The following is a 57,671-nucleotide window of genomic DNA, read 5'->3' as shown; positions in this document are numbered from 1 at the left end:
TTCTCCGTTTCTGTGATCTGTTGCTGGATGTTGAACTCGAGACTTTGAGAGTTCAGTACTTCTGCCCTGAATTTCTGCACGGCGAGCTCTGTCACCCTGCTTGCTTCCTTTTGAATCTTTACCACTTCAAGTGCATTTTTCTGCAGGGCGATGTTCTGTTTGACGATCTCCATCTGACTGTCCAATGCCAGGAGTTCATAGTAGGAATTGGCAACCTCGGCGATCATATTGGTGAGGACAAAATTTTTGCCCTCAACGGTGGAGAGGTATCTGCTTACTGCGGCTTTTTTTGCATTATGGAGTTTCTTCCAGATGTCTACTTCCCAGTTGGCATAAGCCATGGCGCCGTAGTCCATCAATGGATCAGGAGTTTCTTTTCCAGGAGCGATTTCCGTAGAAGCGTCACCGGCACCCTGACTGGTATATCTACCCACTTTTTCGACACCAAGGCCAATTTTTGCACCTACGGTTGGCAGGATCTGTCCCTGTTTGAGTCTGATGTCATTTTTTGCTATTTCTATCTCTTGCAAAGTAATCATGAGCTCCTGATTGCGATGCAGGGCAGTGTCAATCAGACTGACCAGGTTGCTGTCCCGGAAAAAGCTACGCCATTGCAGGGACGCAGTGTTGGTGGTGTCGCTGCTGTTGTGGTAAGATGCAGGGACTGCGTTGTTCTCCTGGCGTTGTGTAATGGCTGGGATTTTACAACCTGTTGCTGCCAGGCAGATGCCCAGCAGCGCTACACAGGTATATATCTTATAATTATTCATTGTGGTCAATGGCTTCTGTTAATGGATTTTCTTCTTCATGTTTGACGAGCACTATCTTTTCTGCAATCTTGCCGAATATGTAGTATAAGCCCGGAATGATCAGTACGCCGAAGACCGTTCCGAAGAGCATACCCCCTGCGGCGGCAGAGCCTATGGTTCTGTTGCCGATGGCACCAGGGCCGGAGGCAAAGGCCAATGGGATAAGGCCTGCGATAAAGGCAAATGAGGTCATGAGGATCGGGCGGAACCTGACGGCAGCACCCTCCAGAGCGGCGCTCAGCACAGATGCGCCCATGCGGTGTTTCTGTACCGCAAACTCGACGATCAGTACGGCATTTTTGCCAAGCAGTCCGATGAGCATCACCAGGGAAACCTGCGCGTAAATGTTGTTCTCCAGTCCGCATAACTTCAATACAAGGAAGGCCCCGAAGATCCCTGCTGGCAGTGAAAGGATGACCGCCAAGGGTAAGACGAAACTTTCATATTGCGCGGCAAGGATCAGGTATACGAAGCCGAGGCAGATGAGGAAGATATATATGGCCTCGTTGCCACGTGCCACCTCGTCCTTGGAAATTCCGGCCCAGTCTATGCCGAAACCTCTCGGCAACGTCTTCGCAGCTACTTCATTGATGGCACTAATAGCAGCACCGCTGCTATAACCTGGTGCAGATGAACCACTGATCTCTGAGGCATTGTACATGTTGTGCCTGGTGATCTCAGACAGGCCGTAGACCTTCTCCATCTTCATGAAGGCAGAGAAAGGCACCATCTCATCTTTGTTGTTCTTAACATAAAGTTTCAATACATCTTCCGGAAGGGCCCTGTACTGCGGCAGTGCCTGCACCATCACTTTATACTGACGGTCAAACTTGATGAAGTTGGTTTCGTAATTACTACCTACCAGTGTGGAAAGGGTATTCATGGCATTCTCTATGGTTACACCTTTTTGCTGGGCGATGTCATTGTCTACCCGCAGCATATATTGAGGAAAGCTGGCGCTGTAAAAGGTAAACACAGAAGACAGTTCCGGACGTTTGCTGAGCTCCTTTACAAAGTCGCGGCTAACGGTCTCCATTTTCTTGAAGTCGCCGGTCCCTGCCTTATCCAGCAGACGCAGCTCAAAACCACCAGCTGCGCCATATCCCGGTACTGCCGGAGGCTGGAAGAACTCGATGGTGGCGCCAGTAATTTCCTGGGATTTCTCCTCCAGCTCATGGATGACTTCCTGCACATTGTGTTTGCGTTCATCCCAGCTTTTGAGGTTGATAAGGCAGGTTCCGGAGTTGGCACCGGTACCCTCGGTGAGGATTTCATAACCTGCAAGGGAAGAAACAGACTTTACGTCTTCCATCCCCTCGGCAATTTTCTGCAGGCGTTCGGCAATTTGGTTGGTACGCTCCAGTGAGGATCCCGGAGGGGTTTGGATGATGGCATAAAACATCCCCTGGTCTTCATTGGGAATAAATCCCGAAGGAAGGTTATTGTTCAGGAAATAGGTGCCGATGCAGAAGGCGATCAGCATACCGAAAGTAACGGACCTGCGGTTGACGATGCTGCCCAATATACGCTGGTACTTTCCGGAGAGACGGTTGAAGCCGTTATTGAAACCATCCAGAAACTTGTCCAGTCCTTTTTTCTTTTTTGGTTTTCCATGATTGTTTTTGAGCATCATGGCACAAAGCGCAGGTGTGAGCGTCAGCGCAACTACACCCGAAAGGATGATGGCGGTGGCCATGGTGATCGAAAATTGCCGGTAAAATATACCCACAGGTCCGGACATAAAAGCAACGGGGATAAATACCGCAGCCATCAGGAAGGTGATGGCAATGATTGCACCGCTGATCTCGTGCATGGCTTTCTTGGTTGCCTTAAACGCGGAAAGGTGTTCTTCATGCATCTTGGCATGTACCGCTTCAATGACCACAATGGCATCATCTACCACGACCCCAATGGCGAGCACTAGTGCGAACAGGGTAATGAGGTTCAGCGTGATGCCGAAGAACTGCATGAACACAAAGGTTCCGATGAGCGATACCGGAACCGCAATCGCCGGGATCAGCGTAGAACGCCAGTCGCCGAGGAAGAGGAATACCACAAGGCCTACCAGAATAAAAGCTTCAACCAATGTGTGGATGACCTTTTCAATGGAGGCATTCAGAAACTTGGAGACATCATAGCTGATCTCATAGTCCACTCCTTTAGGGAAGGATGTTTTTTTGATTTCCTCCATTTTGGTCTTGATGTCTTTGATCACCTGACTGGCATTACTGCCATAAGATTGTTTGACAGTAATCGCGGCAGAAGCATGTCCGTTTAGGTTGGAATAGATGTCGTACATGGAACTTCCGAATTCTACGTTGGCCACGTCTTTCAGGCGCAGGATTTCTCCATTAGCACTGGACCTGAGGATGATGTTCTGATAGCCCTCTTTCGTGGTAAAGCGACCCGGGTATTTTAGCACATACTCAAATGATTGAGAACGTTTACCAGAGCTCTCACCGGTTTTACCTGGGGAGGCTTCAAGACTTTGCTGGTTCAGGGCCTCCAGCACTTCATCAGCAGAGATTTTATAGGCCAGCATGCGGTCCGGTTTCAGCCAGATCCTCATGGCATATTCGCGGTTACCGAGGATGTCGGCTACGCCGACGCCGTCGACCCTTTTCAATTCAGACAGTACGTTGATGTCTGCGAAGTTGAAGAGGAACTTCTGGTCCATCTTAGGGTCTTTGCTGTAGAGGTTGATGTACATCAGCATGTTGGACTCCTCGCGCGTAATTTTCACCCCCTCACGAACCACAAGTGGAGGGAGTTTATTGACTACGGAGGCTACACGGTTCTGAATGTTTACGGAGGCCTGGTTGGGGTCGGTACCCAGGTTGAAGACCACCTGGATGGTGGCTTCGCCATCGTTGCCCGCATCAGAAGCCATATACTTCATGCCCGGAACGCCGTTGATGGCTCTTTCCAGTGGAATGATGACCGACTTGATCATGAGCTCGCCGTTTGCGCCGGGGTATTCGGCGGTAATGTTCACCTTAGGTGGCGAGATGGAGGGGAACTGGGTAACAGGCAGGTGGGTCATCGCCAGCACGCCGAGAAATACGATGATGAGCGAGATGACTATCGACAGGACCGGCCTGTGTATGAATCTATTGAACATAAAAATATCTTTTGTTTAAATCACTATTCTGCTTTGAGCTGAAGATGAGCAATGGCCTCTTTAGGCGCTACAAGTTCATACTTGATCCTGTCGTCATCTTTCACTTTCTGTACACCTTCGAGCAGTATCTTGTCATTTTCGGAAAGCCCGGTTGCTACGACATACAGGTCGGGCATTTCGCTGGCGACGGTAATGTTTCTCGACCTTACCAGCCCATTTTTGTCCACCACAAAAACGTACATCTTGTCCTGGATTTCATAAGTTGTTTTCTGCGGGATGATGAGTGCGTTGTGCAGTGGCATGGTCATTTGCACTTTGCCGGTTTCGCCATGCTTCAGGAGATGATCCGGATTAGGGAACTTTGCCCTGAAGGCAATGTTTCCTGTTTCATTGTCAAACTCACTCTCAATGGTCTCTACCTCGCCCTGATATTTCAATGGTTGATTGTTGGCGAGGAGAAGGCTGACTTTATTGTTCCCGCGATTTTTAACGTCGGTTTCATAATCGAGGTATTCCGGTTCAGAGACGTTAAAATAGGCGAACATCTGCCTGTTGTCTGATAGGCTGGTAAGCAGCTCTCCTTCATCCACAAGACTCCCTTGTTTTAGAGGGATCCGGTCGATGGTGCCATCAAAGGGGGCCCTGATCTCTGTAGCCGAAAGGTGGAATTTTGCGAGGGCCAGTTCGGCTTTTGCCTGATCGAGCTTCGCCTGGGCCATTGCCAGTTCATTTTTTGACACTACATTTTTATCAGACAGTGTTTTGGTATTCTGCATTTCAATGTTCGACGCTTTGACTTCAGCTTCTGCTTTCTGGTATTCGGCTTCGTACATCTTCGGCATGATCCTGAATAACACCTGTCCGGCTTTAACAAACTGACCTTCATCGACATAGATGTTCTGTAAGAAACCCTTCGCCAATGCGCGGAGTTCAATGTTTCTCACAGACTTGATTTGTGATACATATTCTTTGGTAAATGAAGTGTCAATTTTCAAAGGACTGGTCACGGTGTACGTGCTTACTTCTTCCTTTTCTTCTTTTTTGGAGGTACAACCCGCGTGGCACAATAAAGCACACAGGCCCATGAGCATTACAATTCTCTTCATGATATTTCAGTAAATAATTAAGCTTTTGATAATATGGAATCAGGGGAGTCCCTGATTTAGAAAAGACATCAGTTAACTGATATAAACATCATAACCTTCAGCAGTTACAAAATTGCTGAAACAGAGGTCATATATACAGAAACTGTGTTTAGGTAATGCTCATATCCTGAGTACCCTTTGCAGGATATACTTGTAGGATGAAGTATAAGATAAATGTCTGCATAGCGGCAGACGGTTCTTTGATGAGTGGTAATCGTGGTATAATGTGGAACTGAAGCTGAGGGCAACGGCATACTTAATTGGAAGGTTCTGTTTCCTGGTATACCCCGGATCTTCACTATCTTCTTCGTTTTCGATGCTGACTACATCATCCTTTTTTTCGCTAATGTGATTGTGCTTTACCAGCGGGAGGTCCTTCATCAGCTTTCCAAATTGTTGCTGTTCAGCTTTGTCAGCCCTTTTGGCGGAGAGGTAATATCCTTTACTGTAATGACCATCAGCAGCATAGCTATCTACATGCCCTTTAAAAAGCAGAAAAAATAGCGATAGAAAAAATATAATGATGGTCCTCATATTCTGCGTCAAAAATAAGAGCAGGAATGACAATTATGATGAGGAATGTGTTTTTTCATGGTCAGAATTGTGTCAATAATTTAAGGAACCCGTAAAAGCCGGGTCTGATGGTCTAAACAAGTGTACTGGGCGGATAAAAAAAGGTCCTGCATCAATAATGCAGGACCTTTTTATAGCGATGATTAAAAATTATAGGTTGTTGACTTCAAATCCGCCATAGCTTACCATCTCAGCATTATGAGAGACGGTGAGTTTGAGTTTCATCCGCTCAATTAGGTCTTTGGCTTGTGTAATGTTTCTATGAAGGTCATTGATTCCTCTGATTTCAATTCCCTTAGCCAACATTTTGAATTTACTAGGTTCAAACTTGTCTATGAATTTCTGCAAGTCCGAGCTGATCTTTTGTTCTGTTTTCTCCATATTAAACGTTTGATTGTACTAATAATGCAAAACAAGGGCAATTGTTTTAACTCAATAGCCAAATAATGTTATCTTATTGTTCCTCTGATAGAAAAGAAATCATGAGTCATCATTCTATTTTTATTTTCATTCAGAGTTAACATTAAGTAAGTATTGGGATGGTACCTTCGGTTAAATTTTGTCCGGATGTTACAGTTTATATTAACAAGTATCGGCTGGCTGGGGGTAGTTTCATGTACACTGGGGTATTTATTGCTGAGCATGAAACTGGTTCATTCGCAATCTATGCTTTTTCAGCTGCTGAATATTATAGGAGGGTTATGTTTGGTGGTTACCGCCTTAGATAATGATGATCTGCCCAATATGGTTGCCAATTTGCTTTGGATGTTCATTGGTGTATACGTGCTGGGCACGCAGCTACGTGGCCGCTGGAAGGTCAGCAAGAAGTAGCGGTTTCATCCCAAGGATTTTAAAGGCCATTGCCTGATAATAGTCCAGCCTGTCGTCGTATGCTTTTTTGTCGTCTTCCAGGGATAAATAAAAGTAAGCCCCATCTACGAGGACAAAAATCAGATCTGCCGTGACCTGCGGGTTCTCCACCTGAATCAGCTTTTTTTCATTACATGATTCAATCATGCCTGCCAATGCGCTTCGCAATGAATCGAGTATGGTCTTATATTTTACTTTGATTTTTTTCTCCCGAAAGGCAAGGGCGTAAAAGGTATAGAAAAGACCGTCATCGAACAGTAAGTTCCATTTTTTAGAAAACAGCATCTCCACGGTGCGCTGCAGGTCTTCCAGGGTCATGCCGCCTTTGTGTTTGATGGTGTATATCAGCAGGTATCTTTCCAGGATGTAGTCGATCAGTGCGTAAGTAAGGTCTTCTTTGGTCTCAAAATAGTGGATGATCAGACTTGGGTTGATGTCCATCACCTTAGCGATCTTCGCTATCGAAGTATTTTCATAGCCTTCTTTTTTGGCGACTTTGTAGAATATTTTAACGATCTCCTGTTGTCTTGTTTCTTTAAGACTCTTTCTGCCCATAGTATCGGTATAATAAAGGGCGCAAACTAAGTAAAACTTATGTGATTGCAAACAAAAAAGTAAGATATAGATTGACTGTATGTTCAATTAATATTTTAATTGGGGCTTAACCTCGCGTTAATATTATAACATGAATTTAGCGGCGCTTTAAACGGGTACACTGCTAAATAAACTTACACTAATATTAACTTGAAGATGAAAAGAAAACTACTTTTTTTAATTGTTAACCTTGTGCTTGGCGTCCTCACAGCTGCTGCGCAGAACATCACCGTTCAGGGGGTGGTTCTGGATGCGGAGACGAAGGGGCCGATCCCTTCGGTGAGCATTACGGTCAAAGGCTCAACGCAGGGAATTGCGACAGATGTGAATGGTAAATACACCTTAACCAATGTGAAGCCAGCATCAATATTGATCTTTACTTACATTGGGTACAAACAGCAGGAGGTTACCCTCGGAGGCAGGACAACATTAAATGTCAATCTGCAAACAGACAATGGAAATCTTGATGAGATTGTGGTAGTTGGTTTCGGTACCAAGAAAAAGATCAATGTTGCGGGAGCTATTGACCAGATATCCGGCGAACAACTGGCTTCCAGGCCTGTTTCAAATGCTTTGCAAGGATTACAGGGTTTGAGTCCGGGCTTGAACATTTCTTATGGGGGTGGGGCACCAGGTTCGGTACCAAATATTAATATCCGTGGGGTTGGTTCTATCAACGGCAGTAGTCCATTAATTGTGATTGATGGTGTTCCAGCGACCAGTACAGATGATTTACTAAGACTAACTCCCTCAGACATTACTTCTTATACCGTATTGCGCGATGCAGCGTCGGCTGCAATATATGGCGCCAGGGCAGCTTTTGGAGTAATTCTGATCACTACAAAACAAGGTGCAGCAGGACACAATACCATTAGCTATAATGCCAATACTGCATTTGGAAGGCCTACAGTTTTGCCTGAGGCTGTTACTGATCCATATATTTATTCGAGGGTATTGGAAACTGCGACAGACAATACACCCTGGGATTATGTAAATTATAGTGATGAGCATTACCGCTGGGCAAAAGAGCGGTCTGAAAACCCAGCTATAGCAGATACACGTATAGATCCGCAGGATCCCAATAAATGGGCATATATGGGAAGTAACAACTGGAATGATTACTTTTTCAATAAAACGAGTTTATCTCAAAACCATACACTTACTTTTTCGGGGGGAGCGACGCTAAACAATAATCCGTTGACATATTACCTTTCTACAAACTATACGAAAGATAACGGATTGAATAAGTTAACCGATGATTATTGGGATCGTTATGGATTGAGAGGCAGGGTTGGATTCTCCCCGGTATCCTGGTTGAAGATTGACAATAACATAAACATTTACGAAACTAAAAAGGCGCTTCCAAATGCCAGCATTACCGATTTGTATTACCTGCAGCCAACAGATGTGGCAAAAAATCCAGATGGCACATGGGCAAACACTGCCGCCGGAAAGCTTGCTGCACGGTTAGTTGATGGTGGTAACAATACGGAAAGTATGTTCGGTTTTCATAATATTACTTCAGCAGTTGCTACTTTACTAAAAGGTGATCTGCTGGTCAATGGGGACGCTTCCTTTAAGAGAGAATTGTGGAAATACCATAACGACCAAAAGAAGTACCTCATTGGCTATGGCCCTAATGACATCAGACAAGAAGGAGGAAACGGATTTGTAAGTGAAGACAATGGCCTGTTATATAACAATGCTTTCAACTTATATACGACCTATAGGAAAACGATTGGTGATCATGCGTTCAGTGCTATGGTTGGTTACAATAGTGAGAATTATCGATATTCCAAGATTTTGGTCAGGCGGGAGTCGCTGATTTCTTCTTCCCTGCCATACCTGGGACTCACCACCGGATTGCAGACAACGGGAGCTGAATACAGTGCTTATGCTACCACTAGTGCTTTCAGTAGGCTAAATTATACTTTCAAAGAAAGATACATCCTGGAAGGAACCGGCCGTTATGACGGATCTTCACGTTTCCCTGTAGATAGACGTTGGGGGTTCTTTCCTTCTGCATCCCTGGCCTGGATTGCGAGTGCTGAAGAGTTCTTTAAACCTCTTGCTCCTGTGTTGTCAATCTTCAAGTTGCGCGCATCCTACGGGGATCTGGGGAACCAGGAAGTGGATAACTTTGGATATCTGCAGACGTTGGTGCCGGGGACCTCTGGTTACCTGATTGGTGGGGCTACTTTGCCAATTATTAAGGGGGCACCAGGCCTGTTGGTTGATCCTCAAACTTATACCTGGGAGCGTGCGTCAACGCTAAATATGGGAGCTGATATCGGATTGTTTGACAATAAATTCTCATTTACGGGAGATTATTTCATTAGAAATACAAAGGATATGATTGCTCCAGGTCAGGACCTGCCCGCTGTGCTTGGAACCAATCCGCCAGCTCAAAATGTTGCCGACCTGCAGACTAGAGGATGGGAGGTTTCGGTCAGCTACAGGGACAGGTTTAATGTAGCCGCAAAGCCGTTTAATTTTGACGCCAAGATCATGTTATCTGACTCCAGGACTAAGATTACCCGTTTTACAAATGACCAGATGATATTTGGTGCCAATAACTATAGGGTAGGGCAGCAACTTGGAGAAATATGGGGCTTGGAAAGCGATGGTTATTTTCAGAATCAGATGGAGATTGATGCCCTTGACCAATCCAGTATTGTACCATGGGGTGCCTTGGATGTAGTGCCCGGCTGGCCAAAATATAAAGACCTTGACGGGAATGGAAAGATTGAAAGAGGATTAAGTGCCAGTGACCCGAAAGACCTTAAGATCATTGGAAATACTGCAGATCGTTACACTGTAGGTATAAACTTAAACATGGATTGGAACGGGTTTGACCTCGGTGTATTCATGCAGGGGGTGTTGAAGAGGGATTTTTATCCACATCATTACCTATTCTGGGGGCCCTACCAGCAGCCTTATGCGAATATCTACCCATGGAACCTTGACTTTTACCGTGGAGCAGCTGACTCACCTGAGCAGCGTGCCAAACACTCTGCTTCTTATATAGCCGCAGGTCTGGCAGATGCCAATACGAACTCTGCCTATCCTGTGCTGCAGTCATGGCTGGCAGATGCCAATGATGGACGAGGGCTGGATATTCCTCAAACCAAATACCTCCTAAATGGTGCCTATCTCAGGATCAAGAATGTAACCCTTGGATATACTTTACCTTCGAGCCTTACCAAGCGACTGCACATCAGCAGGCTGCGTATTTTTGCCTCTGGTGAGAACTTATATGAGTTTTCCTCCATTAAAAAATATGTTGACCCTGAATCCATCAACCAAAGTACCAGTGCCTGGGCATATCCTTACCAAAGAAGATTTTCAGCGGGCTTAAATCTTGATTTCTAGTACTGGCATATTAAAAAAATACACATGAAAAAGACGATATACATTTTACTGATCATCATTTGCAGTGGCCTGACCAGCTGTAAAAAAGGTGACCTTGACCGTTTTCCACAGACGTCAATTGCACCTGAACTTTTCTTCAATTCCGAAGATGACTTAAGACTATATGTAGACGGTTTGGTATCAATGCCCAACAGGAGTAGTTACCTGAATGATCAGAGCAGTGATAATGTGGTGACCACTGCTCTTGTAGAGGTGAAAAGTGTGATGGCTGGCAACAGCAATGCACAAAATATCACTGCTGGATGGGACTGGGAGCGTTTGCGTAACATCAACTACTTTCTGGAAAATTACAACAGGGCAAACGTAACTGCTGATATTAAGAACCATTACGCAGGATTGGCCAGATACTACAGAGCGGACTTCTACCTGGACAAGGTGAAACGTTTCTCTGATGTACCATGGTATTCAAAGACCCTCAACCCAGGTGATCAGGACTTGTATAAAGGACGTGACCCAAGGGCCTTAGTGATGGATAGTGTGATGGCCGACTTAAAGTTTGCCTATGAACATGTAAAAACAGATGCACGTGTTGGGGTTCCTGGAAAATGGGCTGTCGCTACATTATACTCCCGTGCCGCACTTTATGAAGGTACCTACCGTAAGTATCATGCTGAATTGAATCTGGCATCCACGGCAAACAGCTTCCTGCAGACTGCTGCTGAGATCTCCAGAGCAATCATGGATGCAAAGCTTTACAAAATCTCAACTAAAGAGAACCCGGTCGCAGACTATGCAGAGCTGTTCTCCAGTCAGGACCTTAGCACAAATCCTGAAGTGATCCTTGTAAACGCATTTGATATGAACCAGGGCATCAGCCAGAATGTGAACTCTGTGGTTTTCGGAGATTATGAACAGGCGCCGGCAAAGGACCTGATCCAAAGTTATCTGATGAAAGACGGAAGCCGCTTTACTGATCTGCCTAATTACAACCAGATAGGATTTGTGCAGGAGTTCAGGGACAGGGATCCCCGCCTGGCACAGACTATGGTTTATCCAGGATGGGTCAGGGTACCGGATGCTGCGCCTTATATTCAGCGTCTGAACAAGAATTTCACTGGTTACCATCAGTTGAAGGGATATGTGAACAGTACTGACCAGGCCACATTGAACGGTGTTGACTTTCCGGTGTACCGTTATGCTGAAGTACTGTTGAACTATGCGGAAGCTAAAGTAGAACTGGGGACCTTAACGCAGACTGACCTTGATGAATCCGTTAACCTGCTGAGGTCGAGGGTGGACATGCCGGCAATGAACATGGCCCTGGCAAATGCCAATCCAGATCCATTGATGCGCCAGCAGTTCCCGAATGTAACCACCAATGCCGGGATCATCTTTGAAATCAGAAGAGAACGCCGTGTGGAGTTTGCATTTGAGAACATGAGGTATGACGACCTGATGAGGTGGAGTGCTGGCAAGCTGCTGGAGAAAAGCCCTGAAGGCATGTACTTTGCGGGTCTTGGAAAATACGACATGACCGGAGATGGTGTGGAAGACATCATTTTGATTGACCGCTCGGTGACGATCCCTGCTGAGGAGCAAAAAGAGAAAAATTCTTTAGGCGTAACACTCCTTTATTACAGGACTGGTATTATTGGTACAGACGCTACTGTTTTTCTGAAGAATGGTGTCAATGGAGGAACAATTGTTACCGAAACTGCAACACGGAATTTTATTGAGCCGAAGTATTATTACAGACCTATACCTCAACAACATGTTGTGCTCAACCCTAACCTGAAGCAGATTTTTAGTTGGTAGGTCAGTTTAAATTATTAGTTCAATCCAATGCTCCTGATGTTCCGCTGAAATCGGTTCGTTGGGAGCGCTTGTTTCCTATTAACATACAAAAATGAACTTCAATAGAAGATCTTTACTTAAAACGGCCGGTATGGCTGCAGCCGCGGTAGCCGCGGGCGGAACTGGAGTATTGGCGGGAGTTCCTGCAGCCCTATCATCTGGCGATAAGAAAAAAATATGGACGGTTGCCCATATCACGGACGTACACATCAGAGAAGGCGACCGTGCAGCTGAAAGGTTCAGAAGCTGCCTGAATCACATTATAAATAAACACAAACCCGATTTCTTCCTGAATGGTGGTGATGCCATCAATGACGCGTCTTATGATAATGTTGTTCGCGAACAGGTGATTTCACAATGGGCAATATGGGATGACTGTCTGACAACGCTAAAAGGTTACGAGGTGCACAGCTGTATAGGAAATCATGATACCTGGTGGAAAGCACCCACTACTTCCGACCCAATGTACGGCAAGGACTATGTGGTCAAAAGATTGAAGATGCCACATCGGTATTACAGCTTTTCCCGGAAAAACTGGCATTTCTTTATTCTTGATGGCAACAATGCGAACATTTCCCTTGATGAGGAGCAATATAACTGGCTTGAAGCTGAACTTGGAAAGCTGAGGGCAGGATCGCAGGTGTTACTGATGTCCCATTATCCGATCTTAGGGACCACGCAGGTATTGGTCGGTGGAGGTCATTCTGACTGTAAAAAGCTGAAAGACCTGTTTTACAAATACCGTGATAAGGTACGGATCTGTCTCAGCGGCCACAATCATCTGTCTGATGAAACCGAATACAATGGCGTGCGCTATTGCTGCAATGGTGCGATGAGCGGTTTCTGGTGGGGCAAAGGTGACGCAGAGTCTAAAGGTGACGGATACTATCTGGAAACGCCACCGGGATATGCCATCCTCGACCTATATGACGATGGTACTGTAGAGAATACTTATTTTCCTCATGCTTTTTAACTAATTAAACATGCGCAACGATCATTCATCAATAAAAAATCCAGTCATGGCAATAAAAGCTATTACCCTCATTGTTACTGTATTCTTTTCGGTAACGCTTTCTTCAAGGCTCTGTGCCCAGCAAAGGCAACGTAAAGTAGTTTATATCATTACAGATGGCATTTCTGCTGATGTGATGGAAAACCAGGACCTGCCGAACCTGAAGAAAATCATTCAGGCCGGAAGTTATACACGAATGCATGTCGGCGGTGATAAGGGGACATATAATGAAACGCCCACCATCTCTGCCGTGGGATACAACAGCCTGCTGACGGGCACCTGGGTGAACAAACACAACGTTCCGGACAATGCGATAAAGGCACCTAACTACAATTATCAGAACATTTTCAGGTTGTTTAAGGATCAGTACCCTGATAAAAAGACGGCCATCTTCTCCAGCTGGACCGACAACCGTACTAAACTGCTGGGCCACAACCTCCCCGCAGCGGGCAACCTGAAAGTGGATGAGTACTTTGATGGTTATGAGCTGGATACTGCACGTTTCAGACATGACAAAAAATCGGACTATATGCACCAGATAGATGAGCAGGTTGTGCGTGATGCGGTTACCTCCATCAAAACTCAGGCACCTGATTTATCCTGGGTTTACCTTGAATACACCGATGATATGGGACATATGTATGGCGACAGCCCTGAGTTCTATAAGGCAATTGCAATGATGGATGTGCAGGTCGGAAAAATATGGGATGCGATTCAATACCGTGAAAAACAGTTTAAGGAGGACTGGCTGATTGTCATCACTACCGATCACGGAAGGGATGAGAAAAGCGGTCGCGGTCATGGCGGCCAGTCCGATCGTCAGCGCAGCACCTGGGTAATTTGCAACGACGGTCGGTTGAATACCTACGGTCAGTACTTTGATCTTGGAATTGTAGACATTATGCCAACCATAGCGCATCATCTGAATGTTAAACTGCCCGTAGCGGTAGCGCAGGAACAGGATGGCATCCCTTTTTTTGGCCCCGTGGCGGTGGCAGGTTTGAAAGTAAACCACATAAGCGACCATCTGGATATCAGCTGGAAAGCGCTGGACAAAAAAGGGAAGGTGAAAATCTGGCTGGCCACCACCAATTTGTTTAAAGAAGGAGGCAAGGACCACTATATACTGTTGGCTGAAACTGCTGCCGGGCAGCAACACTACCTTGCGGACATCACAAAATATCCATCTTCATTTTACAAAGTTGTCCTGGAGTCAGAACTGAATACAGTCAATAAATGGGTGATATTGAAATAATAAAAAGTTAATGCAAGCACTCCCGAAGTAAATGTACTTCGGGAGTATCACCATTATCCTTCAGCAATTTCTTTTACTTTCACCAGTGCTTTTGGCCATATTTCGTTGAACATCGCTGCAAACTCATCATTGATGTCCATGTCAATGACGAGGAGCGTCTGGCCATCTATTTCTTTTAGCGTGTAATTTTCATGCGCACCGGCCCATGCTTTAACCCGTTCACTCTCGGTATCTTCGATCCCATTCCTCAGCTCTCCAAGGTGTTCAATTGATAAAAACTTATAAGGGATATTTTCCGCAATGCGACTAACCATGCCCTGGTTGCTGGCATCCAGGAACAATACCTTACTGCCTTTTTTCCAATCTGTTTCCGCACGGGAGTCTGGTGAAAATGCAGCCGTCCATTGCGGGTAGGTATCGTCTCCCCAGAGTACAGCCCATACTTTTTCCGGACTGGCATTGATGGTTACTTCAAATCTACTTTTTTCCATATCGTTTGTTGTTGATGGGTGGTAAAATATGAGGGCTTCAATTCGTTATCATAAAAGTAAGCTATTTTGTTAACACCGCGGAGGGCAATGGCGACGTTATAACGGGCGTGATGCGACAGCCGGACGCGGGAGTTGCCCAGTTGGATTTTTTATTGTAAATTGCTGATCGGCCTTTTTTTTTAAAACCAAATTTAAACGAGATGAGAAAAGTAATTGTTCAGGAATTTGTCAGTATGGATGGCTTCGCTACCGACTTAAATGAGGGTTTGGATTTCATTCCGTCACTTTCGGGGCATACCCCTGTAAATGAAACTCTGGAGGAGTATCAGCTGGAGTTTATGGCTACGGTGGACCACATCCTGCTTGGACGGAAAACTTACGAGATGTTTGCAGGGTACTGGCCTTCCGCAACAAAGGAACAGGAGCTGGTGGCGGATGAGCTGAATGGAAAGTCGAAGATCGTTTGCTCTAAAACGCTTACCCAGGCGCCATGGGGGAGTTGGGAGCCGGCGAGGATTGTTCAGTCTAACCTTTCCCACGAGATCAATATCCTGAAGCAGGAAGAGGGTAAAAACATTGTCCTCTGGGGCAGTCTTTCACTCGCCTCGGCATTGACAATGGAAGGTCTGGTTGATGAGTTTATCCTGATGGTCTGTCCGGTGATGCTTGGGGGTGGCAGAACCGTTTTTCCGCAGCGGTCTGAGGCTTCAAGATTACAACTGCTGGACAGCCGTACTTTTGGAAATGGCGTCGTGATGCTGCATTATCAGTTATAGATCTTCTTGTTTTTTTATTTATCCCATGTTTGATCCCACTAACCATAGACAGCCGGCCCAACGAGGGGGCTACTTTTACCATATCTTTTAAAGGAATTTGATTTATCATCTTTAATTCGGGCAGATGATCTTTTAATCGGAGAAAATCTATATTATTGCACTGTTTATAATAAATCTAAATAGCGTGGTTCGGTGAGCGTGTTTATCAGCATCTGCCATCCCTGAATTAAAAAATGAAGATATGTGTAAGACGAGGGTTTTAGCCACCAGAGATCAGACGGTGATCAGTAATTGTGTATTCTGTGGAATGTATTACATCTGGCACAACAACCTTGTGCTGAATTTTAGCAGCCTTGCTTTTGATTCTTTTCAGGAGGTGGTCAATAGTCTTGACTTTCATGGCAGTTGTCTTCCTTTTCCTGATGGTGAGGAAAGGGTAGTCCTTCACACACCCAACGACGATATTTCTTTTGCTTTTGACGAAGAAGAATTCGATTCGTTCAAAAATGCCATTGACGAGGCCATCTACATGAAAGAGGTTTATGTATTGATGAGGCGTGGTTAATAATATGCTTTTATTTTCAGTATGACATTTTGAAGGTACGGCCATTAATGTGAAAAAATAGCATAAAAAGCCCTAATTTTTTTTATTTTGCAGGGATAGGCCATCTTTTATGGTCTTCTTTACCCAATCACCAAAATTTTTTAAATGGAGCTTTATTATTCTTTTTCCGTTCTTATTGTGCTGGCATCTTTCTTTTCTTATCTCAATCTCCGGTACCTGAAGTTGCCTTCTACGATTGGCATCATGATCATTGCTATGTTTACCTCGATCATGCTGGTCGTTACCGGAAATATCTTTCCAAAGACTTTCAGTCACTTTTCAGAACTTCTTAATGATGTAGACTTTACAGAGGTACTGATGGGAGCGATGTTGAATTTTCTCCTATTTGCCGGAGCCATTCACATCAACCTGAAAGACCTCCGGGAGCAACGGGGGCCTATCATTATCTTCTCTACTGTAAGTGTAATCATTTCTACCTTTGCGGTAGGCGGTATGCTTTTTTATATCGCCCCGCTTTTGGGTTTACAGATCCCATTTATTTTCTGCCTCCTGTTTGGGGCCTTGATTTCACCTACTGACCCGATTGCGGTGATGGGGGTACTGAAAGAAGCCAATGTGAGAAAATCGCTGGAAACCAAGGTTGCAGGTGAATCTTTGTTTAATGATGGTGTGGCCGTTGTGGTCTTTGCTGTGATCCTGCAACTGACCCAAGGCAGCGATATTGACATCTCATTTGGGAATATCTCATGGCTGCTGATTAAAGAGGCTGCAGGAGGATTCTTGCTGGGTACTTTGCTGGGAATAGGTGCATCCAATGCCATGCGTAAAATTGATGACTATAAAGTATCTGTGCTCATCACTCTGTCGGTGGTCATGGGCGGCTATCTGATTGCACATGCGATGCACATCTCAGGACCTCTAACCATGGTGGCAGCGGGTATCGTGATCGGTAACTATGGTAAACGTACAGCGATGTCTGCAACCACAAAGGACTATCTGAACAAATTCTGGGAACTGATCGATGAGATCCTGAATGCGATCCTGTTCCTTTTTATCGGTTTTGAGCTGCTGATCATCAAGAATGTGACAACATATTGGCTGATCGGGGCTGTCAGTATCCTCATTGTGTTATTTGCACGTTTTTTATCAATCTACATCCCTGTAGTCATCATTCCATTCAGAAATAAATTCAGTAGCGGCACGATCAAAATCCTGGTATGGGGTGGCTTGCGTGGCGGCGTATCCATTGCACTGGCCTTGTCTATGGACGAAGGGCCTTATAAACCTGTGCTGTTGGCTACAACCTACTTTGTTGTCGTATTTTCTATCATTGTACAGGGGCTTTCGGTCGGAAAAGTAGCAACGAAGGTGTTGTCTAAGGAAGAGATTTAACCTTTGGCAGGTTCCTTGCTGTCCTTTGCTGAACCAAAACGTAGGACCGGTTTCCTTCAAGATCAATCATGAATAGCAGCCCTAAAAAAACATTCATTAAAGCCATTAAAGGAAAGATCATCATTGCTCTTTTACTGGCATGTTTTGCCCTGCTCATGGCCTGGGGAGTAAGTAAAGTTGCCTTCAAGGAGATGCTGACCACTGTGGAGAACATCTCTACACCGAGTGAGCGACTTCGGATGGTAAACCTGATTTCTTTGAAGATCAGCCGTCTGGACCAGCAGCAGAAAAAACAAGCTTATAACAGTCCGGGTAACTACAGTAAGCTTTTTCAGGAATCCAGGCAGCTGCGTCTGGTATTGGATTCCCTGGGTTTGCTTTATGGGGAAGACTCGGTGCAGTTACAGCGCATTGCGAGCATAAAAAGTCTGCTGAGGGTACGGGACAATCAATTTGTGAACTATCTGAAGGTACGTGAAGGGTTGGTCAACAATAAGTCTTTCTCCGCACAGGTGAAAAAGCTGAGTGAGCTTGTGAATACGAATGCGGAACGTGCAGACAGCACCGTGCTAGCCTCCACGCAGCGCAGCTCAACCACCACCATTTACTCCGCGGAGAAAGCCAAGGGATTTCTAAAACGGCTCTTTGGCCGGAAAAGCAATGTCGACGAAAGCAAGGATTACAAGGTCATTAATGAGGAGAACATTGTCAGGGACACCATTTCCTTGTCCAATGAAGACAAAATTTCCAAAAGTCTTGAGGAGTCACTTCGTGCGATTGAGAAAGAACAGCAGCTGAAGAGTGCGCAGTTTCTGAGTAGAGAAGCACAACTGGCTAATGCCAACAATCGTTTGATCAGTCAGATGCTTGATATCCTCAGAAAAGTGGAATCAGAAGTCGTTACACAGATAGAGCAAAATGGCATTCAGGCCAAACACGTGGTAAACACAGGCATAAATACCATAACCATCATCATGGTGGTGTTTTTTCTGCTGATGGTCATGCTGCTTTATTTTATCCTTACCGACATTACAAAGAGTAACAGGTATCGATCAGAACTGGAACTTGCACGTGATGAAGCGGAATATCATGGGCGCGCCAAGCAGCGGTTTTTGTCTAATATGAGCCACGAGATCCGCACTCCTTTGCAATCCATTATCGGGTATGCAGAGTTGATTAAATATCAGGATAAGCCAGATCATAAGGATATTGATGCCATTTATCATTCTTCGGAGCACCTCCTGCAGATTGTCAATGAGATCCTGGATTACAACAGGATCATCTCCGGCAAATTTACCTTTGCCGACAAGCCTTTCGACATCGCCAGGTTGCTTGATGAAGTGATTGCAGTCATGCAGCCACAGGCAGAGCGCAAATCTCTGCGGCTGGTTTCGGATATCGAGCTTCACGAGCTCCGTTTTATTAATGGAGATGCCTTCCGTTTAAAGCAGATTTTATATAACCTGATTGGAAATGCGATCAAATTTACCCTGGAAGGTGAGGTAGTCTTATCTGTTTCCTACAAGCGGCAGTTTGACAACCTGCATTTTAACTTTATGGTACGGGACACAGGCGTCGGGCTCACAGAGGCACAAACAGGCGTGATTTTTAATGAATTTGAGCAGGTACAGGGACCTGAAAATGAAGTGTTGAATAAGTCGGGTGCCGGTCTGGGCCTGACGATCATTAAGTCACTGGTAGAAAATCAGGGCGGTAGAATTTATGTGAAAAGTAAACCAGGAGCGGGGAGTGTATTTACCGTTTACCTTACGTTTAAACTGTCAGAATCTCCGGGAGAGCTGGTGCCTGATGTCGTTCTTGCCCCTGGTTCACGAAAGGAATTTATGGTATGGATTGTAGATGATGATGAATTGATCCTCGATCTTTGTGGGATTATTTTTGAGAAAAACCAGATCAGCTACAGAAGGTTCAATACTCCATATGAGCTATTGGATGAAAAATGGACACCGGATGTAAAATACATTCTTCTTGATATGCGCATGCCGGGCATGGACGGTATTGAGCTGTGCAGGTTACTGCGTGGAGAAGTTGGTATGGAGGTGAGGATTATTGCAATTACTGCCCAGGTATTGCCGGATGAGCGCGAGTATCTGCTCAACAATGGTTTCGATGGACTGGTGATGAAACCTTTCCGTGAAGTGGAGCTGCTGGCTATTTTTAAGGATGAAGAAGTTGCTGCTGTACTGATTCGAAATGAGGTGCCGCTCGCATCGGCGGAAGCACAAGGGCTGGTTGAGGGCGTTCATCAGGAAAGTGAGACTGAGGATGCGGAGCTCATGCCTAATCTCAGTTCAATAATCAAAATGACCTTTGGTGATGAGGAGCAGCTCCGGCTGATTCTTTCGAGGTTTGTAGACGACAGTCAGCAGGACATGAACGAGTTAAATGCGGCAATTCGGGAACAGGATAACAATGTGGCGCGTTTGGTGACCCACCGTCTTGCCGGCAGGATTGCACAGCTTGGTTCTGCTCAGCTTGCAGCGGCCTTCCGGAAGATGGAGCTTCGGGTTGCAGAGGAGGGCCTGGAAGAGGCTACTCTCGTCGGGGAAATGCAGCAGCTATTGAAGAAGTTGTCGCGCCTGCTGTTACTTATTACTGAAGAATACCAGCTAGGCAATTACTCTATTTCATAACGCTCCATCTTACTATATAATGTTTTACGGTCAATGTTGAGCAGCTTTGCGGCTTTTGATTTATTGTATTTCACCTTTACCAGTGTCTCTATGATCAGCATGCGCTCATTCGTCTCATTGATGGCTTTAAGGTCTGTTCCAATAGGTTTTGGTGCCTGATTGATCGAGATGATCATTTCTTCCGGCAGGGAATCGACTTCAGCCGTTTCTCCCGGAGTGAGCAATACCATCCGTTTGATCACATTTTTAAGTTCTCGAAGGTTTCCGGGCCAATCGTATTGCAGCAACAATTGTTTGGCGGCGTCGGACAGGTTTTTTACGTTTCGATGCAACTCTGCGTTGGAGAGTTTAATAAAGTGGTTAATGAAAAGGTCAATGTCGTTGCCACGATCTCTTAAGGCTGGCAACTGGATCTTGAATTCGTTTATACGATGGTAAAGGTCTTCCCTGAATGCACCATTGGCCACACTGGACTTCAGGTCATCATTCGTTGCAGTGATGATTCTGACATCAACTTTAATGTTTTTTGTACTTCCCAGGGGTTGTATGACCCTTTCCTGTAGTGCCCGCAACATTTTCACTTGTACTTCGTAGCTGAGGTTGCCCACTTCATCTAAAAACAAGGTGCCGCCATCTGCTACTTCGAATTGTCCTTTTTTATCTCCCGACGCACCTGTAAAAGCCCCTTTTACATGTCCGAAAAGTTCACTCGCTGCAAGATCTTTAGATAATGCGCCGCAGTCGATCGCCACAAAAGGTTTGTCTTTTCTTTTACTTTGCGCGTGAAGCGTTCTCGCAGCATACTCTTTACCAGTGCCGCTTTCGCCCTGAATGATCACAGACATATCTGTAGGGGCAACCAGGTTAATGTGCTCATAAAGCTTATCTGCAATACTACTTTTCCCTTTTATAGCATCATCATTTGTTATGGTCTCCTCTTTTTTGACCTCGTCTTTTTTCCCCAAAGCATTGTTGATGATCATGAGCAGTTCATCGGGGTTCACGGGTTTGGTGATGTAATCAAAGGCACCAAGCTGGATAGATTTTACGGCAGTCCTGACATCGTTGAAGCTGGTCATGATGATGAGGGGCTGTGTAAGGCTTTTTTCCCTAAGATAGGAAAGTACGTCTAAGCCTGTCCCGTCGGGAAGCCTATAATCTACCAGAAAAAGGTCAAATGTTTCCTGTTCAATGCGTTTCAGACTTTTTCTGACCTCATTTGCTGATTCGGGAGCGTGCCCATATTTGCTAAGAAAGCTGGTCAGCAGCTGTGAAAAGGTAAGGTCGTCTTCAATAATCAGTATCTTTGCCATAAAAAATCTCTCTGGTGATTACAGCAAAAATACAAAAGCCGGAGGAACTCCGGCTTTTGTAAAGTATATTATTTGTTAATTACTGGTAATTATTGAATAACAGCACCCTCTTTTGTTAATTTTAAAGAAGCGGTTTCTTCCAGTTTTTTAACATCTACCTGATAATATTCAGATTTGTCGGCTTTAACCACCAGAAATGCCGCCGTTGCTGTCCACTCTTTATAAGTATCCGAAGCAAGTGTAGTTTTCACTGCGTCTGGCAAATCTTTTAGCTCCACCGGGGTTTTTGTAACACTATCCTGCTGAACCATTACTGTGGACTGACCTGTTGTGGCATTTGCCTTAACAGACGTCATCGCTGCGAAAGCCAAAAAAGCGGCTGATAAAATGATCTTTTTCATAGTAATATGTTTAATTTAACATTTGCTCTGTATTACATCAGATTGGGAGATAATAATGCCAAGATCAAAGAAGGACCGTTAATAGCGATTAAACTGTGATATCTGGTAAACCTGCAGGCAGGAACTGTAGAGAAGTTCCACATATTGAAGCCTATTGCGGCATAATTTCAGTGCTTTAGCTGAAGTTGCCCTAATGGCTCTTCAAATTGGTGTATTGAAGTAAATTAATGGATTTTTCTTAACTTTGATCTATGTTATCTAAGAAAACTAAATACGCAATAAAAGCACTTGTTGCGCTCGGTAAAAATGTTGGAAATCCACCTATGCAAATTGTGAAACTCGCTGAGCAGGAAATGATTCCCAGAAAATTCTTAGAGCAGATCCTCCTGGATATGCGCAATGCAGGATACCTGTACAGTAAAAAGGGGGCCGGAGGTGGATATTCACTGAATAAAGATGCTGCAGATATTTTCCTTGCAGACATCCTCCGCATTACTGATGGTCCGATCGCCATGGTACCCTGTGCCAGTCTTAAATTTTATAGAAAGTGTGATGAGTGTCATGATGAGGTTACCTGTGGGATCAGAAAAACCTTCATTGATGTCAGAAATGCGACCCTCAAGGTCTTGGCACAGACTTCTATCGCCGATGTTATTGGTCGGGAAACAGATGATCTTCTGGTAGAATAAAAAATAATTTCAAATAAAGTCTACTAAGTCTATAGTCTTTTGTATATTTGTTTCTGTAAACAAGTATGTAATACCTTTTAAAATTTAAGGCTATGATTTTGAGTAAGATAGAAAACAGTGTTAGAGAACCGAAAATTACGTTGGTTGGTGCTGGTCCGGGAGATCCGGAGCTGATCAGCCTAAAAGGTGTTAAGGCGATCAATTGTGCTGACGTAGTCATTTATGATGCGCAGGTAAATGAAGCATTGTTAAATCATGCCCCAGAGAAGGCCATTAAAATATTTGTTGGTGACAAAGCGGACGATGAGTCATTTTCGCAGGATGCGGTAAATAAACTCATGATTGATTACGCCCTGAACTTTGGCCACGTCGTGCGGCTCAAGAGTGGTGATCCATTCGTCTTTGCGAAAGGATTTGAGGAGGTAGATTTCGCAGAGTCCTATAGCATTGTAACAGAGATTATTCCTGGGATTTCCAGCGCCCTCGGTGTACCGGGACTTCATAGGATACCCATGACTTACAGAAACCTGAGCGAAAGCTTCTGGGTGTTGAGTGGTATCAACGATGCTGGTGAGATTTCACCTGATCTCTGTGTTGCGGCAAAGTCAAAAGCAACAGTAGTGGTACTTATGGGGATTGACCGTATTCGTGAAATCGCTGCCATTTTCCAGAATGAAGGAAAACACAAACTTCCTGTGGCGGTAATTGAAAATGGATCTTCTATAAACGAGCAGATGAGGATTGCCGTTGTGGATACCATTGCTGAAGTGGTTGAAGACTATGGCATCTCTACACCAGCATTGCTTGTTTTTGGTGATGTAGTTTCATTACATCCATCATTTGACAGAATCAGAGATTTTTACGAAGTGCTTGCAATGCAATAGTCTGTAAAACGCAATATTAATTAAGTCAATATTTGAAGCCGGGTAATCTTACCCGGCTTTCTTCGTTTAGATGGGAATGAAATTGGTGATCGTCGCATATTTGATTTATCATCATGAACGTATTATTGCTTAGCTTTGCACAAAATTTAAAAATATGAATCAACTAAAAATGAATTTTTTCTACCGTGGATTGGTAGGTCTGTCTTTATTGGCGGCAGTACCGTTTGTGTCGGTTGCCCAAAAACCAAACTGGCAAAATCTAGATCTTACTGCGGATACAACTTTCGGAATCAGTACAGAAAAGGCTTATAACGAACTGTTAAAAGGAAAAAAATCTAAATCTGTCATTGTTGGTGTTTTAGATGGTGGAGTAGACATCAACCATGAAGACCTTAAAGCGATCCTTTGGATCAATAAAAAAGAAAAAGCAGGCAACGGTAAGGATGACGATAAAAACGGATACATAGACGATGTCAATGGCTGGAACTTCCTGGGATCAGCTAAGGGATCTATCAACAATGAGACATTGGAACTTACCCGTTTAGTGCGCAGAGACAATGCAAGATTTGCAAATGCAACTGAGAGCACTGTTAAACCAGAAGAACTGACTGACTTCAAAGCTTATCAATCTAATAAAGAAGAGCTTCAGAAAGAACTTGATGAGGCAAAACAAGGCCTTGCAAATTTTGAAGGTATTAAACTGGCAATAGATGCTGTTGTGAAAAAAATGGGTAAAGAAAACCCTACCGCTCAGGATTTCAAAAATCTTACACCTGCTGATGACATGGAGCGCAACGTGCAACGTATCATGGTAGCACAATTGAGCAATGCTACCTTCGAGGAATTTTACAATGCACAGATTTTACCTGGTTATGAACATTTCAAATCTCAACTGGATTATAACCTGAATGTTGATTATGACCCAAGATCAATTGTCGGGGATGATCCTAATAACAGCAAAGAACGTTTTTATGGTAACAACGACGTAGCAGGTCCGGATGCGATGCACGGTTCACACGTTGCAGGTATCATTGCTGCAGTGAGAACAAATGATTTAGGGATCATGGGTGTGGCCGACAATGTGGCCATTATGGGCGTACGTTGTACACCGAATGGTGATGAACGTGATAAAGATGTGGCCAACTCCATCCGTTATGCGGTAGACAACGGTGCAAAAGTGCTGAACATGAGCTTTGGTAAAGGTTTCTCCTGGGATAAAGCCATTGTTGATGAAGCCGTGAAATACGCGGTGTCAAAAGATGTTTTATTGATTCATGCCGCCGGAAATGATAATAAAGACCTGGAGGTAGAGCCAAACTTCCCTGAAGCAAAATACCTTGATGGACAACTGGCATCTTCATGGATTACAGTAGGTGCTTCCGGATGGAAAAAAGACAATTCTCTTAAAGCGGATTTCTCTAACTATGGAAAAACTACGGTAGATGTATTTGCTCCTGGAGTAAACATCAACTCTACTATTCCGGGATCCCAATACCGCAAGTTGAATGGTACCAGCATGGCGGCACCTGTAGTAGCAGGTCTTGCGGCCTTGATCCGTTCTTATTATCCTAAACTGACTGCTGTAGAGGTGAAAGACATCATCATGAAGTCTGTGGTAAAGGTGGATCAGGTGATCAGCGTTGAACAGGCTGATGGCAATGTGAAAAATATTCCTTTTGCTGACCTATGCGTTTCGGGCGGTATTGTAAATGCTTACAATGCATTGAAGCTTGCTGCTGAATATAAAAAATAAACAGCTCGTCTCTTTTAAAAAAAAAGTACAGCGCCATTTGTCCACGACAGATGGCGCTGTACTTTTTATATCAGGTCTACATCAATCCTTTCTGTGGAATGTCGCGGTCTTCCATAAAACAAATCTTTTCATACTTATATTCATTTACTTTGCCCTGGTCCCTGAGGTCTTTAAAAATCGCGATGATGATGTCGTATGCCCAGAGACAGTTCAGGTTAAGGTCATTCCTCTTGAAGATCTGAATGCAATCGTTTGCGTATTCATAAGCCAGCAGAAATTCTCCGCGGAGTCTCAATTGATTGGCTTGCATGAGTTTCAGGATGGAGGCCGAATACTCTGTAAGTTTATATCGTTGTTTGTCGCGGTGCATCTGTACCAGGATTCTTTCCATCTGATCCGTTTTCTTTCCAGGCATGGCCTTAGAGCGCGAAAGTGCCAGGATATTACAAATAAAAATTGTAAATGCACAGCGGGTATAAAACAACCCTGGTTGCTGCCTGGCGATCTTATCGATGATCAATATCGATCCCCTGTCATCGCCGTAAAAAATATTCAATAGTAGGATCATCAGGTAAGAGATGCCTTTTTTTGTATCAATGGGGCCGTTGTTGTCGAGAAATGAAAAATCAGAATTTCTGATGGAGGTAAGCAGTTCATGAGATTGCACCCGGTCGGTCAGCTTATTGTAGATCAGTATTGCAACATCATAAGGTTTCACGGGCCAGTCATCAGCACTTATTCCCTGGATGATCTCGAGTCGTTCAGCAATTCGCTCAACATTCAGGCTCAGGATGTCAATGACGGTCAGGATAGACTGATAGATGATCTTATATTCGTCACCTTCAGTAATCTCAGCCAATACGGCAACAGCATCTTTATAACAGGAGTCTACGAAGTCAAAATTAATCAGCTGACGCGTTAAAGTCTCATGCAGATTCTGTGCGGTCAGCAGTTTAAGGGTGTCTGGATTTCCCCGGGTCCTGAAGCGCAGGTTTTCAGCGATAAACAGCATGAGGTAGTTGCGCTCAAAATAGTCAAGCTGAAGTTCGAACACATGGTTCAGCGATTTAAAGTCGCCAATCTTGATGATAAAACGTATAATCCATTGCAGGAGGTGAAAGCGGGTATTGTTATTTTCATACGTCTGCTGGATGTGCTGGAAGAAGTGCCAGTCTACCTGCAAATGGAATTTTTCGAGCAGTTCAATGAACAGGAAATATTCGAAGATGTGTGGATAGATGAACCGGACATATTCTTTAGGCTGATAGTCATCCTGGCTTTTTTCTTCCATGAGGATGCCTTCCGAAAGCAGTTCCATATAAGCATTCTTAAAGGCGGAAAGCTCCGCAATCAACAGGTTCTTAGGAACGGTATCTTCTTTCTTTCCGTAATCAGTAAGTTGAATTACCTTTTTCAGGAAGAGGATTTTTTCCGTGTAGTAGTTTGACCGGTAGATCTTTTCCTGAATGAACCTTGAAATGAGCTCGTGAAAGGTAATGCTTGTGGCATTGATGAAGTAGGGATCTTCTTCTTTAAGTTGATAGTAGAGTTGTATGTATAGCGGAAATTTAAGTTGAGACTTTAGTTTGGTGCTGAGTTCATTGAACTCATTTGGGTTAACCTTGGAAATGATCATGTCTACTTCCTTTCCGGTGAGGGGAGGGACATTGCTCACGTCCGACTGGCTGAAGTAGTTGCCGGGGAACCATTTTGATTTGAGGAAGGCCGAATGTCTGATGCAGTCGAAGAAGCGCATCCATGTGGTAGAGCGCATGCTCATCACCAGCTTGATACAGTCGATGTTTTCTATAGCGCAGATGAAATTAGTGATACTTTCAAACAACTGCTTTTTCATATCTTTTTTGATGATGAGCTCAGAAAAGCCATCCAGGAAGATCACAAACTTTCTGCCCGTCAGCGCATAGTTATTTTGAATATACTCCAGGAGACTTTCTTTATGATTCATTTTGAGCTGCACTTTCATCTGCTCCTCAAAGGTCATGGACTGCTGTTCCTGATTATAAAAGTTGTTCACTGTTAGAAAAAGGGCGCTCGAATCCTGGTAGGTAGCATCTTTAGTCGTAAAGAACTTTTCTACCAGGTGGCTCATGAGGATGGTCTTTCCATATCCAGGTTGCGAGATGAAGCAGGTAAAGCTGAAGCTGCTCTTAAAAAAATCGTTCAGATCATGTTCAGCAAATTTTCGGCTGATGGTCATTTCGTAGGGTATGCCAGACCTGTTGCGGACGCTTTTCAAAGTGTACTCGGTGATGCGTTTCGCATTAGCCCGGATGTCATCCCACTTGGTTGAACCTTCAGGTGCGCCAGTACCAGAGGCTAGCGTCCACCGCTCAGACTCCTCCCTGTTCACATACTCTGATAAGGTGGTCAGTGTGAATTTTGAGAAGTTGTGTTTTACTACGGCAAAGCCAAATAACCTTTTGATTGTAGTTTCGCTAACGTTCTTATTCAGTGTCTTGCTAATCTCGATTGAAATGCGTTTGCAATCAGCAGGAGTGATGGTTCGAATGCCTGTTTTTAGCAGGATTAAACTTTTCACTTCACTCAAGGTTGATAATTCCTCCATATGCAGTTATAGGTTGAGCATTAATTTGTCTTCATATAAACGAATATAACTCTTTCAGTAGAATAATGAACGCGTTTGACTGAAGTAATAAAATGAACGAAAGAGTATTTGTTTTTGTAAAACGCTGATTGATAGTGTTTTGTTTTAATTTTGCTGCCTATAATGGATGTATCTTGTTCTGAAAATGAACAAAATGAATAAACGGACTGACGATGAAGCTTTAAATGAACAATTCGAACGATGGATACCATACAATCTATCCTTAAAATTGCATCAAAGTAAAATCAGATCATCTCAATTCCTCTCATATGAAATGGACATCTACCGTGCCGAAAAAACCTATGCGATTGTTATTTATTCTCGTAGGTTTTATTACTCTAACGCTAATAAATTTTAAATCGTATGCCCAGGCGAGAAACTATTTAACCGTAACTCCGGCTAGTGGTGTCAGAGCATATTCCACCGGTCTTGGGGGTGGTCAGGTAAATGAAACACCGGGTGCTGGTGCTGGTAGTGTAACAAATGTGGCAAACGCTGCATCTGCCAATAGTAACTTTGCGACGTTGAGTTCAGGTTACTTCAATATTCTGGTAGCAGGATATGAGGGGGAGAGCCGGATCCAGCTCAAGTCGCCGTCAATAATTACCGGAGGACAGACTACTTATATACGTTTCGATGTACCCACTACCACAGGTCTTTCTCTGGATCTCTTAAATCTGGTTGGAAGTCTTACAGGCCTACTTGATCAAAACTTTATTCAGCTTGATGCTTATTCAGGAGCTACTGCCGCCGCCGAAGGGACGATTGTTCCCGCTGCACAGGTCAGCAGCAGGATCGTAAGAGATGCGGCCGGGCTGACTTATCTGGCAGTAACCTCAAACCAGGACTACAATTCAGTAATGGTGCGCCTGCGTTATCGCGGGAACCTTCTGGGGCTGGCTCTTGGTGCGGCAATCAATATGAATGTATATCATGCCTTCACTGTTGATGGAGAAAATTGTGCACCTTCTATATTTGCCTCTAACGGAGAGTCTACCGGAATCAACGTGACACTTACTGAGCTCGTCAGAAATCCGCAACAGGCTGTTGATCAAAATATGAATACCTTCTCCCAGCTGCAGGCCGGGGTGGTAGGCGTCGGTTCAACGGTATCGCAAACTATTTATCTTAATGGTGTATCCAGTGCAACAGATTATGCGAAGGTGGTGATTTCTGTACCGCCAAGTATTCTCACACTAGGTTTGTTTAATAACATTACTTTCCAGGCTTTTAACGGGAATACTGCCATTGGTACTCCTGTCAGCGTAAACACCTTACTAAACCTGGATTTACTCACTTTATTTGCAAATACACGTGCGGTCCCGGTATTTTTTAACCCTGGCGCGCCGTTCGACAGGGTGAGGATTACGATGGGGCAGGTGGTTGCTGCGGGTGGAAACATCTTGTCCGGGGGACTTAATATTCACGAAGTTCAGCGCACTGTTGCCAAACCGACCTTTGCGGGGGTGACCAACGGTGCTGCTTCAGTCTGTGGCACTACCGTCTCTCTATCGGTGAGCAATCCTACGAGTGGCGTTACCTATAATTATTTCAGAGCAGGCGCAGGTACCAGGATCTCTCTTGCCAGTGCTTCCGGGTCTACCTTTTCAGAAACCGGCATAGGTCCTGGTACCTACACTTATTATGTGTCTGCACAAAAGGCAGGATGTACGGCTGAATCAGATATCGATAGTGTCGCGGTTACCGTTACCGCAATTCCTGATGTTCCCGCGGCAACTGCCGCTGCGATATGCGCCGGATCCCCAGGTGTATTTACCGTTACCACACCAGCTACAGGGATTACCTATAACTGGTATGCGGCGGCGGCTGGTGGAACGCCGGTAGCTACTGGCACCTCGTTTACCACCTCAACACCACTTATTGCAAATACAACTTATTACCTGGAAGCTGTAAACGGAACATGTATCAGCCCTTCCCGCACAGCGGTCGAGGTTACTGTAAATCCTTTGCCTGATGATGCCATCGTATCTTCGAATAGCGTCACGATCTCATCAGGGCAGACTGCAGTACTAACCGCTTCGGCACCTACCGCCGGAAGCACCGTAAACTGGTATACCTCTGCTGCCGGAGGTTTGCCTGTAGGTACAGGGACGACTTTTACTACCCCTGAACTGACAACCAATACCACTTACTATACAGGAACGTTGAGTGCCAGTGGATGTCCGAGTGTAAACCGCATCGCCGTTACGGTCAACGTGACCAATGTCACCCCAGGCATTACCTGTAATGCTGCAAATGCACAGCAGAGTGGTGTTAACTCATTGGTATGTTTAAACTGTCAGGTTATCGGAGCTACAAATTCCATAGATAATGATCCGGATAACTTCAGCAGGATCAGTCTGGTTGCAGGTGTAGCTGCTACGGGTTTTCAGCGTCTGATCTTTCCTGCAGCGGGACTTGCGACAGACAGCATCCGTCTCAGTCTGGGACTTCCTTCCGGCGTTGCTGATGTAAATGTACTTGGCGCCATTACGGTGAACGTCATGAGTGGCAGCACAGTTGTAAGGACTTATCAGCTTAATTCATCTTTATTAAATATCAGTTTGCTTGGCGGAAGCAGGTTTAATGCCACCGTTGCCGCCGGCGCTGTCTATGATCGCGTAGAAGTACGCTTTGGAGGTCTGGCATCTGTACTTAGCGCACTGGACGTTTACGGAGCGCAGGTGATTTATCCCAACCCTACGGTGGCTACTACGGGGCTGGACATCTGCCCGGGAAATGCAACAACATTGTCGGCAACACCTAACGGTGGAACGACGCTGGCATGGTTCAGCGCGGCCACAGGAGGAACAGCTATACAATCCGGCAATACATTAACTACAGATATCTTAAATGGAAGCACTACTTATTACATAGAAGTCAGCAGAGGAGGATGTCCTAATCCTGTACGTCTGCCGGTATCTGTAAATGTCAATCCTGCCATTGGATTTACTGCTGCGTCACTGACCAACGCAACTGTGGGTGCTGCCTACTCGCAGCAACTTGCTGCTGCAACCGGCGGAACACCAGCATTTACTTATACGCTTGCACCGGGAACTACACTTCCTGCCGGGCTGGTGCTTTCGTCAACAGGACTGATCTCAGGCACACCGACGGCTATTGCTGCCGCTGCAGGATACAGCATTGTCGCAACCGACAGCAAGGGCTGTACTGCGACAGCTTCATTTAACCTGACTGTAACTCCTGCACTACAGCTTCCACCGGCAACATTACCAAACGGTATTGTGGGCACTGCTTATCCCACACAGACACTTCCTGCGGCTACTGGCGGTACAGGCCCATACACCTATGCCGCGACCAATCTGCCTCCGGGCCTGTCCTTTGATAATAATACTCGCAGCATCAGTGGCACACCAACACAGGCAGGTACCTATACCGTAACTGTTACGGTGACCGATGCCAATAACAACACTGCTATTGGGAACTATACCATTATTGTCCGTGATCCACTGGTCTTGCCGGGTGGCGCATTGGCCAACGGAACCGTCGGGCAGCCTTATCCAACACAAACCATCCCTGCAGCCACAGGAGGCAGCGGAACGTATACTTACACTGCAGGAACACTGCCCGCGGGGCTGAGCTTTAACCCTGCAACCCGTGAGATTGCAGGTACACCTACAGTTGCAGGAAACTATACTGTCCCAATTACCGTAACCGACACGGAAGGGAATACCATTACCAGTAACTATACTGTAGCCATCAGAAATCCATTGGTACTTCCTCCAGCTACATTGGCTGATGGGAATGTCGGGGTGCCTTATACCTCACAGCCTCTTCCCGCCGCTACCGGAGGTACGCCAAATTATACTTACCTGGAAAGCAGCCTTCCTCCGGGACTGACCTTCAACAGAACGACGCGTGTCATCTCAGGAACGCCTACACAATCTGGTCTTTACAGTATCCCTGTTACTGTTACCGATGCTAACGGCACAACAGCGAGCGCTACCTATTCAGTACGTGTCATTGGTGCATTGTCGCTGCCAAGCATGACGCTTGCAGATGGCACTGTTGGCAGCCCATATACTGCACAGACTTTACCGGCAGTCACAGGGGGGACAGGACCTTATACTTATCTGGAATCGAATCTTCCTCCGGGAATGACTTTCAATCGTACCACCAGACAATTTGCAGGTACACCAACATTGGGAGGCTCATTTACCTTTACCATCACGGCAAGCGATGCCTCCGGAAATACTACAAATACAAATTATACGCTGGCAGTCAGAGTCCCTGCGCCAGCAGCCGCTGCAGCAAATGTCTGTGCGGGAACACCTGCGACACTTACGGTTTCGAACCCTGTTGCTGGTGTTACCTATAACTGGTACCCTGCTACTGGAAATACTGCAGTCGCTACAGGTACAAGTTTTACAACCGATCCTGTATCAGCCAACACCACCTTCTTTGTGGAGGGCGTTTCAGGAACTGCAGTAAGTACACGTACTGCAGTGTCGGTAACGGTGCGTCCTGCACCAGCACTGGCAATGATCAACGGCAGCACTACCATCAGCACCGGACAAACAGCAACGCTGAATGCTGCTGCTGAAGCTGGAAATACCATCAGCTGGTATGCCACTCCTACTGGTGGGACTGCCCTGGCTACCGGCCCTACGTATACCACGCCAGCCTTAAATGCCACCACTACTTATTATGTGGAAACTCAAAATGCATCAGGCTGTGTAAGCCCTACCAGGGTGCCAGTGGTCGTAAATGTGATCGCAGGACCAGTAAACCCTGCATGTAATGCAGCTGTCAGTCAACAGAGTGGTGTGAACGCATTGCTTTGTGTACTGTGCGGTGTTACCGATCCAGGAAATTCTGTAGATACAGATCCGAATAATTTCACCCGCATCAGTCTCTCAGTAGGCGTAGGTGCTACCGGCTTCCAGCGTTTGATCTTCGCCAACGCAGGAACGGGTACAGATAGTATCCGTTTGGACCTTGCTACACCAGTAGGGCTGGCAGATGTTGCTGTACTCGGCGGCGTAACCGTGCGTGTCATGAATGGAACATCTGTGGTCACTACCTATAACCTAAGTTCTTCATTGCTGAACCTTCAGCTGCTGAGCGGCAATAGGTTTGCCGCGACGCTGCTTGCAGGTGGAGCCTATGACCGCGTGGAGGTCAGCTTTGCCGCGACTGTCGCTGCATTGAGCAGTCTTGACATTTATGGCGCTACCGTTATTTATCCGAATCCAACCGTCGCCGCTACAGGGCAGACCATATGTGCAGGAAATGCAACTACATTAAGTGCTACCGCAAATGGTGGTACTACCCTGAGGTGGTATGATGTGCCAACAGGTGGTAATGCGCTGCCTGGTGGTGCTACTTTTACTACTCCTGTGCTGAACGCTACGACTACTTATTATATTGAAGTAGTCAAAAATAACTGTGCCAATGCGCAACGCATACCTGTTACCGTAACGGTAACCCCTGCGCCAACAGCACCTGTGCTGGCCACCGTGCTTCCGGTATGTTACGGAGCTACGGCGACATTGGCAGTGAACAACCCTGTTGCCGGTATTACCTACAACTGGTACAATGCAGCAACAGGAGGAACCGTTTTATTCAGTGGTGATACCTATACTACACCAGCCCTGATGACCAATGCTACCTTTTATGTGGAAGCGCTGAGCCCGGGCTGCGGAGCATCGGCACGTACAGCCGTTCCTGTAACCGTGAACCCAATGGTAGCTCTGCCTCAGCTGCAGGCTTCGGCGACTACAGTGAATGCCGGTCAGGCCGTCATCCTTAATGCAACATCTACTGATGCTGATGTGACCTTCAACTGGTATACTTCCGCAACATCAACGACTCCTGTATATACAGGCCCTACCTATGTAACTCCGCCGCTAACGGCAACAACAACTTACTTTGTGACTTCAACGTCGACACTTACCGGATGTACTTCGGTGGGCAGGGTGCAGGTGACCATCACGGTTAATACAGGTGGCTCTCCAAACCCTGTTCCTTGCGAAGCTGCTACGGTGCAAACCGGAGGTGTTCGTGGTGTCGCGCTGCTTGCGGGTGTGTTTAACCCTGAGCTGGCCATAGATAATGATACGCAGACAGGTTCTTCCCTGGTCATGCCAGTGGGTGCTTTGGGTGCGTCTGTGTTTCAGCGACTGACCTTTGCAAGCGGAGCTTCTACGCCTGGTGACACGCTGAAGGTGCTGGTCAGTACTCCTGGAAGACTACTTTCCCTGGGTGTATTGTCCGGAACAAGCCTTGTCACCTACAATGGTGGTGTCAGCAATAATGATGGTGTGACCAACAGCGGACTGATCAACCTTCAGCTGCTGAGTAACGATAGCCAGGCGCTCCTTACTTTTGTGCCTACTGCTACCTTTGATGCTGTAGAGCTGGTGTTAAATGCAGGTGTTGCAGGAGTGCTCAACTCTATAGATTTTAACTATGCGCAGCGTATATTGGTCGCTCCGACAGCTAATACCGCAGGTACAACAGCCTGTGCAACACAAACTACCACACTTACGGTAAATAATCCGAATCCGGCATTGACTTACAGGTGGTACAATGCTACCGGCACAACATTGCTCGCTACCGGTACTTCCTATACCACGGATCCTTTAACGGCCAACATCAGGTTCCTCCTGGAATCCAGCAATGCCAATGGATGTACCAGCTACAGAACACCCGTAGAAGTTACCGTGACACCTGCTCCGGCAGCACCGGTATTGGTATCTGACGATGTCAGGACCTGTGCAGGAAGCAATGTAACCCTGGCTGTGAAAGATCCTATTGTTGGTGTGACTTACAAATGGTACGATGGTGCCAATGTATATCAGGCCAACCAGGACGGACCTACATTCACCGTGAGCAATGTGACCACAACAGCTAACTACTCTGTCAGAGCAGAAAATAGCTGCGGTGTACCTTCTGCGGCTACCTCAGCCACTATCGATGTGGGTGCACTCGATCCGGCTGTCGTGACGCCAACATCTGTGACGATCCTTTCCGGAACGCCGGCGGTACTCACTGCATCGTCGAGCACCAGTGGTGCCATGTTCAGGTGGTATGACTCGGCAGCAGGAACGACAGTGTTGTCTAATGATGCCCGTTATGTAACCCCTGTACTGACAAATCCGGGTGCAACACCTATCGTCGTTACTTATTATGTGGAAGCTTACGTTCCGGGTGGATGTATCGCGGCAACACGTACTGCTGCTCAGGTAACAGTATTGCCTGTGGGAACACCGACAGATGTTCCTTGTGAGCCTGCAACTATCGCCATCAGGGATGGGGTTGATGGTGTAGCACTGTTAAGCGCGGTATTTAATCCCGGACAGGCCGCTGACAATAACGCGGCAAGTGCTTCCTCTTTCGTGATGCCTGTCGGTGCCCTTGGTGCATCCATCTATCAGCACGTTGGTTTCACAGGCTTGTCTACCGTTGGGGACACCGTACGCATCAGCGTCACTTCACCTGGTAAACTGCTTTCTCTGGCGGTATTGCCATCTATTGAATTTACAACCTTTAAAGGGCTGGTCAGCAATAACGATACGCAAGTCGCCAGCAACCCTGCAATACAACTGAACCTGCTGAGCGACAATAGTGCAGCGATTTTCTCCTTTGTGCCAACTGCCCAGTTTGATGGTGTAGAGCTTCGCCTCAGATCAGGTCTGGCATCCGTCCTGAATTCTCTGGACTTCAATTATGCACAGCGTGTGCTGGTAGCACCGGTGGTACAAAGTGCGAACGCATCTGCCTGCGTAGGTACCGCCGCGACCCTGAGGGTGTCAAATCCTGTGGCCGGAATTACCTATAACTGGTATATCGGAACCGCAACCTCCCCGGCGGGAACGGGAGATACTTTCCCTACCAGTGCAACACTTACTGCCGGCACTTATGATTATTATGTGACAGCCAATCGCAACAACTGCGAAAGTGCGAAAACGAAAGTAACACTCACGGTACTGGCTGCACCGACAGCTCCGGTAGCTCTGGGCCAGAATCCACCATCAACATGCCCTAACACTGCGGTTGCGCTTGGTGTAGTACCTGTTACAGGGGTATCTTTCAACTGGTACGATGCAGCGGTAAATGGTAATCTGCTTGCAGCCAATACAGACACTTATACGACTCCTGCAACGCTGGTTCCGGGAACATATACTTATTATGTTGCAGCTGTCAACGGCAATGCATGTGTCAGCACTGCAGCACGTACGGCCATTACTTTAATTGTCAATCCATTTGCCACTCAACAGGACATCACTGTTACCGGTGCAGACCTGCCGCTGTGCGCAGGAACTGTTGCCAACCTGTTGGCAAGTGCTCCTGATGTTACTAGTCCAGTATTTACCTGGTACAGTGATGCTGCCCTGACCAACGTTGTCTCAAATGTAGCCCTGTATACACCGACAGTGAGTCAGACCACTACATTTTACGTCACTGTGACGGGAAGCAACAGGTGTCCTGCAAGTCCGCAAAATGCGAAAGCTGTTGTCGTCACCGTGAAACCTACTGCCACACAGGACGACATCACCATTGCAGGCGCCGATGCCTCTGTTTGTGCTGGGGCACAGGTTACGCTGACGGCCTCTACTGCAACAGTGACGAACCCTGTCTTTGCATGGTTCGCAGATGCAGCACTTACCCAAAATGTTTCTAATCTGCCTACTTACAGCCCAACGCTAACCCAAACGACCACCTTCTATGTGGTGGTCAGCGGAGATAACAAGTGTGCAAATCTACCAGGCGCAGCTAAGGAAGTTACGGTTACCGTAAATCCAAAAGCTACAGCCGCCAACATCACAGTTACTGGCGCAGGTGCTTTCTGTGCCGGATCTACGGCGACACTTACGGCTACAGCTGTTAATGTCATCAATCCTCAGTTCTTCTGGTATTCGGATGCACAGCTGGGCACCACGCCGGTGTCTACCAGTGCAACCTTCTCACCAGTGGTGACTGCAGATGTCAACTACTATGTGATTGTCAGGGGAGACAACTTCTGTCCTAATGATCCTGCTGATGCGAGGGTGGTTAGCCTGACGCTTAACCCTACTTCGATTGCTGCTGATATTGATGTCAGCGGCGACAATGTACGTCTATGCGCGGGAGGCAGGGCTACACTTACTGCATCCAGCACGACAATCACCGGACCGGTCTTTATCTGGTACAACGATGCACAGCTGACAGACATTGCTTTCATGGGCACTACATTTGTTACGCCTGTACTGAATGCAACAACCACTTATTACGTTACCGTAAGTGGTGCCAATAAATGTGATAACCTGCCTGGTGCGGCGAGGGCTGTAACCGTAACGGTTTCACCTTATGCGCTTCCTGCAGATATTGATGTTGCCGGAAACGACGCGCCTTTCTGCGCAGGTACCGAAGCCATACTCACTGCCAGCAGTACGCTGAGTGGCGCCATTTTTAACTGGTACAATGATGCGACCCTGACTGACCTCGAGTTCAGCGGGCCTGTATTCCGTCCTACATTAACACAAACAACTACCTTCTATGTAACAGTGAGTGCCGCCGACAGGTGTGAGAACCGTGTAGGTGATGCCAAAGTGCTGACCCTTGTGGTCAATCCGCCGGCAACGGCAGCCGACCTGATTGTGTCCGGTGCAGCGCTGCCATTCTGTGCAGGTACTGAGGTCACCCTCAACGCAACAAGCACAACCGTGACCAGTCCTGTGTTTACGTGGTACTCCGATGCGGCATTGTCAGACCCACTCTTTACAGGTGCTGACTTTACCCGTACACTAAACGTTACGACCACTTTCTATGTTACCGTAAAAGGTGCCAATAAATGCGAAAACCTGCCTGGCACTGCCAGAGCTATTACTGTCACCGTCAACCCTGCGCCAGATGCGCCTGTGGTAGCCAATGGCGGTGCAAATATCTGTGCTGGCGACCGCGCCACACTGAGCATCCAGAATCCTCAGGCCGGCATCACCTATCAATGGTACGATGCTGCTGTAGGTGGCTCCCTGTTGGCAGAAGGCACCTCTTATCTCACAGACATGCTGAGCGCTACACGTGAGTATTTCGTGCAGGCACGCAGTGCTTCTGGCTGCACAAACGCTACCGGAAGGGTGAAAGCTACCGTTACCGTGGCTGCAAGGCCGTCAACTCCAGCTGTTACTACCGCCACGCTGAGCACCTGCAGTGGTAATGTGGTGATGCTGAGCGTAGCAAATCCTGTATCCGGAGTGACCTACAACTGGTACGATGCAGCGGCAGGTGGAACAGTGCTTGGTCAGGGGTCAAACTTTACCACGCCTGTGATCACGGCTAACAGAAGCTTCTATGTTGAGGCGGTATCCACAACCTGTACCAGTGCTGCACGCGCTTCTGTCCTTGTGACTGTGAACCCGCCGGCACTTGCTTCAGACATTGTGGTGTCCGGTGCCGATGTGCCATTCTGTGCCGGTGCAGAAGTAACCCTTAATGCGAGCAGTACTACGGTAACTAATCCAGTATTCACCTGGTATAGTGATGCCGCGCTGACAGATGCGATCCTAACTGGACCTCAGCTGGTACGCACACTAACCGTTACCACCACCTTCTATGTTACCGTAAAAGGAGACAACAAGTGTGAAAATTCAGCCGCCACAGCTAGAGCAGTAACCATCACTGTTAACCCATTGCCTGATGTGCCTATTGTGACCAACGGTGGTGCAGCAATCTGCTCTGGCGAACGTACTACACTCACCATTCAGAATGCCCAGGCAGGTATTACCTACCAATGGTATGATGCAGCGGCAGGCGGAACAATGCTTGCAGAAGGGGCTTCTTATACTACAGATATCCTAAACGCAACAAAAGATTACTATGTGCTGGCACTGAGTGCTTCAGGATGTGGCAGTAACACCGGCCGTGTGAAAGTAACGGTCACGGTGTCACCAAAACCACTTACACCAACGGTAACGTCAGCAGCAGTAAACACCTGCGCTGGAAGTACAGCGGTACTGGGTGTATCCAACCCGCAGCAAAACGTAACCTACAACTGGTATAGTCAGCCTACTGGCGGAACCTCACTTGGTTCTGGTGCAGACTTTACCACAGCGCCAATCAGCGCAGTAACGGTGTTCTATGTAGAGGCATCAACAGCAACATGTACCAGTACCGGCCGCACAGCAGTGACAGTGACACCGCTTGCGTTGCCTGTGGCACCAACAGCGGTGAACGGTGCTACAAACCCAATCTGCGAATCAACTGCTGCGGTATTGTCTGTGAACGGCCCGAATGCAGCATTCACCTACCAGTGGTTCAGTGTTCAGGTAGGAGGTACACCATTAGCGGAAGGAGATACCTTTACCATTCCTTCGATCAATGCCACGACCACCTATTATGTGGGTAGTATCAATACCGCAACCGGATGTATCAGTGCAACGCGTACACCGGTAGTGGTCACGATCCTGCCTAAGCTCGATGCTCCGGTAGTGACCGCACAGCCGACAGCGACGAGCATCAACTTTGTGTGGCCTGCGGTAACGGGAGCTACAGCTTATGAAGTGTCACTCGACAACGGCGTGACCTGGTTCTCGCCAAGTTCAGGTACTGCGGGAACGTCACACCTGGTTACAGGATTAAAACCAGACCAGGCAGTAACCATCCGCGTCAGGGCCCTCGGTCAGCTGGATTGTCAGACCAGCGATGCGACCACCCTCACTGCAAGGGCGAGCAATCCGCAGGGCAACGAAGTGTTCATTCCAAACACGTTTACGCCGAATAACGACGGGCAGAATGACATCTTCTATGTCTACGGAAATACCATCGCCAAGATGACACTGAGGGTCTACAACCAGTGGGGACAGTTCCTGTTCCAGTCGCTGGCAACCCAAAGTGGATGGGATGGTACCTACAAAGGAGAGCTGCAGCCGAATGGTGTCTATGTGTATATGCTCGAGGCCGAGTTTAACGATGGCACTAAGACAACTAAAAAAGGAACCATAACACTATTGAGATAATGATGCTTCCGAAACAACATACTATCATTTCCACGAACATAAAAAACAAATTTGTGATGAAGAACCTGATCAGAATATTAATTGTAGGAACGTTTTTAAGCATGATGACAGGAAAGAGTGTCGCTCAGATTGACCCTCACTTCTCCCAGTATTATGCCCACCCCTTATGGCTGAATCCTGCACTTACGGGGGTCATTGATGGTGAGTACAGGCTTTCCCTGAATGCAAAGCAACAATGGGGGGCAATTTCTAACTCATTCCTAACCGGGGGCGCGTCGTTTGACATGGCCCCGGTTAAAAACTTCGCCCTGGGGGCGATGGTGCTGAACCAGAATGCCGGTGAGCTGAGTTACAACCACCTCAATGCGCTTGTTTCCGGTGCCTATAGGATTCATTTCGGTCAGACAGGGCAAAATATGATCAACTTTGGTCTTCAGGCAGGGATCCTCAACAAGAGCTTCGATGCCTCCAAGATTACCCTGGGCAGCCAGTATAATCCGGTCACGGGATATGATCCCGGATTTGGCATCAGGGAAGGGTTTGCTTCATCGAATACCTTCGTGCCTGACGTGAACTTTGGGTTTATGTATTTCGATGGCAATTCAGATCAACGTATGAATGTGTTTGCGGGGGCCATGGCTGCCCACCTTACACGCCCGGTGGATAAGTTCCTGGGTGAGGATGTGAGGATGCCTATCCGTTATGCTGCGCATGGCGGTGCCAGGGTAAAGGTTACGGAGATGCTGGATGTGACACCTAATGCATTATACATGACACAGGGCAATGCTAAGGAGACTTCTGTAGGTGCTTATGGCAAGCTGATGCTCAACAATGAAACTGACCTGATGTTTGGTACCAATTACCGGTTTGATGATGCAGCGATTGCTTTCTTTGGCCTCAACATCCGGAATATGGTATTTGGTTTGAGCTACGATTTCAATACTTCTACACTCAACAGGGCAACGGGTAGCCAGGGAGGTCTGGAGCTATCCATCTCTTTCACCAGAAGGGGAGGCATCATCGGCCCCAATTTCTTTTGTCCACGATTATAACCTACAGCGATATGAAACTTAAAATTTTACTTATTCTATGTTTATTGACTACAGCAGCACATGCCCAGTTTGTTACCAACAGCAAACGCGTAGCTGATGTATACTTCCAGAACAAAGAGTACTACGCAGCCGCAGAATACTATAAAAAAGCCTTGCAGATATCGCCGGACAGTTCAGGTTTTTTTATCCCTTTCGGCTTTGAGAACAAGATCAAAGAAGAAAGCCCTAAAAAAGATGATTATGAATATAGCGTATTCCAGCTGGCAGAATCATTGAGGTTATATAAAAACTTTACCGATGCCGAAAAGTGGTATGCCCTGGCAAATGAATTTACGAACCCGAGGTATGCACTTAGTCCTTTCTGGTATGGTGTGACTCTCAGGGCCAATCAACGGTATGATGAAGCCATTGCTGCCTTTCAGGTGTTTCAGAGAAAATATGACCTCAAAGATGAATATGCATCACGTACAAAAACAGAAATCGCCTCATGTCAGTTTGCACTGTTTGAGGTGAGCCATCCCAGGCTCTTTCGCACTGCTAAACTTAAAAATGATATTAATCAGGCCGGCTCCAATTATACCCCGCTTCAAACGGGTAACAATTTTTATTTCACCTCTTCGAGACCAGTAAATACCTCCGGCAAAACACAGGTGCTTTCTGATCAGCGAAATGATGCAAAAGTAAGTAAGAAACAATCGCCCTACGTGAATGCGATTTATGAGACTTCAGGAAACCCTTTAACGGAAACGATCTCTATCAAAAAGATCCCGGCACTGGCGAAGGATCAGGAAACGGCTACCCCTGCTTTTCTTCCCAGTGGTAAGGTGATGTTCATCACTGGCTGGAGCGCCAAGGATACACGCAAAATTTATCAGTTGAATTCAGCAGCACCTGCTGCGGGATCCGCCGGCTGGTCTGCACCTGCAGAGCTCGGGAGCAACGTGAACATCAAAGGCTTTAACGCGATGCAGCCCTCGGTGACCAAAAATGGCAAATACCTCATCTTCTCGTCCGACAGGCCCGGAGGATTTGGAAAGTATGACCTCTGGTATTGTGCCATACGTCCCGACGGCTCTTTGGGCCAGGCTGTAAATATGGGCAGTACAATTAATACTGCCGGTGATGAGGAAGCGCCGTACTACAATGCGAAAACCAAAAAACTGCTGTACAGTAGCAATGGAAAGGTGGGGCTCGGAGGATTCGACTTCTTTGAGAGCGAGGGGGATTTTGACAGCTGGTCGGAGCCACGTAACCTGGGATATCCTTTTAATTCTTCAAAAGACGACCTCTACTTTACACCATTGGATGACAATGACAATGAGGGCTACATCAGCTCAGATCGCGAGTCGCTCTGCTGTCTGGAGATCTTTCATATGAAACGCGAGTTCCTGGGTATAAACGGTGCCATTATCGACTGTGATACGAAAAAGCCGCTCGAGAATGTCGTGGTGACCCTGGATGATTCTCTTCAGAAGTTTAAGTTCACAACCGGCAAAGACGGGAAATATAGCTTCCGTGTGAACTCCAACCGCCTGCTGAAGATCACGGCAGAAAGGGCAAAGTATTTTATCAAGACCCTGAGCTATTCCTATGATCAGCTGGCACAGAAAGACACACTCTTCAGTGAGGAAATTTGCCTTACCCCATTTGAGCCTGAGAAGCCTATTGTTTTGAAGGACGTACTCTATGAATTTGATAAGGCTGATCTGACGGAGCTCTCCAAAGGAAAACTGGATTATCTGTATACCATCCTGATAGACAACCCTGATATTGACATTGAGCTGAGTGCGCATACCGACAATAAGGGGACTGCCGAATACAATATGGACCTTTCCAACAGAAGAGCGCAGTCATGCCTGGATTACCTGGTGACCAAAGGCATTCCTGCGGAGCGGATGACCAGTAAGGGCTACGGCCTCACCAAGCCTGTGGCGCCAAACCAGTTCTCAGATGGGAAGGATAACCCTGAAGGAAGGGCCATGAACAGAAGAACGGAATTTAAGGTGCTCAAGAAATAAGGTGCTAAAGAGATAGAGCAGAAGGGGCTGCGACGATGGCAGGGCCGGGAACAAAAGTTTCCGCCCTGTTTTTTTTTGCTGCAGGGCCAAAATCACCTTTATTAAAATTAATTGTGCACTGGTGACATTAAAGTGTAAATTGTGGCCTTATTTTCTAAATATGCGTTTTCTAAAATGTGCCTTGCTGGTACTCATGCTCTTCAGTGCCAAAAATATCTTTGCACAAACCTTCACCGTCATCAGCAATGCCGACGCTGGCCCGGGAACATTAAGAGCGGCATTGTCTGCAATTCCTACAGATAGAAGCCAGCTTTACCTCATTAACTTTAACCTGCCTGGCAACCCGGTCAATGATGGAGATAGGACCATCAGACTGCGTTCCCCACTACCTTTGGTTCCTTCAAATGTGACCATCGATGGCAGTTCACAATCATGGCCCGCATTGGGTGTCTCCGGTGCTAAAGTGATCATTGAGCCTGAGAATATCGGTACTGCTACATTTCCGGGCCTGTCTATCGGAAATTTTTCTTTCGATAACAGGACACACGATGTGTCGGTCTATGGGTTATATATTAAAGATTTTGCAAAGATCACGGACCTGAATGCCGTAAATACGGGGCAGGGTAGTGGTATCGTGCTGGATGCCAGGGCTTATAATATCAAAATTGGGGCGCCCGGAAAGGGCAATGTGATTTCAGGAAACATCAACGGGATTTCTATCCTGAACAGTTATTACTATAATCCTGATAATACGTCCCGGCAGATCAGCATCCAATCGAACATCATCGGGTTGCACTACGACGGCCTTACGGCAAAAAGTAACGTGACCGGTATTGTCGCAGATCTTTATGATAGCTCTTTAACCATAGGCGGCGACAGTAATACGGAGGGGAACGTCATTTCCGCAAACCAGACCAATATCAATGTCACGCGGAATAGCTATACGTCAAATAATAGGTTTACGATAGACATCATCAACAATAAAATTGGTACAGACCATACGGGCAGCAAGGACTACCATGATTTGCCATTGTTCCTTTCTTCCTCTGCACTGGCCATCTCCGGAGTGAAGGTCAGCGCCACCAATACGGTGCTTTACATGCGTAACAACCTGGTCTCAGGTAACCGTACGGTTGGGGTTTCCATCGCAAATGCCGACTTTAACCTGGTGGCCAATCATATCGGAACTGGGCAGGCCGGTACAGAGCAACTGGGTAATGGCATCGGTATTCGTGTGGAATACAATGCCGGGGGAACAATTGGCGCCACCACTGCAGCTGAGGGGAATAAAATTGCCAACAATGATTTCGGCATTGAGTCTGTTTCCAACAGAGCGGTCCACATCACCAAAAACAGCATGTACTGCAATCGCCGCTTCGGTATTGGAAAAGCACCCAACAATTACCAGCCTTTTGTGCAGATCCTGGTGAAACGACCGAACTTTATCTCAGGAAAGGCAACTCCAAATTCGGAAGTAGAGCTTTTTTATACCGAAAACTGTCAGGGAATCTGTGAGGGGAAAACCTATTTCGCTACCGTCAGGGCCGGCAGTGATGGGCGCTGGACGTATGCGATGACTGCCAACAGGATGGTGACTGCAACGGCAAGTCTGGAGAGTGCAACCACCTCCGAGTTTTCTACTGCTGACATACAACCGGGGGAGGCGATGATCGAACCCATTACCTGTAATGGCAACGGTTCCATTACGGTGACGGAACCCAGAGAGGGCTTGATCTTTACCTGGAACAAGGTGCTCAGTAATGGTGACCGCCAGTTTTTAAGCAATGCACAACGGATCACTAACCTTGCAGAGGGTTCTTATGAATTGATCATCGACGATGGCTGTAAAGCTGTTACGCATGATGAGTTGTTTGAAATCAAAGACCAGCGCCTGAGTGATCCTGTACTCAATATCCCCACGCCGGGCTGTGGAGAGACGATGTTCTCCTTTTCAGCAAGTGTCAACAGGGGCAAAGGGGCCATCCTCTACCAGTGGATCAGCGATGGTATCGTGGTGGCTTCCGGCCAGCAGGTGAGCCTGCCGCAGGGTACCTACCGACTGAAGGTCATTGACGAGGCGGGTTGTACTAAGGAGTCTGCCGACTATACCATAACGGCACGGCCGACACCGGTGATCATGTCAGCAATCACAACACCTGCGGCCTGTGGAAACACCAATGGCTCCATTACTAATGTTCAGATTGGGACCCCAACGGGACGCCTTACCTACCGTTGGAATAGCTACAATGCACAAACGAATGTGGTTGGTGCGCAGCTTGCCACGACGGCTGACCTGCTGAACGTTGGGGGCGGTTACTATCAGCTCACCGTTAACGATGAAGGTACCTGTTCGCCCGTGACGGCAAGATATTTTATCGATACCTATAATTCTGTTAATTTTAGTGAGGGGATCATCAAAAGATCCACCTGCAATACCAGCAACGGATCGATCAGTGGCGTTGCAATTACGTTTGCAAACAGATATGAGTGGACCGGGCCTGCGGGAACAGTGTTGGAAACCAATAGTTATTCTGAAGGTCAGCTGCTGAAACTGGAAAATCTTGCTGCAGGTACGTACACACTCAGGGCCTGGAATACAGTGAGCGGCTGCAACAGCAGCAAGTCGTTTCGCGTAGATCAGATACTGCCAACGGTGTATGCTTATACTGGCCGGATTACGGGCTCGACCTGTGGCATTGATAATGGAAGTATTGTGTTGAACTACAGTACGGCACAGCCTGTTAGTTTTGCATGGAAAGATGCGGCGGGTATCGTGCTGGAAGGTACTGCGCGTGAGCTTAAAAATCTTGCTGCAGGTACCTATCGCTTTTTTAGCTACGACGAGAATAACTGCGAAAGCGTGTCAGATCCTTATGTTATTGAACGGATACCTCTGCTGGTGATTGAACCCGCCAGTGCGGTAGTGGTCAATGATGGGTGTAGCCTGTTACGGGGTTCGGTTACGGGAATTAAAGTCAATGGGGGGCTGCCGCCATATAGCTATACCTGGGAGAATGAAGCTGGCTCCCTGATCCAGTCGACAGCAGACCTCATCGGTGTACCAGGAGGGAGATACCGCCTGGTATTGAAAGACAATACCAGCTGCGGAATTGCTACAAGTGAATATTATACCGTGGAAAACCCATCGTTCCCCATTGAGCGGCCGGGGGTTAACGACATGCGGGTATGTTATTCTACCGAAATCATGCTGCCTGTGATGGTTCCTGAGGAAGGAACCTACGAGTTGTTCCAGGATGTAAATGACACCAGGCCAATGCTGGAGACTACGAATGGCAAGTTTGTGTTCAAGGTGTCAAGAACTGCTGACTATTATGTCAGGAGAAGACTTGGAAGTTGCTACAGCAGCTTCACCAAAGTGCACATCGAGGTCACCAATGACAACATGGACATTAAAAATACCCTTACGCCAAATGGCGACGGGATTAACGATGTCTGGATGATTACCGGCTTGCCGGACTACAACAACATCAACATCAAGATTTACAGTCGCAGCGGGCAGCTGGTGTATGAGTCTACCGGCAGGTATGAAAAGCCTTTTGACGGACGGTTCAGGGGGAAAGATCTTCCTGCAGGGGCCTATTATTACAGAATTGACCTTCGTGCCGACTGTGACCCTATCGGTGGCAGCTTAACCTTACTCCGCTAGAACTGCCGGGTGGCGCATTTTACATCATAACGGTTATTCAGCAGGATGCCCAGTACAATCTCGTGGGTGCCGTTGTTTACTGATCGGAGGGCTGAAGTGGTGACATCGTAAGAATAGCTGAGGTTGAGGATGGAAGCAATGTTAAACCCTGCCAGGGCAGAGAAGGAATCGTTGTTTCTGAAACTGCCCCCAATCCAGAATTTATCCTGGTAGGCGATCTTCATATTGACATCAAAGGTGGCCGGTGCGGTCATCCAGTAGCTCAGTAGCGCGGATGGGATCATGGCGATGTCCTCATCAATGAAAAACTTATACCCCGCGGTGCCATAGAAAACGCCTTCCTGATACGGACGCAGGCTTCGCCCGCTTTCAGTGACTGTTTCGGGACCTAGAATCTTTTTAAAGGAGCCACCGAGGAAGAACCTTGGACTATATAACCAAACTCCCGCGCCGACGTCAGGTCTCATCTTATTGTTGTTGTCTGCACTGAGCAGCGGATCTGATGGGTTGTCCACGTATATTGGACCAACATCGATATTGGTTGCTGCCAGGCCACCTGAAACACCTACCGACAAGTTCAGGTCGTAGCTCAGCCCCATATGATAGGCGTAAGTAGCATTCACATTCGTTTGTCTTACCCGCGCCGCTTTATCGGTGATCGCGTAAAAACCAATCCCATGGTGAGGCTCTGCGGAACTGTAGGTGTTTACATAACTGCGGCTAAGTGGGTTCACCCCCTGTCCGGAGAACGAGTTTACAGAGCTTCTCACAAATTCTTCCCCAATGGGGGCATGGATAGAGATGTATTGGGTGACGGGGGCTCCTTCCAGTCCGCTCCATTGATTACGGTAGCCCAGTTTTACATCGGTATAATTGTCGATACCTGAAATGGCCGGATTGATGAGATAAGTGTTGAAAATATATTGCGTAGACCGGGGTTGTTCCTGTGCAAAGGTACTGTAAACTGCAGACATCAGCAGCAAGAGGCTAATTACAAATCTCATTAATCTTTAATAATAAACTCAATATTAAGATAAATTTTGTGTACTATCGCAATTCGTCATCATTTATTCTGTTAAAGATTTACAAATGCATTCGCCAGCACAGATCCAGCTCATCGCAGATACCCTGCTTCCCGGTTTTATCCCTAAAGACCCTGAAGCGACTTTTCTCGAATTTTTCTTTACTATTCCGCCTCATCACAATTACAAGGTGCGATACGAAAAGCAAAAAAATCTGGGCTGGGTTTTTGTCTATTCCGAAAAAGTGGAGGCTTAATAGCTCGGGCGCTAGCTTAAGTTGCCTGTCTGTCAAATTTGTCATTTTCTCCGTAATTTGTTGATTATCATTAAGAAAATGAACTTCATTCACTTATATTTACGGTATGTAGGTGGTGATAATCCTTAGAAATAGCCGGTAGACTATTACATTTTAACGTGGTAAACATAGGTCATTAATCATCAAGTTGAGTAAAAATCGCCCATTTTGGGAAAAGACTTAAGTCATAGGGCTGAAGCTTTTGCTATGGCTATAAATACGATTTACCAGTATTTAAATGATCGATTTGGCGCTTGCATTGTTATTTTCTGGTATGCAGGTGATGAAGTGTGGCGCACTCAATATAGGTGCTGGTTGTAGGGTATAGTAATTGCAAGGTAGAAGGGGATTGACATAAATAGTAAGGGATTTGAAGAATATTTTAGGTAGTGCTATCGTTCCGTCAGATGAAGAGGCACGTTTGGAAAATTTGAAGAAGTATAAAATTTTATATACTAAGAGGGAGCCGATATTTGACCAGCTTGCTGCATTTACAGCAACGACGATGAATACACCTGTAGCGATGATCAATTTTGTGGATAAAGACAAAGTCTGGACAAAAGCAGATCAGAGTGGTGAGGGGGGGAATGCTGTTGATCGCGATTCCAGTTTGTGTTCTATGGCCATATTGAATGATTGTTTTACGGTTTATGAAGACATTATGGACCGTGATCGCCCTTGTCTGATCTCCAACCCGCTCATCGCAGCGGAAATTGGGCTGCGCTTTTACGCCGCTGCGGCAATCACTACGGATGAGGGTTTTAAGGTCGGTGTGGTATGTGTAGTGGACCAGAAGCCACGCAGCTTTACCGCTGATGATAAAAAGAAACTGGAACTGGTGGCACTCATGGTGAGAAATGAGATGAACAAACGGGTAGGTAAATCTTCTTCAACAGAACAGCTTAAATCAAAAACTGCATAAAAAATAGATCCTGAACGCAGTTCAGGATCTATTTTTTATGCAGTTTTTGATTTTTATGATCAGACCATGATGCCTTCCTTGCGAAGGATATAGTTGTAAATTCCCTCAATAGGTTTCTGGTAGATGGCGCCTACTTTTATTTCATTGGCTTCACATACTTCTCTCAGGATATCCTGATAATAGAAGGCAATAGAGCCAACAAAATGTGATTCAAGGACTTTATAGTCCGGGTAATCTTTGATGTTGCTGTCTACAAACTCCTGAAAACCTTCCCGCAGGATATTGATGATGAAAGGATGTGAACGATGTTCTGCCATAAAACGGCTTACCGATGCAAGATAAGTGTTTGGTGATGCACTCTGGTATAGGTTCGTGATCACTGTTTCCTTATCAATATGGTAATTCTCTGCAAAGTCAGGTCTGAGGTCTGCAGGCATATGGCCATATAGATAAGAGGTAATCAACTTCCTGCCGAAATAGGTACCCGAACCTTCATCACCCAATACATAACCAAGTCCATGTGTGCCTTCCTGAACATCCTTGCCATCATAATAGGAGATGTTTGACCCTGTTCCAAGGATACAGGTCAGCCCTGGGCGGTCCCCACAGGTCGCATAAGCCGATCCAAGCAAATCATGCTCTACGGATACGTAAGCCTTGGTGAAGAAGGAAGAGATCCCGTTGGAGATCACTTCTACCTTATCCGGAGAGGAGCATCCTGCACCAAAAAAGTAAATCTCAGTCACCTTATCTGCATAGGCAGCAATGTCTTTCTTTTTAGAAAATAGTTTGTAAATGTCGTGGGCATTTAAAAAATAAGGGTTGATTCCCTGTGTACTGAAATTGATCGTCTCACTGGGACTATAACCCATCCAATCGGTCTTTGAAGAACCACTGTCTGCTACTAGAATCATTTGCTAAAAATAGTAATCTTATTGAATATTTAAGGTGCCGCTAATTTCTTTTAGGCTGATTTCTGTAAGTTTTGCCTGATACTCCGCATCCAGGAACCTGGTAATGGCATCAATGGAGTTGCGCTGTGCTTCACGGAGTTCCAATGGAGCAATGCTTCCCAGCCTGTATTTTTCCAGGGTGATGTCCAGGTTTTGTCTGGCGATGTCTACATTGTTGTCCTCTACTTTAAGGAGGTCGAGATTGGTGGTGTAATTCTGATAAGCCGACAGCAGTTGTGCATGGAGGTCCGTCCGGGTCTTTTCCAGGTTTAAGCTGGAAGAGCTGATGTTTATTTTAGCATTACGCTCATTTTGACGCTGTAGAAAGCCGTTAAACAGGGGTAGGCTTGCTGTTAGTCCATATGTGAATCCATTGGCCCTGAATTGCTGGTTGAATCCTGTGGGACTGGTGCTTTTCGAAAATTCGTAACCACTGTTTACCCCCACGATCGGATAGCGTTGTCCCTTCACCTGTTTCAGGTTGAGTTCGGCCACTTTTTTATTGATGAACGCTGCCTGTAAGATGGGGCTGAGTTGCTCAGCTTGTGTAGCCATATCGGTATAGCTCAAAGAGCGGTCAATGCTGATGCTATCTGTTGCGCGGAATTCGATGGTCACATCCCGGGCCATCACCTGGTTGAGCAACACTATATTGTTGCGCAGCTGATTTTTTTGCTGCAGGTAGAGCGAGGTGTCCGCATTGTAGTCGACCGTTGCAGCAAGTACGTCCAGGCGGGAGCCCCGGCCGATGCTTAGTTTATTTTGAGCAATGGTAATGCGTAACCGCGAGATGTCCAGTGCGGTATCTGTAGCTACGACAAGCTCCTGCTGCCTGACGACCGCATAGTAGCCATTGATGACATCAGCAATCGTCGCCAGAATGGTGCTTTTAGCATTCACCTCTCCGAGCTTCTGCAATTCTTTCAGCCGTTCATAGTTGGCGAACATCTGGAAACCATCAAACACCGTCCAGTCCAGTGCTACACCATAACTCTGATTGGTATTTCTGGCGCCATTTATTCTGCGTTCCTCGCCCGTTGCAGGTGTCTGCACAGAGTTTTGCCGGCTGCCGCCATTGGCATAGTTGGCCGTTAGTGCAGGCAACAGGCCAGCATTGCCCGGATTAGCGTTGTTTTTTGCAATTGCCGCCTCATTATTGATGAGCCGGATATCATAGTTATTCTTTAAGGCTATGCTGATGGCTTCCTGGAGGCTTAGTTTTTCCTGTGCCCTGGCAACAGGGAAAAAGGCCAGCATGGCCATGCAGAACAGTATCCCCTTAACCTTAGTTGTCGTTTTCATGAGCTAACGCTGCTTTTAATGATTGTTCCAGTTCGGTGTTTGCTTTGTGTTCTTTTGACCAGTAAGAGTAAATGGCCGGGATGACAAAGAGGGTCAGTACCAATGAGAACATTGTCCCGCCGACAATCACAATGCCCATACCCATGCGGCTCTTTGCTGCCGCACCGAGTGCCATCGCAATCGGCAGTGCCCCGATGGCAATGGCTAGACTGGTCATAAGAATTGGTCTCAAACGTGATACTGCGGCTTCTCTGATGGCGTCGTGTACCGTTGCCCCCTGTTCTTTCAGCTGATTGGCGAACTCTACAATCAAAATCCCGTTTTTGGTCACCAGACCGATGAGCATAATGGTGCCAATCTGGCTGAAGATGTTCCAGCTTTGCCCAAAGAGCCATAGCGAGAGGAAGGCCCCTGCTACGGCCATCGGCACGGTAAGGATAATGATCACAGGGTCAACGAAGCTTTCGAACTGTGCAGAGAGAATGAGGTACACCAGGAGCAGTGCAAGGCCGAAGGCGAACAGTGTGTTCGAAGAACTTTCTTTAAAGTCCCTTGATTCGCCCCCAAGATCCGTGGAAAAAGTCTCATCCAGAACTTTGGCAGCGATCTGGTCCATGGCATCCAGTCCATCCCCGATGCTCTTACCCGGCGCAAGCCCCGCCGACACGGTTGCAGAAATGAACCTGTTGTTCCGGTAAAGTTGTGGGGGACTGCTTTGCTCTTTGGCAATGACGAGGTTGTCCACCTGGATCAGTTGATTTTTATCATTCCTTACATAGATAGAGCTCAGGTCGAGCGGTGACTTCCTGTCGCTCACCTCAAACTGCCCGATTACCTGGTACTGCTTGCCGTTCATGAAGAAATAGGAGAAACGCTGACCACTTAGTCCGAGCTGCAATGCAAGTCCGATGTCGGATACCGAGACGCCAAGGTTTTTTGCCTTGTCACGGTCGATGGTCAGGTTGATCTCAGGTTTGTTAAATTTAAGGTTTACATCCGAAGTGGTAAAAGTCGGGTTCCTGGCCACCTCATCCATAAACAAGGGAACCTTCTCCCTTAACTTTTCAAAATTTTGCGCCTGAATGATATAGTTGATGGGCAGGCCCCCGCGGCGACCAACAGAAATGGTGGGCTGCTGGCTGACAATTACCTTTCCATCTGTGTGTTTCCTGGTAATTCTGGTGAGTTTGGCCGCTACGTCAGCCTGCGACTGGTCGCGATCGCCGGGATCCGTCAGCGCCATTCTTACAAACCCGCTGTTGGTAGATCCTCCACCAAATCCGGGAGAGGTGATGGTGATGTTCACTTTTTTCTCTGGGATCGAGTCCGTAACCATTTGCTGCAGGTTCATCATAAAGCGGTCTGTATAAGCAAATGAAGCACCCTCAGGAGTCGTCACATTCATGTTCACCGCACTACGGTCATCATAAGGCGCTGTTTCTTTAGGAATGATCTTCCAAAACAGCACGATGAGCCCCAGACAGATGAGGATGATCGGGATGGATAGCCATTTTTTATCCAGGAACCGGTTGAGTTTATCTGAGTAGCTGTCGTTGAGCTTAACGAAGTAAGGTTCGGTAAGGTTGTAAAACTTAGATTTTTTATGTCCCGTTTTCTTCATCAGGTAAGCATTCAGCATTGGCGTCAATGTCAATGATACAAAAGCGGATATGAGTACAGCGGCGCCGATCACAATTCCAAATTCACGGAACAGGCGGCCTACGAAGCCTTCCAGGAAGATTACAGGAAGGAACACTGCCGCCAGTGTGATTGAGATGGAGATGACCGCGAAGAAAATTTCATTGGATCCTTTTATTGCTGCTTCGAAAGGGGAGTACCCTTCCTCCACTTTTTTGAAGATGTTTTCGGTGACCACGATGCCATCATCTACCACCAGTCCCGTTGCCAGTACGATGGCCAGCAGAGATAATACATTGATGGAGAACCCAAAGATGTACATGATGAAAAACGTGAAAATCAAAGAAACAGGAATATCTATCAATGGCCTTATGGCAATGGCCCAGTCACGGAAAAACAGGTAAATGATGATGATCACGAGGATCAGCGAGAGGATAATGGTTTCAGCCACTTCCGTAACAGACAGTTTAATGAACTTCGTCGTGTCAATGGAGATGGCGAGTTTAATGTCTTCCGGCACATCTTTCTGCAGTTGTGCAAATCTCTTGTCGAACTCTTTGGAGATGTCGAGATAGTTGGCCCCCGGCTGCGGGACGAGGCCTACGGCAACCATTGGTTTTCCGGATTCACGGAGTACCGTTTCTTCGTTCTCAGAACCGAGTTCTGCGAAACCAACGTCTTTCAACCTTACTACATTTCCGGAATCCGACTTCAGGATAAGGTCATTAAATTCGGACTCGTCGGTGAGTTTCCCCAGGGTTTTTACAATCAGTTCTGTATTGGCGCCGGTAATCTTCCCTGAAGGAAGCTCCACGTTCTCCCGGTCGAGGGCCGTCAGGATATCCTGAGACGTTAGTCCATAGGCGGAGAGTTTGTCAGGTTCAATGCGGATGCGCATGGCGTACTTACGCTGGCCCTGGATCTGGATGCTGCTGACTCCTGTGATGGTCTGGAGCCTGTCAGCGATCACATTTTCCGCAAAATCACTCAGTTCCATGACATTGCGTTTATCGCTTTGTATCGTCATGGTGATGACCGCGTCGGAGTTCGCATCGGCTTTGCTGACCACGGGGTTTCCGTCAATGTCTTTGGGTAAACTGCGTGCTGCCTGGGACACCTTGTCCCTGACGTCGTTTGCCGCATCATCAATATTTTTATCCAGGTTGAACTCAATGGTGATGTTGCTGCTCCCCTGGTTGCTGGACGAGGAGATGTTACGTATGCCGTCAATGCCGTTGATGGATTTTTCAAGGGGCTCGGTAATCTGTGACTCAATGATATCGGAGTTCGCTCCAGGGTAGGAGGTGCGTACAGAAACAACAGTGGGATCAATATTTGGAAATTCCCTGACACCAAGGAAGTTGTATCCGATTACGCCAAACAGTAGGATCATGAGGTTCATGACAATGGCGAGTACAGGTCTTTTAATACTGGTGGTAGAAATGCTCATAACGAAACTTATTTTTTAACCACACTTACTTTTACCGGAGCATCTTGCTTCAGTGCCATGGCACCCGTGGTGAGTACCGTGTCTCCAACCTTCAGGCCGGAAGTGATCACTATGGATTCCGCTGTTCTTGTGCCTGCTTCTACTTCAATTTGTGCAGCTTTTCCATTTCTGCTGACGAACACTGTTTTTCCATTGAGCACAGGGATAATGGCTTCATTGGGAATGAGTATGGCCCCTTTAAGGGTGCTGAGTGAAAGTCTGATTTTTGCAAAAGATCCCGGCAGGAGTTCGCCTCCGGGATTGTCGGCCAGTGCCTTGATCTGAAGCGTTCTGGTTGCGGTATTGATTCCAGGCTCGATAGCGAAGATACGTCCTTTGAATGTTTTGGAATAACCGTCAGTGCTGAAGGATATCGATGTGTTGTTTTTCACCTGAGCCATATATTTTTCAGGGACAGAGAAGGTGACCTTTAAAGGGTTTATGCTGCTCAACACGGCAATGGTCTTGACGGGTGTCAGGTATTCGCCTGCGGAGATGGAGCGTAGCCCGATCCTGCCACTAAAGGGCGCATAGATCGCCGTTTTGGCAAGCTGTGCACGAATGAGCTGAGCCTGTGCTTTTAAGGATTGGAGGTCCGCGAGAGAAGTGTCGTATTCTTCCTGGCTGATGGCACCCTTGTCGAGCAGCTGGCGGGAGCGGTTTTCGTTTGTAGCAGACAACTTTTGTTTCGTAAGGGCTTCCTGCAACTGGGCCTGGATGTCGCGGTCATTGATTTTGACCAGTAAAGTACCTTTGCTGACATTTGACCCTTCCTGAAAATTGATACTTGTAACAAGGCCTGATACTTCAGACTTTAGGGCTACTGTCTCATTGGCTTCAATGCTGCCGGTAATCTCCAGCTGATTGTTAAAGGAACTGGTATCCACCACTACACCATTTACCTGTAGTCCTGGCGTTCCTGCACCTTTTCCAGCCCCCTTTCCTCCATTTTCCATGGCAGTTTTATTGTTGGTGCTGATGCGGTGGTAGATCAGGTAGGCAATGCCCAGGATCAGCAGGGCGTAAATGAAGTACTTGAGTTTCATAAATGGTTGTTCCGTGTATATGTGGAACGCAAAAATATCTAAATAAGTTTCGTCTAATAGCTTGTATTAAGTATGTTACAGCCTATTTATTTTTTAAAAGTTGATGACGGATGATAAATGATAAATTTGCCGACAGCATACGCATCCGCAATTAAACAAAACACAATAACATGCTAATGAAAAAATCAATTTTGGGGTTAGTAATATTACTATCGTTAGGTATGACATCAAAATCACAATTAAAAGTAGGGTTTGAAGTAAGTTTCAAAGAGCCGCATGCACATTATGTAGAGATGGAAATGAATATTTCCGGATTATCCAAGGAATACATTGACGTGAAGATGCCGGTATGGGCCCCGGGCTCTTACCTGATCAGGGAGTTTGCTAAAAGTGTCGAAGGGTTTAGTGCCACCGCCGGTGCCAAGGCTCTAAAGTTCGAGAAAGTCAGGAAGAATGCCTGGAGGATATATAATGGTGCCGCGAAAGAGCTTAAAATAAAATACCGGGTGTATGCTTTCGAAGTTTCTGTACGTACTTCATTTGTTGATGATACACATGCTTTTCTTTCAAGCACCGGGATATTTATGTATCCCGACGGTCAGTTGAACCTGCCAAGTACCGTAAAGGTAAACCCTTATACCGGCTGGACTAAGGTATCTACAGGTTTGGAACCGGTGGCGGGCCAGGTATTTACTTATTCAGCAGAGAACTTTGATGTTCTTTTTGATAGCCCTATTGAAGTGGGAAATCAGGATGTTTTCGACTTCATGGCCTCTGGTGTAAAACATACGGTAGCCATGTACGGTGGTGGGAACTATGATAAAGAACGTTTAAAGGTAGATATGGCTAAGGTGGCGGAGCAGGCTACGGCCATTTATGGTGAGAATCCAAATGCGCATTATACTTTTATCGTACATAATTTTGAGCGCGGAGGTGGTGGTCTGGAGCACCTGAACTCAACGGTGCTCGGCGGATCCCGCGATGGATATGGTACACCTGAAGGGTACAACTCCTTTCTCGACCTTGTTGCACATGAGTATCACCACCTTTGGAATGTAAAGAGAATGCGTCCGGTGGCGTTGGGGCCTTTTGATTACGATAATGAAAATTATACAACTAACCTTTGGGTGGCGGAAGGTTTTACTTCATATTATGAAAATAAGCTGATGCTTCGTGCGGGCTTCAACACTCCGGAGACCTTTGTTTCCAACCTGGCTACTGCATTGGCGAACGTAAACAATACACCAGGCTCAAGGGTACAGTCGGCAGCCGAGGCCAGCTATGACGCCTGGATCAAATCTTACCGTCCTAATGAAAATTCAAATAACGCTACGATTTCCTATTATGGAAAGGGCGAGATCATTGGTCTGATCATGGACCTGGAGATCAGTCAGGCTACCAAAGGCGCAAAAAGCCTGGATGACGTCATGAAAGCGATGTATCTGGAAGGCAAAGCTAAAAAGCGCGGTTATACGGACGCTGAGTTTAAGGCGAAAGTAGAGCAGATCAGTGGAAAAGACTTTAGCGGGTTCTGGGAGAAATACGTCAATGGAACTGTTCCGGTGGAATATGACAAATACTTCGAATACGCAGGTATTACAGTAGTAGATGAAAATAAGGGCAATAGCATTCCTTATGTTGGTGTGACGAGTAAGGCTTCAAATGGAATTGTATTTATCAGTGCGGTATCCCGTAATTCTGCTGCATGGCTGGCGGGCTTGAACGTGAATGATGCAGTGGTGAGTGTAAATGGAGAGGTGACTTCTGGCGCTCCCTTAGAGCGCTCCGCTCCGGTAACCAGTGCAAAGATAGGAGACGTCATCACGGTCAGCGTCCTGCGTGAAGGAGTGCTTAGAGATTTCAAGCTGACCATTAAGGCAAATCCGAACCTGAAACTTAATGTGACCATACGTAAGGATGCCTCAGCAGCACAACTCAAAGTAAGAAAAGGCTGGATGGGTATTTAAACTTTTTTTCGGGTTTTTATCGCCCATTGTTCGGGTTTTGTTCGCTATTCACAAGGGGTTCACAAGGTCTTCACAAGGTATTGTCATAGCTAATGTAAGGTATAGGGATATAGAAAAGCTCTAGAAAAGCCTGCTGAATGTACTTTGAAGAGCGAGGTATACCTTGTCAACCTGACAAAAAAAAGAGGATG

At 46.5% G+C, this 57,671-nt stretch carries 34 protein-coding genes (1 of these 34 running past the window's edge); 19 read left to right on the top strand and 15 right to left on the bottom strand.

The annotated features are described in order from the left end of the window. The 5 genes from PBAL39_RS08295 to PBAL39_RS08275 all read right to left on the bottom strand — a co-directional run. Positions 1 to 770, bottom strand: the 5' portion of a protein-coding gene (locus PBAL39_RS08295) for a TolC family protein (RefSeq protein WP_008240303.1). It extends 664 nt beyond the left edge of the window; only the first 770 of its 1,434 coding nucleotides appear in the window; it begins with the start codon at positions 768 to 770; the stop codon falls past the left edge of the window. Further along, positions 763 to 3,930 carry an efflux RND transporter permease subunit gene (locus tag PBAL39_RS08290; RefSeq protein ID WP_008240301.1) on the bottom strand — a complete coding sequence of 1,056 codons (3,168 nt, stop codon included), beginning with the start codon at positions 3,928 to 3,930 and terminating at the stop codon, positions 763 to 765. The genes PBAL39_RS08295 and PBAL39_RS08290 overlap by 8 nt, the downstream gene beginning before the upstream one ends. Positions 3,931 to 3,953: 23 nt before the next feature. Then, on the bottom strand, positions 3,954 to 5,036 hold the full coding sequence (locus PBAL39_RS08285; protein ID WP_008240299.1) for an efflux RND transporter periplasmic adaptor subunit: 1,083 nt from the start codon (positions 5,034 to 5,036) through the stop codon (positions 3,954 to 3,956). Between the two features lie 159 nt (positions 5,037 to 5,195). Beyond that, positions 5,196 to 5,609 (bottom strand): hypothetical protein, encoded by a 414-nt coding sequence (locus PBAL39_RS08280; RefSeq protein ID WP_008240297.1) that lies wholly within the window; start codon positions 5,607 to 5,609, stop codon positions 5,196 to 5,198. Between the two features lie 189 nt (positions 5,610 to 5,798). Next, complete coding sequence (locus tag PBAL39_RS08275; protein ID WP_008240295.1) at positions 5,799 to 6,029, bottom strand: hypothetical protein; 231 nt, start codon at positions 6,027 to 6,029, stop codon at positions 5,799 to 5,801. 186 nt (positions 6,030 to 6,215) lie between these two features. Here PBAL39_RS08275 and PBAL39_RS25290 point away from each other — a divergent pair, with 186 nt between their 5' ends. Beyond that, positions 6,216 to 6,479: a hypothetical protein gene (locus tag PBAL39_RS25290; RefSeq protein WP_157273948.1), complete on the top strand. Its 264-nt coding sequence runs from the start codon at positions 6,216 to 6,218 to the stop codon at positions 6,477 to 6,479. Here the strand turns inward: PBAL39_RS25290 and PBAL39_RS08265 are convergent. Then, a complete protein-coding gene (locus tag PBAL39_RS08265; RefSeq protein WP_008240294.1) occupies positions 6,447 to 7,073 on the bottom strand; it encodes a TetR family transcriptional regulator in 627 nt (208 codons plus the stop codon). The genes PBAL39_RS25290 and PBAL39_RS08265 overlap by 33 nt on opposite strands. A gap of 195 nt (positions 7,074 to 7,268) precedes the next feature. Here PBAL39_RS08265 and PBAL39_RS08260 point away from each other — a divergent pair, with 195 nt between their 5' ends. From PBAL39_RS08260 to PBAL39_RS08245, 4 genes are all read left to right on the top strand, one after another. Continuing rightward, positions 7,269 to 10,484: a TonB-dependent receptor gene (locus PBAL39_RS08260; protein ID WP_008240292.1), complete on the top strand. Its 3,216-nt coding sequence runs from the start codon at positions 7,269 to 7,271 to the stop codon at positions 10,482 to 10,484. A gap of 24 nt (positions 10,485 to 10,508) precedes the next feature. Beyond that, positions 10,509 to 12,299, top strand: coding sequence for a RagB/SusD family nutrient uptake outer membrane protein (locus tag PBAL39_RS08255; protein WP_008240290.1), 1,791 nt, complete (start codon positions 10,509 to 10,511; stop codon positions 12,297 to 12,299). A 91-nt stretch (positions 12,300 to 12,390) separates the two neighbouring features. Beyond that, the gene (locus PBAL39_RS08250; RefSeq protein ID WP_008240288.1) at positions 12,391 to 13,311 is read left to right on the top strand and encodes a metallophosphoesterase; all 921 of its coding nucleotides are present in this window, start codon (positions 12,391 to 12,393) and stop codon (positions 13,309 to 13,311) included. 46 nt (positions 13,312 to 13,357) lie between these two features. Beyond that, complete coding sequence (locus tag PBAL39_RS08245; protein WP_008240286.1) at positions 13,358 to 14,605, top strand: alkaline phosphatase family protein; 1,248 nt, start codon at positions 13,358 to 13,360, stop codon at positions 14,603 to 14,605. 53 nt (positions 14,606 to 14,658) lie between these two features. On the opposite strand, the gene PBAL39_RS08240 is transcribed toward PBAL39_RS08245, so the two are convergent. Continuing rightward, a complete protein-coding gene (locus tag PBAL39_RS08240; protein ID WP_008240284.1) occupies positions 14,659 to 15,096 on the bottom strand; it encodes an SRPBCC domain-containing protein in 438 nt (145 codons plus the stop codon). A 200-nt stretch (positions 15,097 to 15,296) separates the two neighbouring features. Between PBAL39_RS08240 and PBAL39_RS08235 the strand changes: the two genes are divergently transcribed. The 4 genes from PBAL39_RS08235 to PBAL39_RS08220 all read left to right on the top strand — a co-directional run bounded on the left by PBAL39_RS08235 (position 15,297) and on the right by PBAL39_RS08220 (position 20,483). Beyond that, positions 15,297 to 15,872: a dihydrofolate reductase family protein gene (locus PBAL39_RS08235; RefSeq protein WP_008240282.1), complete on the top strand. Its 576-nt coding sequence runs from the start codon at positions 15,297 to 15,299 to the stop codon at positions 15,870 to 15,872. Positions 15,873 to 16,113: 241 nt separating this feature from the next. Then, the gene (locus PBAL39_RS08230) at positions 16,114 to 16,437 is read left to right on the top strand and encodes a DUF6686 family protein (RefSeq protein WP_157273947.1); all 324 of its coding nucleotides are present in this window, start codon (positions 16,114 to 16,116) and stop codon (positions 16,435 to 16,437) included. 144 nt (positions 16,438 to 16,581) lie between these two features. Next, entirely contained in the window at positions 16,582 to 17,829 is a 1,248-nt protein-coding gene (locus tag PBAL39_RS08225; RefSeq protein WP_008240277.1) for a sodium:proton antiporter, read from the top strand. A 68-nt stretch (positions 17,830 to 17,897) separates the two neighbouring features. Then, entirely contained in the window at positions 17,898 to 20,483 is a 2,586-nt protein-coding gene (locus PBAL39_RS08220) for an ATP-binding protein (protein WP_008240275.1), read from the top strand. Here PBAL39_RS08220 and PBAL39_RS08215 read toward each other — a convergent pair. Both PBAL39_RS08215 and PBAL39_RS08210 read right to left on the bottom strand, forming a co-directional pair. Further along, entirely contained in the window at positions 20,468 to 21,796 is a 1,329-nt protein-coding gene (locus PBAL39_RS08215; protein WP_008240274.1) for a sigma-54 dependent transcriptional regulator, read from the bottom strand. The two genes, PBAL39_RS08220 and PBAL39_RS08215, sit on opposite strands and share 16 nt — an antisense overlap. 89 nt (positions 21,797 to 21,885) lie before the next feature. Further along, positions 21,886 to 22,197 carry a hypothetical protein gene (locus PBAL39_RS08210; RefSeq protein WP_008240272.1) on the bottom strand — a complete coding sequence of 104 codons (312 nt, stop codon included), beginning with the start codon at positions 22,195 to 22,197 and terminating at the stop codon, positions 21,886 to 21,888. Positions 22,198 to 22,448: 251 nt separating this feature from the next. On the opposite strand from PBAL39_RS08210, the gene PBAL39_RS08205 reads away from it, so the two are divergent. The 3 genes from PBAL39_RS08205 (at position 22,449) to PBAL39_RS08195 (ending at position 25,523) form a co-directional block, all read left to right on the top strand. Further along, positions 22,449 to 22,886: an Rrf2 family transcriptional regulator gene (locus PBAL39_RS08205; RefSeq protein ID WP_008240270.1), complete on the top strand. Its 438-nt coding sequence runs from the start codon at positions 22,449 to 22,451 to the stop codon at positions 22,884 to 22,886. Between the two features lie 92 nt (positions 22,887 to 22,978). Continuing rightward, positions 22,979 to 23,770 carry a uroporphyrinogen-III C-methyltransferase gene (gene cobA / locus PBAL39_RS08200; RefSeq protein ID WP_008240267.1) on the top strand — a complete coding sequence of 264 codons (792 nt, stop codon included), beginning with the start codon at positions 22,979 to 22,981 and terminating at the stop codon, positions 23,768 to 23,770. A 154-nt stretch (positions 23,771 to 23,924) separates the two neighbouring features. Continuing rightward, complete coding sequence (locus PBAL39_RS08195; RefSeq protein WP_050784331.1) at positions 23,925 to 25,523, top strand: S8 family peptidase; 1,599 nt, start codon at positions 23,925 to 23,927, stop codon at positions 25,521 to 25,523. A gap of 76 nt (positions 25,524 to 25,599) precedes the next feature. On the opposite strand, the gene PBAL39_RS08190 is transcribed toward PBAL39_RS08195, so the two are convergent. Beyond that, complete coding sequence (locus tag PBAL39_RS08190; protein ID WP_008240259.1) at positions 25,600 to 28,110, bottom strand: hypothetical protein; 2,511 nt, start codon at positions 28,108 to 28,110, stop codon at positions 25,600 to 25,602. 308 nt (positions 28,111 to 28,418) lie between these two features. On the opposite strand from PBAL39_RS08190, the gene PBAL39_RS08185 reads away from it, so the two are divergent. The 4 genes from PBAL39_RS08185 to PBAL39_RS08170 all read left to right on the top strand — a co-directional run bounded on the left by PBAL39_RS08185 (position 28,419) and on the right by PBAL39_RS08170 (position 46,846). Beyond that, positions 28,419 to 40,109: a putative Ig domain-containing protein gene (locus PBAL39_RS08185; protein WP_008240257.1), complete on the top strand. Its 11,691-nt coding sequence runs from the start codon at positions 28,419 to 28,421 to the stop codon at positions 40,107 to 40,109. Between the two features lie 56 nt (positions 40,110 to 40,165). Next, entirely contained in the window at positions 40,166 to 41,161 is a 996-nt protein-coding gene (locus PBAL39_RS08180) for a PorP/SprF family type IX secretion system membrane protein (protein WP_039866332.1), read from the top strand. A gap of 11 nt (positions 41,162 to 41,172) precedes the next feature. Further along, the gene (locus PBAL39_RS08175) at positions 41,173 to 43,179 is read left to right on the top strand and encodes an OmpA family protein (protein WP_050784330.1); all 2,007 of its coding nucleotides are present in this window, start codon (positions 41,173 to 41,175) and stop codon (positions 43,177 to 43,179) included. A gap of 160 nt (positions 43,180 to 43,339) precedes the next feature. Then, entirely contained in the window at positions 43,340 to 46,846 is a 3,507-nt protein-coding gene (locus PBAL39_RS08170; protein ID WP_008240253.1) for a gliding motility-associated C-terminal domain-containing protein, read from the top strand. Here PBAL39_RS08170 and PBAL39_RS08165 read toward each other — a convergent pair. Beyond that, positions 46,843 to 47,850, bottom strand: coding sequence for a type IX secretion system membrane protein PorP/SprF (locus tag PBAL39_RS08165; RefSeq protein ID WP_008240252.1), 1,008 nt, complete (start codon positions 47,848 to 47,850; stop codon positions 46,843 to 46,845). The genes PBAL39_RS08170 and PBAL39_RS08165 overlap by 4 nt on opposite strands. An 85-nt stretch (positions 47,851 to 47,935) precedes the next feature. Here PBAL39_RS08165 and PBAL39_RS08160 point away from each other — a divergent pair, with 85 nt between their 5' ends. Then, on the top strand, positions 47,936 to 48,124 hold the full coding sequence (locus tag PBAL39_RS08160; RefSeq protein WP_008240250.1) for a hypothetical protein: 189 nt from the start codon (positions 47,936 to 47,938) through the stop codon (positions 48,122 to 48,124). A gap of 409 nt (positions 48,125 to 48,533) precedes the next feature. Continuing rightward, entirely contained in the window at positions 48,534 to 49,085 is a 552-nt protein-coding gene (locus PBAL39_RS08155) for a GAF domain-containing protein (protein WP_008240249.1), read from the top strand. A gap of 59 nt (positions 49,086 to 49,144) precedes the next feature. Here PBAL39_RS08155 and PBAL39_RS08150 read toward each other — a convergent pair whose 3' ends face one another. The 4 genes from PBAL39_RS08150 to PBAL39_RS08135 are packed head-to-tail and all read right to left on the bottom strand — an operon-like array spanning position 49,145 to position 55,513. Then, positions 49,145 to 49,999: an N-acetylglucosamine kinase gene (locus PBAL39_RS08150; RefSeq protein ID WP_039866307.1), complete on the bottom strand. Its 855-nt coding sequence runs from the start codon at positions 49,997 to 49,999 to the stop codon at positions 49,145 to 49,147. An 18-nt stretch (positions 50,000 to 50,017) separates the two neighbouring features. Next, the gene (locus PBAL39_RS08145; protein WP_008240245.1) at positions 50,018 to 51,340 is read right to left on the bottom strand and encodes a TolC family protein; all 1,323 of its coding nucleotides are present in this window, start codon (positions 51,338 to 51,340) and stop codon (positions 50,018 to 50,020) included. Further along, complete coding sequence (locus PBAL39_RS08140) at positions 51,324 to 54,428, bottom strand: efflux RND transporter permease subunit (protein WP_008240244.1); 3,105 nt, start codon at positions 54,426 to 54,428, stop codon at positions 51,324 to 51,326. Before PBAL39_RS08140 ends, PBAL39_RS08145 begins: the two co-directional genes overlap by 17 nt. A gap of 8 nt (positions 54,429 to 54,436) precedes the next feature. Then, entirely contained in the window at positions 54,437 to 55,513 is a 1,077-nt protein-coding gene (locus tag PBAL39_RS08135) for an efflux RND transporter periplasmic adaptor subunit (RefSeq protein WP_008240242.1), read from the bottom strand. Between the two features lie 221 nt (positions 55,514 to 55,734). On the opposite strand from PBAL39_RS08135, the gene PBAL39_RS08130 reads away from it, so the two are divergent. Continuing rightward, positions 55,735 to 57,480: a M61 family metallopeptidase gene (locus PBAL39_RS08130; RefSeq protein ID WP_008240240.1), complete on the top strand. Its 1,746-nt coding sequence runs from the start codon at positions 55,735 to 55,737 to the stop codon at positions 57,478 to 57,480. Positions 57,481 to 57,671 lie beyond the last annotated feature (191 nt).

It is taken from the genome of Pedobacter sp. BAL39 (assembly GCF_000170795.1).
In the GTDB taxonomy this organism is placed as follows: domain Bacteria; phylum Bacteroidota; class Bacteroidia; order Sphingobacteriales; family Sphingobacteriaceae; genus Pedobacter.
Note: the sequence above shows the minus strand (reverse complement) of the source record. Positions and strands in the feature narration are given on the sequence as shown.

What these genes read in the sequence shown, in the direction of transcription:
- PBAL39_RS08290 (WP_008240301.1), bottom strand. Translation starts at nt 3,930, where the DNA reads ATGTTCAATAGATTCATACACAGGCCGGTCCTGTCGATAGTCATCTCG.
- PBAL39_RS08285 (WP_008240299.1), bottom strand. Translation starts at nt 5,036, where the DNA reads ATGAAGAGAATTGTAATGCTCATGGGCCTGTGTGCTTTATTGTGCCAC.
- PBAL39_RS08280 (WP_008240297.1), bottom strand. Translation starts at nt 5,609, where the DNA reads ATGAGGACCATCATTATATTTTTTCTATCGCTATTTTTTCTGCTTTTT.
- PBAL39_RS08275 (WP_008240295.1), bottom strand. Translation starts at nt 6,029, where the DNA reads ATGGAGAAAACAGAACAAAAGATCAGCTCGGACTTGCAGAAATTCATA.
- PBAL39_RS25290 (WP_157273948.1), top strand. Translation starts at nt 6,216, where the DNA reads ATGTTACAGTTTATATTAACAAGTATCGGCTGGCTGGGGGTAGTTTCA.
- PBAL39_RS08265 (WP_008240294.1), bottom strand. Translation starts at nt 7,073, where the DNA reads ATGGGCAGAAAGAGTCTTAAAGAAACAAGACAACAGGAGATCGTTAAA.
- PBAL39_RS08260 (WP_008240292.1), top strand. Translation starts at nt 7,269, where the DNA reads ATGAAAAGAAAACTACTTTTTTTAATTGTTAACCTTGTGCTTGGCGTC.
- PBAL39_RS08255 (WP_008240290.1), top strand. Translation starts at nt 10,509, where the DNA reads ATGAAAAAGACGATATACATTTTACTGATCATCATTTGCAGTGGCCTG.
- PBAL39_RS08250 (WP_008240288.1), top strand. Translation starts at nt 12,391, where the DNA reads ATGAACTTCAATAGAAGATCTTTACTTAAAACGGCCGGTATGGCTGCA.
- PBAL39_RS08245 (WP_008240286.1), top strand. Translation starts at nt 13,358, where the DNA reads ATGGCAATAAAAGCTATTACCCTCATTGTTACTGTATTCTTTTCGGTA.
- PBAL39_RS08240 (WP_008240284.1), bottom strand. Translation starts at nt 15,096, where the DNA reads ATGGAAAAAAGTAGATTTGAAGTAACCATCAATGCCAGTCCGGAAAAA.
- PBAL39_RS08235 (WP_008240282.1), top strand. Translation starts at nt 15,297, where the DNA reads ATGAGAAAAGTAATTGTTCAGGAATTTGTCAGTATGGATGGCTTCGCT.
- PBAL39_RS08230 (WP_157273947.1), top strand. Translation starts at nt 16,114, where the DNA reads ATGTGTAAGACGAGGGTTTTAGCCACCAGAGATCAGACGGTGATCAGT.
- PBAL39_RS08225 (WP_008240277.1), top strand. Translation starts at nt 16,582, where the DNA reads ATGGAGCTTTATTATTCTTTTTCCGTTCTTATTGTGCTGGCATCTTTC.
- PBAL39_RS08220 (WP_008240275.1), top strand. Translation starts at nt 17,898, where the DNA reads ATGAATAGCAGCCCTAAAAAAACATTCATTAAAGCCATTAAAGGAAAG.
- PBAL39_RS08215 (WP_008240274.1), bottom strand. Translation starts at nt 21,796, where the DNA reads ATGGCAAAGATACTGATTATTGAAGACGACCTTACCTTTTCACAGCTG.
- PBAL39_RS08210 (WP_008240272.1), bottom strand. Translation starts at nt 22,197, where the DNA reads ATGAAAAAGATCATTTTATCAGCCGCTTTTTTGGCTTTCGCAGCGATG.
- PBAL39_RS08205 (WP_008240270.1), top strand. Translation starts at nt 22,449, where the DNA reads ATGTTATCTAAGAAAACTAAATACGCAATAAAAGCACTTGTTGCGCTC.
- cobA (WP_008240267.1), top strand. Translation starts at nt 22,979, where the DNA reads ATGATTTTGAGTAAGATAGAAAACAGTGTTAGAGAACCGAAAATTACG.
- PBAL39_RS08195 (WP_050784331.1), top strand. Translation starts at nt 23,925, where the DNA reads ATGAATCAACTAAAAATGAATTTTTTCTACCGTGGATTGGTAGGTCTG.
- PBAL39_RS08190 (WP_008240259.1), bottom strand. Translation starts at nt 28,110, where the DNA reads ATGGAGGAATTATCAACCTTGAGTGAAGTGAAAAGTTTAATCCTGCTA.
- PBAL39_RS08185 (WP_008240257.1), top strand. Translation starts at nt 28,419, where the DNA reads ATGAAATGGACATCTACCGTGCCGAAAAAACCTATGCGATTGTTATTT.
- PBAL39_RS08180 (WP_039866332.1), top strand. Translation starts at nt 40,166, where the DNA reads ATGAAGAACCTGATCAGAATATTAATTGTAGGAACGTTTTTAAGCATG.
- PBAL39_RS08175 (WP_050784330.1), top strand. Translation starts at nt 41,173, where the DNA reads ATGAAACTTAAAATTTTACTTATTCTATGTTTATTGACTACAGCAGCA.
- PBAL39_RS08170 (WP_008240253.1), top strand. Translation starts at nt 43,340, where the DNA reads ATGCGTTTTCTAAAATGTGCCTTGCTGGTACTCATGCTCTTCAGTGCC.
- PBAL39_RS08165 (WP_008240252.1), bottom strand. Translation starts at nt 47,850, where the DNA reads ATGAGATTTGTAATTAGCCTCTTGCTGCTGATGTCTGCAGTTTACAGT.
- PBAL39_RS08160 (WP_008240250.1), top strand. Translation starts at nt 47,936, where the DNA reads ATGCATTCGCCAGCACAGATCCAGCTCATCGCAGATACCCTGCTTCCC.
- PBAL39_RS08150 (WP_039866307.1), bottom strand. Translation starts at nt 49,999, where the DNA reads ATGATTCTAGTAGCAGACAGTGGTTCTTCAAAGACCGATTGGATGGGT.
- PBAL39_RS08145 (WP_008240245.1), bottom strand. Translation starts at nt 51,340, where the DNA reads ATGAAAACGACAACTAAGGTTAAGGGGATACTGTTCTGCATGGCCATG.
- PBAL39_RS08140 (WP_008240244.1), bottom strand. Translation starts at nt 54,428, where the DNA reads ATGAGCATTTCTACCACCAGTATTAAAAGACCTGTACTCGCCATTGTC.
- PBAL39_RS08135 (WP_008240242.1), bottom strand. Translation starts at nt 55,513, where the DNA reads ATGAAACTCAAGTACTTCATTTACGCCCTGCTGATCCTGGGCATTGCC.
- PBAL39_RS08130 (WP_008240240.1), top strand. Translation starts at nt 55,735, where the DNA reads ATGACATCAAAATCACAATTAAAAGTAGGGTTTGAAGTAAGTTTCAAA.